The 57,671-nt window shown below is 67.0% G+C and carries 43 protein-coding genes (1 of these 43 running past the window's edge); 28 read left to right on the top strand and 15 right to left on the bottom strand.

The window, feature by feature from the left end; genetic code table 11:
• The 12 genes in view from HMPREF3115_RS04740 to HMPREF3115_RS04685 are tightly spaced (at most 32 nt apart) and all read left to right on the top strand, a layout consistent with a single transcriptional unit that may run on beyond the window.
• Positions 1 to 1,553: the 3' portion of a glycosyltransferase family 2 protein gene (locus HMPREF3115_RS04740; RefSeq protein ID WP_070553551.1), read on the top strand. Its footprint begins 154 nt before the window's first position; only the last 1,553 of its 1,707 coding nucleotides appear in the window; the start codon falls outside the window, past its left edge; it ends in the stop codon at positions 1,551 to 1,553.
• Positions 1,540 to 3,138 (top strand): HAL/PAL/TAL family ammonia-lyase, encoded by a 1,599-nt coding sequence (hutH, locus tag HMPREF3115_RS04735; RefSeq protein ID WP_070553564.1) that lies wholly within the window; start codon positions 1,540 to 1,542, stop codon positions 3,136 to 3,138. The genes HMPREF3115_RS04740 and hutH overlap by 14 nt, the downstream gene beginning before the upstream one ends.
• A complete protein-coding gene (locus HMPREF3115_RS04730) occupies positions 3,135 to 3,563 on the top strand; it encodes an acyl-CoA thioesterase (protein ID WP_006403741.1) in 429 nt (142 codons plus the stop codon). Before hutH ends, HMPREF3115_RS04730 begins: the two co-directional genes overlap by 4 nt.
• Positions 3,554 to 4,228 (top strand): outer membrane lipoprotein carrier protein LolA, encoded by a 675-nt coding sequence (locus HMPREF3115_RS04725; protein WP_070553549.1) that lies wholly within the window; start codon positions 3,554 to 3,556, stop codon positions 4,226 to 4,228. The genes HMPREF3115_RS04730 and HMPREF3115_RS04725 overlap by 10 nt, the downstream gene beginning before the upstream one ends.
• Entirely contained in the window at positions 4,228 to 6,639 is a 2,412-nt protein-coding gene (locus HMPREF3115_RS04720; protein ID WP_070553547.1) for an MMPL family transporter, read from the top strand. The genes HMPREF3115_RS04725 and HMPREF3115_RS04720 overlap by 1 nt, the downstream gene beginning before the upstream one ends.
• On the top strand, positions 6,636 to 7,823 hold the full coding sequence (locus HMPREF3115_RS04715) for a beta-ketoacyl-[acyl-carrier-protein] synthase family protein (RefSeq protein ID WP_006403738.1): 1,188 nt from the start codon (positions 6,636 to 6,638) through the stop codon (positions 7,821 to 7,823). The genes HMPREF3115_RS04720 and HMPREF3115_RS04715 overlap by 4 nt, the downstream gene beginning before the upstream one ends.
• Before the next feature lies 1 nt (position 7,824).
• Positions 7,825 to 8,328: a hotdog family protein gene (locus tag HMPREF3115_RS04710; protein ID WP_035946987.1), complete on the top strand. Its 504-nt coding sequence runs from the start codon at positions 7,825 to 7,827 to the stop codon at positions 8,326 to 8,328.
• Entirely contained in the window at positions 8,325 to 9,050 is a 726-nt protein-coding gene (locus HMPREF3115_RS04705; protein ID WP_070553545.1) for a 3-ketoacyl-ACP reductase FabG2, read from the top strand. Before HMPREF3115_RS04710 ends, HMPREF3115_RS04705 begins: the two co-directional genes overlap by 4 nt.
• Entirely contained in the window at positions 9,050 to 10,279 is a 1,230-nt protein-coding gene (locus HMPREF3115_RS04700) for a beta-ketoacyl-ACP synthase (protein ID WP_053298631.1), read from the top strand. The genes HMPREF3115_RS04705 and HMPREF3115_RS04700 overlap by 1 nt, the downstream gene beginning before the upstream one ends.
• Positions 10,276 to 11,514, top strand: a complete 1,239-nt coding sequence (locus HMPREF3115_RS04695) for a beta-ketoacyl synthase N-terminal-like domain-containing protein (RefSeq protein WP_070553544.1) — start codon at positions 10,276 to 10,278, stop codon at positions 11,512 to 11,514. The genes HMPREF3115_RS04700 and HMPREF3115_RS04695 overlap by 4 nt, the downstream gene beginning before the upstream one ends.
• A 32-nt stretch (positions 11,515 to 11,546) precedes the next feature.
• On the top strand, positions 11,547 to 11,972 hold the full coding sequence (locus HMPREF3115_RS04690) for a YbjQ family protein (protein ID WP_065495071.1): 426 nt from the start codon (positions 11,547 to 11,549) through the stop codon (positions 11,970 to 11,972).
• Between the two features lie 11 nt (positions 11,973 to 11,983).
• Positions 11,984 to 12,418, top strand: a complete 435-nt coding sequence (locus tag HMPREF3115_RS04685) for an excinuclease ABC subunit A (RefSeq protein ID WP_035947002.1) — start codon at positions 11,984 to 11,986, stop codon at positions 12,416 to 12,418.
• Positions 12,419 to 12,462: 44 nt separating this feature from the next.
• Here HMPREF3115_RS04685 and HMPREF3115_RS04680 read toward each other — a convergent pair whose 3' ends face one another.
• A complete protein-coding gene (locus tag HMPREF3115_RS04680) occupies positions 12,463 to 13,182 on the bottom strand; it encodes a class I SAM-dependent methyltransferase (RefSeq protein WP_006403731.1) in 720 nt (239 codons plus the stop codon).
• 108 nt (positions 13,183 to 13,290) lie between these two features.
• On the opposite strand from HMPREF3115_RS04680, the gene HMPREF3115_RS04675 reads away from it, so the two are divergent.
• Entirely contained in the window at positions 13,291 to 14,538 is a 1,248-nt protein-coding gene (locus HMPREF3115_RS04675) for an NAD(P)/FAD-dependent oxidoreductase (protein ID WP_070553542.1), read from the top strand.
• A gap of 183 nt (positions 14,539 to 14,721) precedes the next feature.
• On the opposite strand, the gene HMPREF3115_RS04670 is transcribed toward HMPREF3115_RS04675, so the two are convergent.
• From HMPREF3115_RS04670 to HMPREF3115_RS04660, 3 genes are all read right to left on the bottom strand, one after another.
• Complete coding sequence (locus HMPREF3115_RS04670; RefSeq protein ID WP_070553541.1) at positions 14,722 to 15,396, bottom strand: HAD family hydrolase; 675 nt, start codon at positions 15,394 to 15,396, stop codon at positions 14,722 to 14,724.
• Between the two features lie 161 nt (positions 15,397 to 15,557).
• Entirely contained in the window at positions 15,558 to 17,759 is a 2,202-nt protein-coding gene (locus HMPREF3115_RS04665) for a glycoside hydrolase family 3 C-terminal domain-containing protein (RefSeq protein ID WP_035488157.1), read from the bottom strand.
• Between the two features lie 565 nt (positions 17,760 to 18,324).
• Positions 18,325 to 19,506, bottom strand: a complete 1,182-nt coding sequence (locus HMPREF3115_RS04660) for a polysaccharide biosynthesis/export family protein (protein WP_193019405.1) — start codon at positions 19,504 to 19,506, stop codon at positions 18,325 to 18,327.
• 585 nt (positions 19,507 to 20,091) lie between these two features.
• Between HMPREF3115_RS04660 and HMPREF3115_RS04655 the strand changes: the two genes are divergently transcribed.
• From HMPREF3115_RS04655 to HMPREF3115_RS04625, 6 genes are all read left to right on the top strand, one after another.
• On the top strand, positions 20,092 to 22,377 hold the full coding sequence (locus HMPREF3115_RS04655) for a GNVR domain-containing protein (RefSeq protein WP_053298626.1): 2,286 nt from the start codon (positions 20,092 to 20,094) through the stop codon (positions 22,375 to 22,377).
• A 192-nt stretch (positions 22,378 to 22,569) separates the two neighbouring features.
• On the top strand, positions 22,570 to 23,967 hold the full coding sequence (locus HMPREF3115_RS04650; protein ID WP_083302146.1) for a DUF6418 domain-containing protein: 1,398 nt from the start codon (positions 22,570 to 22,572) through the stop codon (positions 23,965 to 23,967).
• 291 nt (positions 23,968 to 24,258) lie between these two features.
• Positions 24,259 to 25,401 (top strand): acyltransferase family protein, encoded by a 1,143-nt coding sequence (locus HMPREF3115_RS04645; protein ID WP_070553537.1) that lies wholly within the window; start codon positions 24,259 to 24,261, stop codon positions 25,399 to 25,401.
• 398 nt (positions 25,402 to 25,799) lie between these two features.
• Positions 25,800 to 27,620: an alpha/beta fold hydrolase gene (locus HMPREF3115_RS04640; protein ID WP_053298623.1), complete on the top strand. Its 1,821-nt coding sequence runs from the start codon at positions 25,800 to 25,802 to the stop codon at positions 27,618 to 27,620.
• A 375-nt stretch (positions 27,621 to 27,995) separates the two neighbouring features.
• Complete coding sequence (locus HMPREF3115_RS04630) at positions 27,996 to 29,186, top strand: glycosyltransferase family 4 protein (protein WP_065495055.1); 1,191 nt, start codon at positions 27,996 to 27,998, stop codon at positions 29,184 to 29,186.
• A gap of 37 nt (positions 29,187 to 29,223) precedes the next feature.
• Positions 29,224 to 30,477 (top strand): flippase, encoded by a 1,254-nt coding sequence (locus tag HMPREF3115_RS04625; protein WP_053298621.1) that lies wholly within the window; start codon positions 29,224 to 29,226, stop codon positions 30,475 to 30,477.
• Positions 30,478 to 30,658: 181 nt separating this feature from the next.
• On the opposite strand, the gene HMPREF3115_RS04620 is transcribed toward HMPREF3115_RS04625, so the two are convergent.
• Both HMPREF3115_RS04620 and HMPREF3115_RS04615 read right to left on the bottom strand, forming a co-directional pair.
• Entirely contained in the window at positions 30,659 to 31,738 is a 1,080-nt protein-coding gene (locus tag HMPREF3115_RS04620) for a glycosyltransferase family 4 protein (protein ID WP_070553534.1), read from the bottom strand.
• Between the two features lie 21 nt (positions 31,739 to 31,759).
• Positions 31,760 to 32,917 carry a glycosyltransferase gene (locus tag HMPREF3115_RS04615; RefSeq protein ID WP_070553532.1) on the bottom strand — a complete coding sequence of 386 codons (1,158 nt, stop codon included), beginning with the start codon at positions 32,915 to 32,917 and terminating at the stop codon, positions 31,760 to 31,762.
• A gap of 539 nt (positions 32,918 to 33,456) precedes the next feature.
• On the opposite strand from HMPREF3115_RS04615, the gene HMPREF3115_RS04610 reads away from it, so the two are divergent.
• Positions 33,457 to 34,728: a right-handed parallel beta-helix repeat-containing protein gene (locus HMPREF3115_RS04610; protein ID WP_035488155.1), complete on the top strand. Its 1,272-nt coding sequence runs from the start codon at positions 33,457 to 33,459 to the stop codon at positions 34,726 to 34,728.
• A gap of 155 nt (positions 34,729 to 34,883) precedes the next feature.
• On the opposite strand, the gene HMPREF3115_RS04605 is transcribed toward HMPREF3115_RS04610, so the two are convergent.
• Positions 34,884 to 36,491 carry a mannose-1-phosphate guanylyltransferase/mannose-6-phosphate isomerase gene (locus HMPREF3115_RS04605; protein ID WP_070553531.1) on the bottom strand — a complete coding sequence of 536 codons (1,608 nt, stop codon included), beginning with the start codon at positions 36,489 to 36,491 and terminating at the stop codon, positions 34,884 to 34,886.
• Positions 36,488 to 37,072, bottom strand: coding sequence for a GNAT family protein (locus HMPREF3115_RS04600; protein ID WP_006403710.1), 585 nt, complete (start codon positions 37,070 to 37,072; stop codon positions 36,488 to 36,490). The genes HMPREF3115_RS04605 and HMPREF3115_RS04600 overlap by 4 nt, the downstream gene beginning before the upstream one ends.
• A gap of 1,412 nt (positions 37,073 to 38,484) precedes the next feature.
• On the opposite strand from HMPREF3115_RS04600, the gene HMPREF3115_RS04595 reads away from it, so the two are divergent.
• Positions 38,485 to 39,876, top strand: a complete 1,392-nt coding sequence (locus HMPREF3115_RS04595; protein WP_070553529.1) for a sigma-54 dependent transcriptional regulator — start codon at positions 38,485 to 38,487, stop codon at positions 39,874 to 39,876.
• Positions 39,877 to 39,941: 65 nt separating this feature from the next.
• Here the strand turns inward: HMPREF3115_RS04595 and HMPREF3115_RS33030 are convergent, their stop codons facing one another.
• From HMPREF3115_RS33030 to HMPREF3115_RS04565, 6 genes are all read right to left on the bottom strand, one after another.
• A complete protein-coding gene (locus tag HMPREF3115_RS33030; protein WP_070553563.1) occupies positions 39,942 to 42,419 on the bottom strand; it encodes a glycoside hydrolase family 2 protein in 2,478 nt (825 codons plus the stop codon).
• A complete protein-coding gene (locus HMPREF3115_RS04585) occupies positions 42,416 to 43,471 on the bottom strand; it encodes a DUF1839 family protein (RefSeq protein WP_006403706.1) in 1,056 nt (351 codons plus the stop codon). Before HMPREF3115_RS04585 ends, HMPREF3115_RS33030 begins: the two co-directional genes overlap by 4 nt.
• Positions 43,468 to 44,445: an amino acid--[acyl-carrier-protein] ligase gene (locus tag HMPREF3115_RS04580; RefSeq protein ID WP_006403705.1), complete on the bottom strand. Its 978-nt coding sequence runs from the start codon at positions 44,443 to 44,445 to the stop codon at positions 43,468 to 43,470. The genes HMPREF3115_RS04585 and HMPREF3115_RS04580 overlap by 4 nt, the downstream gene beginning before the upstream one ends.
• Positions 44,442 to 45,638, bottom strand: a complete 1,197-nt coding sequence (locus HMPREF3115_RS04575) for an acyl-CoA dehydrogenase family protein (protein WP_006403704.1) — start codon at positions 45,636 to 45,638, stop codon at positions 44,442 to 44,444. The genes HMPREF3115_RS04580 and HMPREF3115_RS04575 overlap by 4 nt, the downstream gene beginning before the upstream one ends.
• Entirely contained in the window at positions 45,635 to 45,886 is a 252-nt protein-coding gene (locus HMPREF3115_RS04570) for an acyl carrier protein (protein ID WP_006403703.1), read from the bottom strand. The genes HMPREF3115_RS04575 and HMPREF3115_RS04570 overlap by 4 nt, the downstream gene beginning before the upstream one ends.
• A gap of 169 nt (positions 45,887 to 46,055) precedes the next feature.
• Positions 46,056 to 46,796 (bottom strand): Crp/Fnr family transcriptional regulator, encoded by a 741-nt coding sequence (locus HMPREF3115_RS04565; protein WP_070553527.1) that lies wholly within the window; start codon positions 46,794 to 46,796, stop codon positions 46,056 to 46,058.
• 936 nt (positions 46,797 to 47,732) lie between these two features.
• On the opposite strand from HMPREF3115_RS04565, the gene HMPREF3115_RS04560 reads away from it, so the two are divergent.
• The 4 genes from HMPREF3115_RS04560 (at position 47,733) to polX (ending at position 52,669) form a co-directional block, all read left to right on the top strand.
• The gene (locus tag HMPREF3115_RS04560) at positions 47,733 to 48,515 is read left to right on the top strand and encodes a Crp/Fnr family transcriptional regulator (RefSeq protein ID WP_070553525.1); all 783 of its coding nucleotides are present in this window, start codon (positions 47,733 to 47,735) and stop codon (positions 48,513 to 48,515) included.
• Between the two features lie 11 nt (positions 48,516 to 48,526).
• Entirely contained in the window at positions 48,527 to 49,930 is a 1,404-nt protein-coding gene (locus tag HMPREF3115_RS04555) for an undecaprenyl-phosphate glucose phosphotransferase (RefSeq protein WP_070553524.1), read from the top strand.
• 394 nt (positions 49,931 to 50,324) lie between these two features.
• Positions 50,325 to 50,717 carry a TraR/DksA family transcriptional regulator gene (locus HMPREF3115_RS04550; RefSeq protein WP_006410426.1) on the top strand — a complete coding sequence of 131 codons (393 nt, stop codon included), beginning with the start codon at positions 50,325 to 50,327 and terminating at the stop codon, positions 50,715 to 50,717.
• 185 nt (positions 50,718 to 50,902) lie between these two features.
• Complete coding sequence (gene polX, locus HMPREF3115_RS04545) at positions 50,903 to 52,669, top strand: DNA polymerase/3'-5' exonuclease PolX (protein ID WP_070553522.1); 1,767 nt, start codon at positions 50,903 to 50,905, stop codon at positions 52,667 to 52,669.
• Positions 52,670 to 52,705: 36 nt separating this feature from the next.
• On the opposite strand, the gene ald is transcribed toward polX, so the two are convergent.
• Positions 52,706 to 53,821 carry an alanine dehydrogenase gene (gene ald / locus HMPREF3115_RS04540; RefSeq protein ID WP_070553521.1) on the bottom strand — a complete coding sequence of 372 codons (1,116 nt, stop codon included), beginning with the start codon at positions 53,819 to 53,821 and terminating at the stop codon, positions 52,706 to 52,708.
• 313 nt (positions 53,822 to 54,134) lie between these two features.
• Between ald and HMPREF3115_RS04535 the strand changes: the two genes are divergently transcribed.
• From HMPREF3115_RS04535 to HMPREF3115_RS04525, 3 genes are all read left to right on the top strand, one after another.
• Positions 54,135 to 54,551: a DUF3995 domain-containing protein gene (locus HMPREF3115_RS04535; RefSeq protein WP_070553561.1), complete on the top strand. Its 417-nt coding sequence runs from the start codon at positions 54,135 to 54,137 to the stop codon at positions 54,549 to 54,551.
• A gap of 471 nt (positions 54,552 to 55,022) precedes the next feature.
• On the top strand, positions 55,023 to 55,763 hold the full coding sequence (locus HMPREF3115_RS04530) for a gluconate 2-dehydrogenase subunit 3 family protein (protein WP_070553519.1): 741 nt from the start codon (positions 55,023 to 55,025) through the stop codon (positions 55,761 to 55,763).
• Entirely contained in the window at positions 55,763 to 57,541 is a 1,779-nt protein-coding gene (locus HMPREF3115_RS04525) for a GMC family oxidoreductase (RefSeq protein ID WP_006410419.1), read from the top strand. Before HMPREF3115_RS04530 ends, HMPREF3115_RS04525 begins: the two co-directional genes overlap by 1 nt.
• The last annotated feature ends 130 nt before the right edge of the window (positions 57,542 to 57,671 follow it).

Below are 57,671 nucleotides of genomic sequence, written 5' to 3'. Positions count from 1 at the left end.
GCTATGCGGGCAGCGTGACGGTGCTGCGGCTGCCCGTGAACGGCGGAAAGGGCGCGGCCGTCATGGCCGGGCTGCGTGCGGCCCGCGCGCGCGGTTATCGGCACGCGATCCAGATCGATGCCGATGGCCAGCACGATGCGGCGGACGTGACGAAATTCGTCGCGGCCGCGCAGGCCGAGCCCGACGCGGTGATTCTCGGCCGGCCGCGTTTCGACGACAGCGTGCCGAAGGCGCGCCTGTACGGCCGCTATCTCACGCACGTGTGGGTATGGATCGAAACGCTGTCGCTCGACATTCCCGATGCGATGTGCGGATTTCGCCTTTATCCGGTCGATGCCGTCTGCGACGTGATCGACACGGTGTCGATGCCGACGCGGATGGCGTTCGACAGCGAGATATTGGTCCGTCTCCACTGGCGCGGCCTCGTGTTCAGGACGATCCCGACGCGCGTCGTCTACCCGGAAGACGGTGTATCGCATTTCGACGTCTGGCGCGACAACCTGCGCATCAGCGCAAGTCATACGCGGCTCGTCGCGGGCATGCTGGTACGCGCGCCGATACTCGTTGCCCGTCGTCTCGCCGGGCAGCGCGGCGCGTCGCCGGCCGCACGCACGCGCGCGTGGTGGCGCATTCCCGAACGCGGCAGCCGCGTCGGCATGGCGCTGCTCGCGCTCAGCTGTCGCTGGTTCGGTAAAACCTTCACGTCGCTCTGGCTGCATCCGATCGTCGGCTATTTCGTGCTGACGAATCGCGCCGCGCGTACCGCATCGCATGCGTACATCGCGCGGCTTCGCGACGCAGGCGCGACCGCCGTGCCGAAGCCGGGATGGCGCACCGCGTACCGTCACATGCTCGCGTTCGCACAGGCGGGGTTCGACAAGTTCGTCGCGTGGTCCGGCCGCCTCGACGAGCTCGACGTGCGTTTCGACGATTCGTCCGCATTCGATGCACTGGCGGCGAGCGGACGCGGTGCACTCGTGATCGGCGCGCATCTCGGCAATCTGGAAATGACGCGCGCGCTCGCGCTGCGCGATGCACACACGAAAGTCACGGCGATCGTCTACACCGAGCATGCGAAGCGCTTCACCGGCGTGCTGGCGGGCGCCAACAGCGACTTCGGCAAGCAGCTCGTCGAAGTGTCGGACTTCGGGCCCGATACGGCGATGATGATGCAGTCGCGTATCGACGCCGGCGAGTTGCTCGTCATCGTCGGCGACCGCGTGCCGCCGCACGATGCCGGCAAGACCGTCGATGCACGCTTTCTCGATGCGACGGCGCCGTTCGCGCAGGGTCCGTACATCCTCGCTCATGCGCTCGGTTGTCCCGTCTACCTATTCTTCTGCGTGAAGGAAGCGCGCGGCTACCGGCTCTATTTCGAGCCGTTCGCCGAGCGCATCGACTTGCCGCGCCGGGAACGCGCGACACACGTCGCGACATGGGCGCAGCGCTATGCCGCGCGGCTCGAATACTACTGCCGCAAGGCGCCGTACCAATGGTTCAATTTCTTCGATTTCTGGGCGCGGCCCGATGGAGGTCCGCGTGGCCGAACATGACATGAACGACGTCGCGGAAACCGCGGCCGGGAACGCGACGCGGCCGGCCGTCGTGATCGGCGGCCGGCATCTGACGATCGAGGACGTCGTGGCGATCGCTCGCGACGGTGCGCCGGTCGCGCTGAACGCGGACGGCGAATGGCGCGCGCGAATCGAGCGGGGCGCAGCGTGGCTGCGCGACTATCTCGCGAGCGGCGGCACCGTCTACGGCGTGACGACCGGGTACGGCGATGCGTGCGTGGTCGACGTGCCGCGCGCGCTCGTCGATGCGCTGCCGCTGCAACTGACGCGGTATCACGGATGCGGGATGGGCGACTGGCTCGATGCGACGCAGACGCTGTCCGTCATCGTGGCGCGGCTCAACTCGCTCGCTTTCGGCTATTCGGCCGTGCGCTTCACGTTGCTGGAGCGGCTGGCCGATCTCGTGAACCATCGCATCCTGCCGCGCATTCCGTCGGAAGGGTCGGTCGGCGCGAGCGGCGACCTGACACCGCTGTCGTATGTCGCCGCGGCGCTCGTGGGCGAGCGTACGGTCGTCTATGACGGCCGCGAGCGGAACGCGAGCGATGTCTGGCGCGCGCTCGATCGCGCGCCGCTGACGCTCGCGCCGAAGGAAGGGCTGGCGCTGATGAACGGCACCGCCGTCATGACCGGGCTGGCATGCCTCGCGTTCGCGCGCGCCGACTATTTGACGCGCGTGGCCGCGCGGCTGACCGCATTGACGACGGTTGCGCTCGACGGCCGTGCCGGGCACTTCGATGCGCGGCTGTTCGATGCGAAGCCGCACGCGGGGCAGGCCGAAGCGGCGGCGTGGATACGCGCCGATCTGGCCGAGCGCGACGAACTGCCCGGACGTCGTCTGCAGGATCGCTATTCGGTCCGATGCGCGCCGCACGTGATCGGCGTGGCGCGCGACGCGCTGTCGTGGATGCGCCGCGATATCGAGAACGAACTGAACAGCGCGAACGACAACCCGCTCGTCGTTCCGGACGACGGTTGCGTGCTGCATGGCGGCAATTTCTACGGCGGCCACATCGCGTTCGCGATGGACGCGCTCAAAACCGCGGTGGCCAATCTCGCGGATCTCATGGACCGGCAACTCGCGCTGCTCGTCGACGACAAGTTCAACAACGGGCTGCCGCGCAACCTGACGGGCGCCGCACCCGAGCGCGCGGCGATCAACCACGGTTTCAAGGCGGTGCAGATCTCGTCGTCGGCGTGGACGGCGGAGGCATTGAAACTGACGATGCCGGCGAGCGTGTTCTCGCGCTCGACCGAGTCGCACAATCAGGACAAGGTCAGCATGGGTACGATCGCCGCACGCGACTGCCTGCGTGTGCTGGCGCTGACCGAGCAAGTGGCCGCGGCACACGTGCTCGCGAGCGTGCAGGCCGCGCGTCTGCGGTTGCGCGACGACCCAGATACACAGCTTTCGCCCGCGCTTCGTGCGTTCATCGACGACGTGAGCAGCCAATCGCCGCTCGTGATCGAGGACCGCCCGCTCGAGGCGGAGTTGCGTGCGTTGACCGCACGCATCGCGGCATGCGAGCCGATCGGCGCATCTCGGCGAGGGGGCGCGGCATGAACGCATCCCGTGCGCCGCTGAGCGCGACCGCGCGCGTCGAAGTGCTGTTCCACGATGTCGATGCGATGAACGTCTGCTGGCATGGCCATTACCTGAAGTACTTCGAAAGCAGCCGCGCCGCGCTGCTGCGGATGATCGACTACGACTATCCGGCGATGCTGGCGTCGGGCTACGTCTGGCCGGTCGTGGAGGCCCATCTGAAGTACGTCCGGTCCGCGCATTACGGCCAGCAGCTGGACGTGCGCGCGACGCTGCTCGAGTTCGAGAACCGGTTGAAGATCGGTTACGAAATCGTCGACGCGGCTTCCGGCGAGCGTTTGACGAAGGGTTATACGGTGCAACTGGCGGTCGATGCGGCGACGCGCGAACTGCAGTTCGTGTCGCCGCCGGCGCTGATCGAAAGGGTGCATGCGCAATGGAACTGAATCGGCGCCGCAGACGGTTTGCGACGACGCTGTTGGTCGCGTGCGCGATGTCGGCGGGCGGCGCGGCGACGGCCGCGCCGACGCCTGCACCGGCCACGGCATCGCGGCCCGCGACGACCGCGCTCGTCTCCGAGATCGCCGCGCGGCTCGCGCGGGTCGGCGCGCTTCGCGCGGACTTTCGGCAGACACAAACCTTGCCCGCGATGAAGCGGCCGCTCGTCAGTACGGGGTCGATGCTGTTCGATCGCCGGTCGGGCGTCGTCTGGCGGATCGACACGCCGTACAAGGCGACTTACGTCATCACCGATAGCGGCGTGCGCGAGGTCGGTGCGGACGGACGTGTCGTCGCGCCCGGCAACGGCGGTCGCGGCGTCGCGCAGGTGTCGCGCATGATGCGCGACATGCTGGGCGGCGACCTGTCGGCGCTGTATTCGCAGTTCGACGTCGACGCGAGCGGCACGCCGGACCAATGGCGGATGACGTTGCGGCCGAATCAGCCGCAACTGGCGCAGGCGCTGCGTACGCTCGAAATGCGTGGCGGCGCTTATCTCGAGCGGCTCGACATGACGTTTAGCAACGGCAACGTGACCGTGCTCGAATTCGAGCGTGCGACGCCCGTCGCCGCGCCCGCCGCCGCCGAGCGCGCGTGGCTGGAGGCGCGGTAATGAACGTGACGCGCGACGTTGCCGGCACGGCGCGCGAACGCGCGCGGCGGCGCCTGCTGTGCGCCGCCTGGCTGCTCGTCACGCTGGTCGCGGTGCTGTACATCGGGTGGCGTTTCATCAGTGGCCCGGTGCCGCTGCAGACGAACCTGCTCGCGCTGCTGCCGGCTACCGAAGCGAATCCGGTCGCGGAGCGCGCCGTCGACATGCTCGGCGAGGCGCTCGGCAATCGCACCGTCTACCTCGTGTCCGACGCGGACGCGGCGCGCGCGAAGGCCGCCGCGAAGCGGTTCGGCGAGCGGCTCGGCGCCAGCGCTGCGTTCCGTTCGGTGACGGTCGAGGTACCGCCGTTCGACCTGTCGCAGATCGCGGCCACCTACCTGCCGGCCCGCTTCGGTTTGTTGACGGACGCGGATCGCCGATCGCTCGAGCAGCGCGCTGCGCCGCTTGGCGAGCAGCTCGCGCGGCGGCTTTACGCGCCGCCCGGCGACGGCTTGCAGACCGCGGTGGCCGACGATCCATTCGGCTGGCTGCAGCACTGGCTCGGCAAGTTGCCGCTCGCCGCATCCGACCTGTCGCTCGAGGACGGCATGCTGGTGTCGCATCGCGGCGGCGCGACGGGCGTCCTCGTGATGGCGTCGCTGCCGGGCTCGGCGTACGAATCGAAGATTCAGCACGCGGTGCGGGCCGCGACGGCCGATGCGGAGCACGCGCTCGCTGTCGAATTTCGCGGCGTGCGCGTCGACCGTGCCGGCGCCGTCTTCTATGCGGAAGCCGCGCGTGCGAGTGCCGAGCGCGACGTGCACGTGATCGGCGCGGTGTCGCTCGTCGGCATCGCGCTGCTGATGATGAGCGTGTTCCGCTCGCCGCGGCTGCTGATGCTCGCGTTTGCGTCGACCGCATTCGGCATCGTCTGCGCGCTCGCGGCGACGTTGTTCATCTTCGGCAAGCTGCATCTGCTGACGCTGGTGTTCGGCGTGAGCCTGATCGGCGAGGCCGTCGACTATTCGATCCAGTACTTCGTCGCCTACTTGTCGGCGGGGCGGCAATGGGATGCGCGGCGCGGTGCGGCCGCGGTCCGGCCGGCGCTCGCGGTCGCGCTTGCGACGAGCCTGCTCGGTTACGCGATTCTCGCGTGGGTGCCGTTCCCCGCGCTCAAGCAGATCGCGTGCTTCGCGATCGTCGGGATTCTCGCTGCGTTCGCGGCCGTGACCGGCTTTCTGCCGCTCGTGCTCGTGCGCGGACCGCGCCGCGTGCCGTCGGCTATTTTCTCGCGCGCGGCGCGCCTGCTGGCCGGATGGCAATCGCTGCTGACGGGCCGGCGCGCGGCGATCGCGACGGTGCTGGTCGCGTTGATCGCGATCCCCGGCTGGGCCGCGTTGACGAGCGACGACGACGTTCATCTGCTGATCCAGCGCGATCCCGATCTCGCACGCCAGGAAAACGCGATTCGCGCGGCGATCGGGCTCGCGAATACCGCGCAGTTTTTCGTCGTCGAGGGCGCGTCGCAGGAGGCCGTGCTCCAACGCTCGGAGGCGCTGCTCGCCGCGCTCGATCGACACGAGGCCGGCCGCGTGCAGTCGATCGCGACGTTCGTGCCGTCGGCAAAGCGCCAGGCGCTCGATCGGACCGTGCTCGGCACGCGCGTATTCGCTGATGCGGCCGCGCTGCGCGCCGCGCTGACGCAAGCGGGCTTTCGCGACGATGTCGCCGATGCATGGATTCACGCGTTTTCGCGCGACGCGTCGACGAGGATGACGGTCGACGCGTGGCTGGCGGCACGCTGGTCGGCACCGTTCCGGCATTTGTGGCTCGGCCGCGTCGAAGGCAGCGGCGGTCCGGTCTTCGCGGCACTGGCGATTCCGGAGCGCGTCGACCCGGCGCGGGCGGCGACGTTCGCGGCGCTCGCGCGCGAGCTGCCGGGCGTGTCGTGGGTCGACAAGGCCGCGAGCGTGTCGAACCTGTTCGGTGCGTATCGCGTCGACAGCGGCCTCTGGCTGGCCGGCGCACTGGTCGTGATCCTCGCGTTGCTCGCGTGGCGCTATGGTCTGCGCGGCGGTATCGCAACGACGCTGCCGGTCGTGTTCGCGATCGCGCTGACGCTGGCGGCGTTCGGCTACGCGCGGGTGCCGCTCACGCTGTTCAACTGGCTCGCGCTGATGCTGGTGCTCGGCGTCGGCGCGAACTACGCCGTGTTCCTGCGCGAAGGATGCACGCGGGACAAGGCCGGCATCGGCGCGGTATGGACCGGCGTGCTGCTCTCGGCCGCGACGACGCTGTTGTCGTTCGGCATGCTCGGCGCGAGCACGATGCCCGCGCTGCGCAGCTTCGGCACGACGCTCGCGCTGGGCATCGTTTTTTCGGTGCTGTTCGCACCGCTCGCTACGCCATCGATGAAGGAGCGCCGCGCATGAATTCGACGCGCACGCCGGTCTACCTGTCCGCGCCCGGCATGATCAACGCGCTCGGCGCAACGACCGAGGACATCGTCGCCGCATTGCGCGCCGGCACCGCGCCGGGCATGGGACCGCGCAGCGATGTCGCGGGCGGCGGCTGGGTCGGCCGCGCGGTTTCGACGCTCGACATCGCGCCGCCCGCAACGCTTGCGCACTTCGACTGCCGGAACAACCGGCTGCTGCTCGCGGCGCTCGCGCAGATCAGGCCCGGCATCGACGCCGCGATCGAGCGCTACGGCGCACGGCGGATCGGCGTCGTGATCGGCACGAGCACGTCCGGCATTCAGGCGGCCGAGCATGCGCTCGCGCAGCGCGCCGCGACCGGCGCGATGCCGCCCGGCTTCGACTATCGCCAGATGGAAATCGGCACGGCCGCGCCGTTCGTGCGCGCGGTGCTCGGCGTGACGGGACCTGCCTACACGCTGTCGACGGCCTGTACGTCGAGTGCGAAGGCCTTCGCGGCCGCGCGGCGGCTGTTGCGATTGAAGCTGTGCGACGCGGTCGTCGTCGGCGGCGCGGATTCGCTGTGCGAGCTGACGTTGCAGGGCTTCGCATCGCTCGAATCGGTCAGCCCGACGCGGACCAATCCGATGAGCCGCAACCGCAACGGCATCAATATCGGTGAGGGCGCCGCGCTGTTCCTGATGGGCCGCGACGAAACCGCGGTTCGTTTGGCCGGCGTCGGCGAATCGAGCGATGCGCATCATATCTCGGCGCCCGATCCGGCCGGCCACGGCGCAGAGGACGCGCTGCGCGCGGCGCTCGCCGACGCGGGCGTCGCGTCGTCCGCGATCGGCTACCTGAACCTGCACGCGACGGCGACGCGGCTGAACGACGAGATGGAAGCGAACGTGACGGCGCGCGTGTTCCCGCACGGCGTGCCGGCAAGCGGCACCAAGCCGCTGACGGGGCACATGCTGGGCGCGGCCGGCGCGACGGAGCTCGGCTTCGCGTGGCTCGTGCTGGCACGCGGCATCCCGCTGCCGCGGCACCACTGGGACGGCGAGCACGACGCGGCGCTGCCGGCGCTCGATCTCGTCGACGGCGATCGCCATTTGGGCGGCGATGCAACGGGACGCTACGCGATGAGCAATTCGTTCGCTTTCGGCGGCAGCAATGCCAGCCTGATTCTGGGGGCGTGAGATGCATGCCGGATCGTTGATCGAGGCGCTGCACGGCGGCGCGGACATTCCCGTCGCGGACGTGCGCGATGTATTGCCGCATCGCGGCACGATGCTGCTGCTCGATGCGATCGAGCGCTGCTCGGAAAACGGTATCGAGACACGCGCCGTCGCGCGCAGCGACGCATGGTATGCCGACGGCGACGGCGCGATGCCGGCCTGGATCGGCATCGAACTGATGGCGCAGGCGATCGCCGCACATGTCGGTCTGCTTGCCGCGCATGCGGGCGGTCGCGCGAAACCGGGCGTGTTGCTCGGTGCGAACCGCTATGTCGCGCATCGCGCGCGGTTCGACGCGCAAACGACGCTGCACATCGTCGCGCGAGAACTGCTGCGCGGCGACGCGGGGCACGGTGCGTATGAATGCGCGATTTATGCGGAAGGCGAGTGTTGCGCGGAAGCCGTCGTCAAGGTGTACCAGCCGGACGATTTTCAATCTTTTATCGAAGGGAGCTTCAATTCATGACTCGGCGAGTTCTCGTGACAGGCGCGAGCCGCGGGATCGGCCGCGCCGTGGCGCTGCGCATCGCATCCGACGGCTTCGCGGTGACGGTGCATTGTCGCAGCGCGCGCGACGAGGCGGACGCGGTCGCCGCGATGATTCGCGCCCAGGGCGGCACGGCGAGCGTGCTGCAGTTCGACGTGCGCGATCGCGCGGCATGCCGGCGTGAACTCGAGGCCGACGTCGAAGCGAACGGCGCGTATTACGGCATCGTCTGCAACGCGGGCGTGACGCGGGACGGCGCGTTTCCGGCGCTCTCGGAGGAGGACTGGGACGTCGTGATCGAAACCGGTCTGGACGGGTTCTACAACGTCGTTCATCCGCTGACGATGCCGATGGTGCGACTGCGCAACGGCGGCCGTATCGTCACGATCGCGTCCGTGTCGGGTGTGACGGGCAATCGCGGCCAGGTCAATTACAGCGCCGCGAAGGCCGGCCTGATCGGTGCAACGAAGGCGCTCGCGGTCGAACTGGCGTCGCGAAAGATCACGGTCAATTGCGTCGCGCCCGGCCTCGTCGATACGGGGATGCTCGACGCCGTGCCGCTCGACCATGCATTGAAGGCGGTGCCGATGGGCCGCGTCGGCGAGCCCGACGAGGTCGCGGCGGTGGTCGGTTTCCTGATGTCGGACGCGGCGAGCTACGTCACGCGGCAGGTGATCGGCGTCAACGGCGGGATGGTGTGATGAAGCGAGTCGTGGTGACGGGGATGGGCGGCGTGACCGCCTTCGGTCAGAGCTGGCCCGAAATCGAGGCGCGTCTGCGCGACGGGCGCAATGCCGTGCGGCGGATGCCGGAATGGGACTGCTACGAAGCGCTGCATACGCGGCTCGCGTGTCCGCTGCCGGGCTTCGAGCTGCCGCACGCGTATCCGCGCAAGAAGACGCGTTCGATGGGGCCGGTGTCGATGTATGCGGTCAGGGCGAGCGAGCTTGCGCTGACGGACGCCGGCTTGATCGACGACCCCTCGATCCGCGACGGGCGCATGGGCGTCGCGTACGGATCGTCGTCGGGCTCCGTCGAACCGATCCGCGCATTCGGCACGATGATCGAGACGGGCTCGATGCGCGACGTCACGTCGAACAGCTACGTGCAGATGATGCCGCATACGACGGCCGTCAACGTCAGCCTGTTCTGGGATCTGAAAGGGCGCATCGTGCCGACGTCGTCGGCGTGCGCGTCCGGCAGTCAGGCGATCGGCTACGCGTACGAAGCGATCGCGACGGGCAAGCAGGCGCTGATGCTCGCAGGCGGGGCGGAAGAGTTGTCGGGGCCCGCGGTGGCCGTGTTCGATACGTTGTACGCGACCAGCACGCGCAACGATACGCCGAATCTGACGCCGCGTCCGTTCGATGCCGATCGCGACGGTCTGGTCGTCGGCGAAGGGGCGGCGACGCTCGTGCTGGAAGAGTACGACCACGCGATCGCACGCGGCGCGACGATTCATGCGGAGATCGTCGGCTTCGGCTGCAATTCGGATGGCGCGCACATCACGCAGCCGACCGCCGAAACGATGGCCGTCGCGATGCGCGTCGCACTGAACGACGCGCAGCTCGATGCCGATGCGATCGCGTACGTGAATGCGCACGGCACGTCGACCGATCGCGGCGACGTCGCGGAAAGTCATGCGACCGCGTCGGTGTTCGGCGAACGCATGCCGATCAGCTCGCTGAAGAGCTACGTGGGGCACACGCTCGGCGCATGCGGCGCGCTCGAAGCGTGGTGGACGATCGAGATGATGAAGCGCAACTGGTATGTGCCGACGCTCAATCTCGACACGGTCGATCCGGCGTGCGCGCCGCTCGACTATATCGTCGGCGATGCACGCCGCATCGACGCGGAATTCGTGATGAGCAACAACTTCGCGTTCGGCGGCATCAATACGTCGCTGATCTTCCGGCGGATGGCGGCGTGACGGCGTTCGGCAGCGAAGCGTCTCGCGTCGTCGTCACCGGGCTCGGCATCGTGTCGTGCCTCGGCAACACGCTCGACGACGTCGCGGCCGCGCTGCGCGCCGGGCGCTCGGGCGTGCGTCGTATCGAAACGTGGCGACAGCGCGGTTTTCGCAGCCAGGTCGCCGGTGCGGCGTCCGTCGAGGCGACCGAGCCGTTCTCGCGCAAGCACGAGCGCTTCATGGGCGACACCGCGCGCTTCGCGGCGCATGCGGCGGCGTTCGCGCTCGACGATGCGCGCCTCGATGCCGACGCGCTTCGTTCGCCGCGCGCGGGCGCGATCGTCGGCTCGGGCATCGGATCGATGGCCGAATACGACGACGCGATGGCGATCGCGACCCAGCGCGGCCTCGACAAGACGCCGCCCTATGTCGTTCCGAAGGCGATGAGCAGCACGGCGTCGGCGTGCATCGCGCAGCTGTTCGGCATCGGGGGCGTGTCCTATACGCCGGCTTCCGCATGCACGAGCGGCGCACTCGCGATCGGCCATGCGGCGCAGTTGATTCGCGCCGGCTGTCAGGACGTCGTCCTTGCGGGCGGAAGCGAGGCACTGCACGACAACATGACGCTGATGTTCGATGCGATGGGCGCGTTGTCGAGCGCGTTCAACGACACGCCGGACTGCGCATCGCGGCCGTATGCGCGCGACCGCGACGGCTTCGTGATTGCTTCGGGCGCGGGCATCCTCGTACTCGAATCGCTCACGCATGCGCGAGCCCGCGGTGCACGCATCTACGCGGAGATCGCCGGGTTCGGACAGTGCACGGACGATGCCGGCATGGCGACGCCTCACGCGCCGGGCATTGCGCGCGCGATGCGCATCGCGCTCGATGGCGGCGGCCCACGGCCCGACTACGTCAATACGCACGCACCCTCGACGCCGCTCGGCGACGTCGAGGAACTGAAGGCGCTCGGCGACGTGTTCGGCAGCGACGTGCCGGCGTTTTCGTCGACGAAAGGCATGACCGGTCATCCGCTCGGCGCGAGCGGTGCGCACGAAGCGATCTATACGCTCCTGATGATGCGTGACGGTTTCATCGCCGGTACGGCTGTCGGAAGCGACGCCGATCCGGCCGTCGCCGGCATGCCGCTCGTGCGCGACACGCGCGACGGCACGATCGAACGTGCGCTGTCGATTTCGTTCGGATTCGGCGGCAGCTGTGCAAGTGTGTTGTTGGACGCCTGGAAGGGCGATTGAAGTGAACCGACTGAGCTGAGAGGACGATAACAATGAAACACAAACGACATCTGGCCGGGATGTTGGCTGCGGCAGCGCTGCTGACGGGGTGCGGTACCGTGGTCCGCTCGTTGCCGCTGCCCGCTGCGGCAACGGCGCCCGACGCGAGCGGCGTCGCGGTCTATTTCGGCGCGCAGCCGCATCCGGAGGTCAAGACGAGTATCGGGCCGCGCGCCGAGTCGGTGCGCGTCCAGCGCGGCACGCAGGCGGAGCAGCAGACGTGCGAGCAGGCGCTGACCGAAGCGCTGAACCGCCTTCGCACGTATGCGAAGAATCATGGCGGCAATGCGGTCATCAACGTGACGACGCGGTTCCACAGCCAGCGTTCCGATTCGACGACCGAATACACCTGCGGCGTGAGCGGCGGTGCGGGCGCAATTGCCGTGTCGGGCGACGTCGTTCAACTGAACGCGCAATGACGGAGAAACGGATGAAATACGGTATGGCACTGGCGCTGGTCGGCGCGATCCTGACATCTTCGGCGGCCTATGCACGGGACACGATCGACAACTATCCGATCGAGTCCGCGCTGAAGAGCGACGAGGGCAAGCTCGACGATGGCGTCGCGCTCTATTTCGGCGATCAGCCGCACCCGCGCGTGCTCAAGTCGTACGGCACGTTTGCGACCAACAAGAAGACGAACGCGTTCGGCAAGAGCGACGAGGCGGCGTGCCGGCACGTGTTTCTGTCGGCCGTGCTCGAACTCCAGGCGCGTGCGCGCAAGGAGGGCGGCAATGCCGTCGTCGGCATCAAGAGCAACTACCGCAACGTGTTGCGCTCGAGCGAAACCGAATACACGTGCGGCGCCGGCGCCGTCATGGCCGGTGCGGCGCTGACCGGCGAGGTCGTGACGCTGAAACGCTGACCGGCAGCGCGCGGAAGGGGCCGCCGCACGGCGGCCTCGCCCATTCAGGCCGGCTTGCGCGCGGCGACGTTGACCAGCGTCTCGCGCCGCTTGCCGGGCTTCGGCGTATAGAGGCCGATGCGCTCGAGGAGCCCGAAGTCCTTCGCGCGGCTCCACCACAGGTACGGGAACGACACGTTGCGGGATTCGAACGCGAAGCCCGCATGACGCAGCATCGCCAGATAGCCGTCGGCGCTTTTCTGCACTTCCATCGGATGACGGAACAATAGCCTGATCACCCACGACTTGATGTACGCGTCGGTGGACTCCGCGAACAGCAGCAGTCCGCCCGGCTTCAGCACGCGGCGAAACTCGGCCAGCGCGCGGTCCTGATCGACGAGATGGTGGAAGGTCTGATGGCAGAACACGATGTCGACGCTCGAATCGGCGAGCGGAATGCGCGTGCAGTCCGCGTGATGCAGCTCGACCGGCGCAGCGCAACGATGCGCTTCCTGCGATGCATGCGCGAGCGAGTCGGCGTGGCAATCGATCCCGATGATTTTCCTGGGCGAGAACGCTTCGCTCAGCAGACGGAACGACTTGCCCTGACCGCAGCCGGCATCGAGGATCACCGCCGCGGGCGGAGGCGGCGCCGCGATCAGCTGCTTCAGATCGTCGATGGCGACCCTGAGCACATGGTGCTCCCAGGTATGCGTGCGAAGAAACCAGACGCCGAAGCGGGTTTCGGGAACATAGGCGGGAGCGTGCGTGCGGTAGGACGTCATGGTCTCTCGTTGGAATGTTGGATTTGTTGAGCGCCTATTGTAGTTTGCAACGCCGGATCGTGGCGTCACAAACATAAGAACACCATCCATGGAAACGAATTGGCAAGCATGAACGAAATGAAATCGAACTCCGTCGACGTCGCGATCATCGGAGCGGGGCCGTCCGGTGCCGTCGCGGCGGCGCTGCTGCGCAAGTGCGGCCGGTCCGTACTGGTGCTCGAGCGCCAGCACTTTCCGCGCTTTTCGATCGGAGAAAGCCTGCTGCCGCAGAGCATGTGCTATCTCGAAGAGGCCGGCATGCTGCAGGCCGTCGTCGAGGCCGGCTTTCAGTTCAAGAACGGCGCGTATTTCGTTCATCGCGACCGGACGTCGTCGTTCGATTTCCGCGAGAAGTTTTCCGACGGCTGGGGTACCGCCTATCAGGTCGAACGCGCGACGTTCGACGATCTGCTGATCCGCTGTGCGGCGAGCCAGGGCGCGGACGTGCGATTCGGGCATACCGTGCGCGCGTTTGAGCCCGGGGACATGCCGCGGTTCGACGTTGTCGACGAAGCGGGAAGCGAATACGCCGTAGAGGCGTCGTTCGTCCTCGATGCGAGCGGATTCGGCCGCGTGCTGCCGCGGCTGCTCGGGCTCGAGGCGCCGACCGGGCTGCCGACGCGCGCGGCTATCTTTTCGCACGTGCAGGACGGCCTGCCGGCCGGATCGACCGATCGCGACAAGATCTGCATTGCCGTGCATCCGGAGCGGCGCGACGTGTGGTTCTGGATGATCCCGCTGACGAACGGGCGCTCGTCGGTCGGTTGCGTGGCCGATGCGGCGTTTCTGGACGTGCCGGAGGCGCAGCAGGAATCGTTGTTGCGCGAACTGCTGCAGAGCGAGCCGACGCTCGCGCGGCTCGTCGGCAGCAAGCCGTTCGTGATGCCCGTGCGCCGTATCGCGGGCTATGCGTCGAACGTTGCGTCGCTGCACGGCCACGGCTATGCCTTGCTCGGCAACGCAGGCGAATTCCTCGATCCGATTTTCTCGTCCGGCGTGACGATCGCGATGCGCTCGGCCCATCTCGCCGTCGCCGCACTCGAACGGCAACTGCGCGGCGAGACGGTGGACTGGGCACGCGACTACGATCTCGCGTTGCGCAAGGGCATCGATACCTTCCGCGCGTTCGTCGAGCGCTGGTATTCAGGCGTGTTGCAGGACATCGTGTTTCATGAAGACAAGGCGTCCGAGGTGAAGCGCATGGTGTGCTCGATTCTGGCCGGCTACGCGTGGGACGAAGCGAATCCGTTCGTGCGTGAACCGGCGCGCGGCCTCGATCTGCTGGCCGAGATCTGTCGTTCGAACGCGGCGCGCTGATTGCTGCGCGCGGTCGCGGTGCCCGTCGGCGGAAAGGGATTTCCTTTCCGCGCGTAGCAAGACGGGCGCCTCATCGCTGCCGTTCGACCGTTCGCTCGATCGCTCGATTACGCTGTCGCGCGGACCGTTGCACGTCGACAGACAACGCGCGCCCGCACCGTATCGAACGACCGCGCGACGCACCTACGGCCGCGCGGCGATTTCGTCGAGATGCCAGAGCAAATCCGCCGGGTCGTCATAGACGCGCAGCGCACCCGCGTCTTGCAGTTCCTCGGTGCCGTAGCCGCCCGAGCGCAGTCCGACGCCTAGCGCGCGACAGCGGCAGGCGGCGAGCATGTCCCAGATGCTGTCGCCGACGACGACCGTGTGCTCGATCGGCACGTTGAGCCGCCGCGCGGCTTCGACGAACAGATCGGGGTCGGGTTTCGCATACTTGACCTGGTCGCGCGTCACGACGACCGCCTTCGACGCGTCGACGCCGAGCGCGTCGAGGTTGACGCTCGCCGTCTCCATCCTGCCGCTGGTCGCGATCGCCCAGCGGATGCCGGCGGCGGAAAGCGAGCTCAGCAGTTCGGTCGCGCCGGGCAGCGGGCGGACCTGCGCGCGCAGCCGCTGGTAGGCGGCAGCATGCAGGCGCGCGAGCCGCTCGATGCGATCGGTGTCGATGTTTTCCGATGTTTCGCGCAGCAGCTGGTTCAGAAAGAGGCCGCCGCTCATGCCGATTTTCCGGTGGAGGCGCCACACGGACAGCTCGAGACCTTCGGCATCCAGCGCTTCCTTCCACGCGAGCACGTGCTGATAGACGCTGTCGACCAGCGTACCGTCGAGATCGAACAGAAATGACGTTTCGATGCGCATCTGAATCTCCCTGTTTCGGTTTCGCGCAAGCAAGCCGCGAATGATGGGCCAGATGCCATTGTAGTCGTGCGTTCGGCGCGCCCGCGCGAGCACGCGGGCGCGATGCCGCGGCCGGCGTCGCCGCGCGTACGCGCGGCGCGCATCCGGCCACGAGACGAGGCTCAGCTTCCCTGCAGGCGGATATCGCGCGACGACGCCCCGACATAGACGGTGCCGCCCGGCACATAGCGCCAGCCGTTACGCGCGGTGTCCCACACGCTCTGCATCCGCGGCGACACGGTGATGCGAACGTGCCGCGTCTCGCCCGGATTCAGCCGGATCTTCTCCCAGCCGACCAGCCGTTTCGGCGGTTCGTCCTTGTACGGCACGCCGAGATATACCTGCGGCGTTTCCGCGCCGGCGACACGCCCGTCGTTGCGCACCGTGAAGGCGACGTTCAGCGAACCGTCACGCTGCTTCGACACCGAAAGCCCCGAATACGCGAAGTGCGTATAAGAGAGGCCGTAGCCGAATTCGAACATCGGCTTGATGTTGTGCGCGTCGTACCAGCGATAGCCCATGTTCAGCTTCTCGGCATAGACCGGATCGCTCTCGAACGCGCCGTTTTGCCCCCAGGTCGGCGTGTCCTGATCGCGGGCCGGGAACGTGACGGGCAGCTTGCCGGACGGATTGACCGCGCCGAACAGCACGTTCGCGATCGCCTTGCCGCCGCCTTCGCCCGGATACCATGCCTCGACGATCGCCGACACGCGATCCTTCCACGGCATCAGCACCGGATTGCCGCTCTGCACGACGACGATCGTGTGCGGATTCGCACGCGCGACCGCTTCGACGAGCGCGTCCTGATTCGACGGATTCGCGAGGCTCAGGCTCTGCAGATCGCCGAAGTCTTCGCCGGCCGGCTGCGCGACGACGACGATCGCGACGTCCGAGCGCGCAGCGAGCGCCGCGGCCTGGTCGATTTCCTGCTGCGTGTACGCGCGGAACGGCGATTGCTGATCGCTGTTGCCGGCGAACGTGACCTGTGCGGCCGGCGCGAGCGCGCGAATGGCCGCGACGATCGGCACATCGACCTTCAGCCAGGGATTGCGCCACCAGCTGCAGCCGGTCGACGTGCCGAACGCGAGGCCGCCGCAGCCGGCGAACGAACCGGTGACGGGATCGCGCGTATTGCCCGAGCCGCCGCCGGACATCACGGCAGCGTCGGCGTGTCCGCCGATCACCGCAATGCGCGACAGCGACGACGCGACGAGCGGCAGCTGGTTGCCGTCGTTCTTCAGCAGCACGATCGACTGCTCGGCGACGGATTGCGCGAAGCGGTTCGCGGCGGCGAAGTCGATCGCGCCGCCGGTTTTCGCCGGATCGTCCATCACGCCGACGCGGATCATCACCGCGAGCTTGCGGCGCACCATGTCGTCGAGGCGCGCGGTCGACACCGATCCGTTCGCGATCGCCTGCTTGACGGCAGCCGGCGTCAGATACACGCTCGGGCCGACGTCCTCTTCCTCGTCGAGCCCCGCATTGATCGCGGCGGCGGTGCTATGCGTCGCGCCCCAGTCGGACTGCACCTGGCCTTCGAAGCCCCATTCGTTCTTCAGCACGTCGTTGAGCAAATGGTTGTTCTCGCAAGCATAGGTGCCGTTCAGCCGGTTGTAGCTGCACATCACGCTGCCGGGCCGCCCGCGCTTCGCCGCGATCTCGAACGGCAGCAGATAGAGTTCGCGCAGCGTGCGCTCGTCGATCTGGCTGTTGCCGCCCATCCGGCCATGCTCCTGCTCGTTGCCGGCGTAGTGCTTGATGGTCGCGATGACCTTCTGGCGCTGCGTCGCGAGCGTGCGTTCTGCGAGCAGGTCGCCCGCGAGCAGCGGATCCTCGCCGAGATACTCGAACAGGCGGCCGCCGCGCGGCTCGCGCGCGAGGTTCGTGCCGCCGCCGAGGCCCATGCCGAACCCTTGCGCGCGCAACTGAATCGCAACCTGCTTGCCGTAGTCGTACGAGAGGCGACGATCCCAGCTCGCGGCCACCGCGATCGTCGCGGGGAACGTCGTGCTGGCCTGCGACGTGCTGCCGGAACCGGTCGCCGAGTCGACCATGTTGAGATCGGGGATGCCGAGCCGCGGCACGCCCTGGATGTAGCCGGCACCGCCGCCAGGCACCTTCGACATTTCGTACTGGGAATGGATGAACTGCAGTTTCTCGTCGAGCGTCATCTTGCGCACGAGCAGATCGGCACGTCGCTGCGCGGCGCTCGACGCGAAGGCATCGGCGGCATCGGCCGCAGACGAAAAATCGTTCGTGCCCGCATGGACACCGGTGCAGAGGGCCGCCGCCAGGACGGCGGCCGGCCAGAGTTTGTCCCGCATGTTGCTCTCCATGATCGTATTGCGTGTTGTTCGGATGTATCTGGAGCTGCGCGCGTCCGGTGGATTCGCACCGAATGCATTCGGCTGGCGATGCGGGGTGAGGCGGGGCGGCATGCCAGCAGGCGGGGAATCGCGACGGCCGGATTGGCGCGTCCGATCGCGGCGACGATCATCTGCAAGCCGCACGATGCCGCGCAATCGGATGTAGCGATTCTCTGCAGCGCCTAATAGTAGGAATGTAGTTTGACTACAGCATCGGTGTTTCTACCGATACATCCGATCTTTGTTCAAGCGCGTTGCCGCACGGGTGAAAAACCGGTCATCGTTCCCGATTGCGGCTGTGCAGCGGAGTAAGAAGTGCCGGCGAAAACGAGGCTCGACGAGCGATGCGCGATGCATGCTGCGCACGATGGAGAGGGGCGGAGGACCGCGATGTCGTGACGATCGCGACACCGGGACGACGACGCGTTTGCGCCACGTGGATGCAGCGATGCGCGACGATGCGCCACGGTGCGCGGACGCGAATGGGCCGGCATCGCCATGCCGGCCCTGCGGATACGAACGACTACTTGGTGACGAGTGCGCCGGTCAGTCCTGCGCTGATCGCCGGGATCAGCAGATTCAGCACGCGGCTTGCGCGGACGAGCCCGGTGTTGTCGACATAGACGACGTCCTTCGACGCGAGCGGGAACTGGTTCGCTAGCAGCATCGACACCGGCGACTTCAGGTCGAGGTGATAGATGACGGGCACGTTGTCGGCCTGCTTGCGCAGCACGAACACCTGTTTCGCATCGGACGTCTGCTGGTTGAGCTGACCGGCCTCGGACAGCGCTTCGCTCAGCGTGAGCGTGCCGTCTCGTTGCGGCGGCACCGAGGCCGGCTTGTTGACTTCGCCCATCACGAACACGGGATTGTCTTCGCGCGCGGCGACGTGCAACAGGTCGCCGGGTTGCAGCATGATCGTGGCCGGGTTCACGCCCGATTTCATCAGTTGTGCGACGTTCACCGGATAGGCCGTGCCGTTGCGCGTGATCGTCACGCGGCTCTGGTCCGCGGTCGGCGCAAAGCCGCCTGCGCGGTTGACGGCTTCGACGAGCGTCATCGGAATGTCGTTGATCGTCTGCGAGCCGGGCGCGCGCACTTCGCCGTCGACGTAGACCTGACCGGCGCGGAACGACGCGACGCGCACCGTGACCTGCGGTTTCACGAAGACCTTCTTCAGCTCGGCTTCGATCTCCTGCTGGACTTGCAACGGTGTCTTCCCGGCCGCGCGAATCGGTCGCGTGATGTACGGGAACTGCACGCTGCCGTCGCTTTCGATCACGAAGCCCGGTGCCGCGTCGGCGGACCGCGTGTTCTGCATGGGCTGGCCCGCGGCGGCCGCGAATTCAGGGTGATTCCACACGGTGATCTGCAGCACGTCGCCCGGACCGAGTTTGTAGCCGCCGGATCTGGCGAACAGGTCGGCCGGAACCGGTGCGGCGGTCACGCTTTTCTGTTCCGCGCGAATCTGATTGACGAGCGCGAGATCGATCTGCTTGACCGGCACCTTCATGTCGCTCGTCACGTCGCCGTTGTCGGACGTGGTGACCGGCAAGGCGGGCGGATCGGCCATGTGCTGCCCTGGCGCAATTCCGCACGCGGACAGCAGCGCACAAATGGCGACGGAGAACGCGGCGCACACGCGACGCACCGCGGGGCGGTTGTTGATCGGCACGGACGTGTCGAATGGCTGGTGGCTGTTCATGTCGTTATTCAGCATCGTTAAACAAAAATATTTCTGTGAAGAACGGGCAGGTTCGCAGCCTTCGGGGCGACCGCGAACCGGCTTCGCCACCGCTGGCTCGCGCGATCCTGGCGCGTCGCGGCCCGCGGCCACTCCACTACGCACACCCGTTGCGCTTATGCCAATCGACGTTGCCGGCCGAAGCGCGCGTCGAATTCACGCTCGCGTGCTCGTCGATGATCCGCGTCCGTTCGAGGGGCCTCGATCGTTTCCGATCGACGGTTTCGCCATGACGGCTCGTGCGTCATGCAACGGTGCGCTAAACGTAGCACGAGATGAATCGGCAAACCCAGTGCTTCGCGTCATCGCTGCTTCTTAATGTAAGGCATCGCACTTAGCATGCCGCCCGTTTATCGCATAGTGGGCTCGGCAAACAGAATCGATTGTCCTGGGGTCAATCATTCGGTGGCGTGCGCATCCAACGACGTCACCGAATGCAGGGCGCGTGCCGGAGCGAAAGGTGCGGCACGAGTGGCGCGACATGCGTGACCAAACGCACGCACTGCAGCGATGAACCTGTCAGGGTGGCACTTTTGGAGCATACGCATGGCACTGGATAGACCTTCATCGAACGGGTATCGAGACGGGTCGGCAACTGTTTCTCACGATACGTTTAGGTTGACGATGAGCGAATCGCTGCGGAACGTGCTCGATCATCGCCGTCTCTTTCTCGCCGTTTTCCTCGGCTGCCTGTTGTTGGCGACGATCTACGCGATCACGGCAACACCGGTCTATTCGGTCGATACGCTGATCAAGGTCGAGGAAAACAAACACAGCGCGCTCGGCTCGCTTTCCGAGATTTCCAACGCACTCGATATTCAAAGTTCGAGCGTCGTCGGCGAGATCGATATTGCACGTTCGCGCACCGTCGTCACGCGCGCGATGGACGAGACGCTCGCACAAGTCGACGTGTCGGTGCGCAACCCGATTCCGCTGATCGGCGGCTTCGTCGCTTCGCTCCTGCGCAAGGACCGCAACGGTCTCGTCGTGCCGCTGTTCAACACGCCGTTCTGGGCATGGGGCGGAGAACGCGTCGAGTTCAGGAAATTCGACATTCCCGATGCGCAGATCGGCAAGAAGCTCGAGCTCGACTATCTGCCCGGCAACCGCTTCGTGCTGAGGGACAGCCATGGCGACGAAGTGCTGCGCGGCGTGGTGGGCAAGCCGAGCGTCGCGAACGGCTACAACGTCGACGTGGCGCGGATCGTCGCGCGCCCCGGCACCGAGTTTCGCGTACGCCGCGAGTCGACGCAGGTGCGGCTCGATTCGATCCTGACGAAACTGAGCGGCGCGGAGACGAAGCGTCAATCGGGCATCATGCAGCTGAGCCTCGAGGATCACGATCCGGTGTTTGCCGCACGGCTGCTCAACGCGATTGCGGCCGCGTATCTCGACGCGAACGCACGGCGCCGTGCCGAAGACGCGGAGCGCAGCCTGGCATTCCTCGATCGGCAGCTGCCGGTCGTGAAGGCGCGCCTCGAGCAGGCCGAGGAAGCGCTGAACACGTTCCGCAACGCGCAGGGATCGATCGATCCGCAGGGCGACGTGAAGCTGCTGATCGATCAACTGTCGCTCGTCGACAAGGCGCGGCTCGAAGCGAAGCTCGAGTATCAGGATCTGTCGTCGAAGTACGTCGCGGGACAACCGGAGCTCGCCGCGGTCGCGAGCAAGCTGAAGACGCTCGATCAGCAGTCGGCCGATCTGAAGAACAAGGTCGCGCACCTGCCGTCGCAACAGCAGACGTATTTGCGTCTCGCTCGCGAAGTCGAGGTCAACAGCCAGCTCTACGTCGGCCTGCTGAACAACTCGCAGCAGCTGCAGATCGCGAAGGCCGGCACCGTCGGCAACGCGTCGATCATCGACAAGGCCGATGTCAGCGACAAGCCGATCCGGCCGAAGCGCGTGCTCGTGATCGCACTGGGCGCCGCGTTGGGGCTGATTCTCGGTCTCGCCGCGACGCAGGCCAGCGCGTTGTTCTCGCGACGCGTTCGCGATCCGAAGCATCTGGAAGCGGTGGTCGGCGTGCCGATGCTCGGCGTGCTGCCTGCCGCGCCGCGTGCGCTGCAGACCGGCGCAGGCGACCGGCCGCCGTTCGTCGTGGCGCGCGAACACCGCGATACGCCGCTCGGCGAAGCGCTGGAAAATCTCGCGCTGCTGCTCCACTATCGGTTGACTGCGCAGCACGAAAACTCGAAGGCGGTGCTGATGACGTCGCCGGAACCGGGGCAGGGCACGTCGACGATCGCGGCCAATCTCGCCTACCTGTTCGCCGAGAGCGGCTTCAAGACGCTGCTGCTGCGCGCCGATGCGGGCGACGTCGGCACCGGGCGCACGTTGCCGATGAAGTACGAGAAGGGCCTGTCGGATCTGCTGAAAGGCACGCTCGAACTGAAGCGCGCGATCTCCCCGATCAACGATCACCTCGACGTGCTGTCGGCAGGCAAGGGTGTCGAGCCGCTGCGCAACCTGTTCCGTACGGAGCGGCTCGAGGCGCTGATCGCGTCGCTGCGCGACGAATACGACATGATCGTCGTCGATGCACCGTCCGCGCGTGCCGTCGCGAATGTCGCGATGTTGTCGCGGTTCGTCGACGTCACGTTGATGACGGCCCGGCAGGGCGCGGTGACCTACGTCGCCGTCGCGGAAGCGGTCGAGAACCTGAGCAAGGTCGGTGCGCAAGTCGACGGTCTCGTGTTCAACGGCTTCGAATCGCCGTCGCTGAGTCGCGACTCCTACGCGAGCGCGCATCGATCGACGAAGGACAGCCCGCCGCGCGAGGATGCCGGCGAAGCCGTCCCGGGCACGCTGCTGGCACGAACCGGCAGCGATTGAGAACAGCGCCGCTCGGCATGTGCCGGGCGGCGTATGACATGAGCAGCCGGGGCCTCGTCGCGCACCTGCACGGTGTCGACGCGGACGCCGCCGCAGGCAGCGGCGCCCGACTGCAGGATGCGCCGGCTCGCACGGTGCATGACCGATGGACGAATCTCGGGTTGCAGCATGACAGGTAAGACGACGGGGACGATGCGGGTCGACGGCGGATCGATGTCCGCGACGGGCCTGATGATATCGACGCTGTTCACGATCGCGTTGCTGATCAATGCGGCGATGCCGGCGCTCGGCATGAAAGAGTCGAGCGCGGCATGCACGCTGGTGCTGGCGATGCTGGGCGTCGTCGCGCTCGTTCGAGCGCGTCCGGTGTTCTCGATCTCGATGCTCTACGTGCTCGCGATCGGATTGACTGCGTTCCTCGCAGGCGTCGGACTCGAGAACGGCGGCTATCTGCGCGAAACCGACATCACCGGCGAAGCGACCGGCGCGTTCAGCCGTCTCCTGACGTTCTATCTGATCTTCGTCGCCTGTGCGTTCGTCGCGTTCGAGCGGTTTCTGGACGAGCGCCCGGGGCGCGAGACGATCGTCGCGCGCCTTTCACGGCAGCCGGTCAGCGTGATCGTCGGCTTCGGGCTCGCGTTCGCGGTGATCGTCGTCGGCGTGCTCGCGGGTCTGACGTCCGGCTTCTCGATGTTTACCGGCATCAACCGGTACGCGCTGCGCAACGACGCGTCGAACGGCGCGATGTTCAACCTGTTCCTGAACAACCAGACCTTCGTCGGCCTGCTGCTCGGCACGATCGCGACGAATACCGACAAGCGCATTCGATGGCTGGCGATCGTCACGATGGCGGTCGACCTCGCGCTGAACGTGCTGCATGGCGAGCAGTTCATGGCCGTGCTCCACATCGGCCTCTGCACGCTGACGCCGTTTATCGCGCTGCATGCGATGAACGGCAAGCCGGTCGTGCGCTATCTGGGCATCGGCGCGGGACTCGCGCTGCTGCTCGGCACCGTGTCGATCATCTACGCATACCGCGGGCAGGGGCTCGAAGTCGCCGACGTGATCTCGTCGCGCTTCCTGCTGCAGGGCCAGCCGTGGTACGTCGTGGACAGCGATGCCGGGATGTTCTCGCCGCCGATGTACGGCGGTATCGACGCATTCTGGCGTTTCGTGCATTCGCTCGGCTCGTGGACGATGCCGACGTTTTTCAGCGACGCGGAACCGAGCGGTCTGCGCGATCTGATGATGTCGTATACCGAGCCCAAACTGCTGAAGGCATACATCTTCGACGACGTCACGTTCACGATGGGGAATATGGCCATCCCGGTGTACTGGTTCGGCTATGTCGGCGGCGCGCTCTTCGTCGCGATGACGGGCCTCGTCTATGGCGCGCTCGGTGCGTTGCAGATCCAGGTCGCGATGCGCGGCGGCGTCGTGATGCTGTGGCTGATGTCGAAGGTGTTTTCGTATGCGACGTTCGCCGTCCAGCAAGGCGAATACTGGATGATGTTCGGCTCGCGCACCCTCTTTTACGCGGTGCTCGCGCTCGTCTGGTGGTATTGCGTCGACAAGCGAACGGCGAGCTGACTCGACGCATGCACGCGCGCGACGTCGAGCGCGTGCCGGCTACCGTTTTGGTTGTATCGGCCGGAATCGAAGCGCCCCGGATCCGCAGGGACGGCGGATGAAACAAGAGGGACGCGCAGGTGTTTGAAGGCATGGATTTGACTGTATTCGATGGGATTGTCGGCGGCTGCTGCAGCGTCGCCTACCTTCGCGGGTGGGCATCGTCGCGGCGGTTGCGTCCGGGCACTCTGATCCATCTCGCGCGCACGCGGCAGGCACATCGCCTCGCACGCGGCGCGTCACCATACAGTCATGTCGAAAACAAACAGCTCCGAACATTTCTACCATGTCGATGCGATGCGCGCCGTTGCCGTGATACTCGTCATATGGACCCACTACGCCGAGCGGTTTGCGTCGCTGGCAGGCTCGCAGCACGCACTCGATACGCTGCAGCGTTCGCTGAATTTCGGACGAGTGGGTGTCGTGATCTTCTTCGCGATCAGCGGGATGCTGATCCCGACGAGCCTGCACGGGCCCGTGCGCGCCGGCACGAAACGGTTTCTCGTGCGTCGGTTCTTCCGGCTCTATCCCGCGTACTGGTTCGCGCTGCCTGCCGGCTATGTCGTTCATTGGTATCTGTTCGGCAGGCAAATGGACATCCGCGGGTTCCTTGCGAACCTGACGATGATGCCGGCCGCGTTCGGCGAAAGCCTGATCCTGCCGCACGGCTGGACACTCGAAACGGAACTGTATTTTTACGGCGCGTGCCTCGTGCTGTTCTGGTGCGGCGCGCTTCATCGGATGCGCGCGCTGTGTCTGGTCAGCATCGGACTGTGTCTGCTGTTCGTCGCGGCGCTGAAGCTGCAACTGATCCCGGCCGACGTGCTGAGCCAGTACAAGACGCTGCCGTACCACCTCGCGATCATGTTCTGGGGCGCGTGCTTTCGGCAGGCGTACGACACGCCGTCGAGATTGCTGCCTATCCGCCTGGCCAAACGCGGCCCGCTCGCCGATCTGTCGATCACGTACCGCGCAGCAGCGGCGTGGGTGGCCGTGCCGATTGCCGTCATTGCGGTGATGGGGGCCGTCAACGACTGGCATCGCAATCTCGAACATCTGCCGACGTCGCTCGCCTACCTGGCGGGCATCGCGATATTCGCCGCATTGGCGACCGTGCTGAAGCTGCGTATCCGGCTGCTTGCATGGCTCGGCGAGATCAGCTACTCGATCTATCTGCTGCACAGCCTGCCGCTATTCGTCGCGTTCTGGCTGTGTCAGCGCTTTCATATCGTCGGATGGCCGTTGGGGCTGTACATGATCGTGCCGCTCGTGCCACTGGTCCCGATCGCGTGGGCAGGCTATCGCGTCTGTGAAGTGCCTTGCGTTCAACTGGCGCGCACCGTGACGGCGCGGCGCAGAAGTGGCGCGCTCGCGTCGGGCGACGCCGACGGCTAAACGGCGAACGTCGACTCGGCTTTCGACAGCAGTAGCCGACGCAGTCGGCAGCAGACGTGCGACCGGTGCCAGTCGCGCGGCCCGCGCCGGCGGCGCGTATCCCGATGCGACGGGTCGGGCGCCGCAGCGTCGGCCGGCGGAGGCGCCACGCCGCGACGCGAATGAGAGGGCCGCCTCGCGCCGTGCGCATCGCCGAGCCGGTTGAGTCACGCGACGACACACCATCGAGCTCGGTAATCGCGACCACACAAGGATCCGCGGCCAGCATGGATGATTGAGCATCGACGGGCAGTAATCTCTCAGTAATCTCGCAGTAAGTGAAACTACAAAGAGGTTGATCGAGGCGGCGGCGCGTTGGCCGCTCCCAAAACCCGGATTGTTAGCGCAAGGAACCAAACATGACACCGATCCAGTTTGATGGATGCATCGGCTGGTTGCACGAAGGCACGCGCACGCACGGCATCGTGATGTGCGAGCCGTTGGGGCACGAAGCCCTGTGGCTTCACAAGCTCGTCCGCTCGCTCGCCGAGCATCTTTCGGATCGCGGCTTCCCCGTGCTGCGCTTTCACTATCGGGCGAGCGGCGACTCGCTCGGCGACGAACGCGATGAGGGGCGCTTCGACGAGATGATCGACAGCACGCGGCGCGCCGTCCAGGCGCTGCGCGAACGCGTCGCGGTCGACAGCGTGGCGCTCGTCGGCGTGCGCGCGGGCGCCGCCGTCGCGCTGCTCGCGGCGGACGCGATGCCCGAGGTTACGCGGTTCGTCGCGCTCGCGCCCGTCGTGCGTGGGCGCGGCTATCTGCGCGAGCTGTCGGCCGTCGCGCAGCACTGGCTCGAAAACATGCCGCCCGTCGTGCGCAACACGATGCGCGACGAGAAGCCGATGAATGTCCTCGGACATGCCTATCCCGACGATCTCGTCGCGACGCTGCGGCATCTCGATCTGTCGAAGGCGGTCGGCGAATTGGGCACGCTGCCGGCGCGTGCGCTGCTCGTCGACGCACCGTACGGCGACGCCGCGATGCTCGCGGGCGCGTTGCAGGCGCGCGGCGTCGCCGCGCAAGTCCAGCCGTGTGCGGACTGGCCCGTCGCGATGCGCGAGCCTTTGTGGTCGCGATTCCCGGCCGGATTGTTCGATACGGTCGCGGACTGGATCGACGTTGAGGCCGGCGCCGACGCAATCGGTCGCGTATCGCCTCAGTGGCCGGACGCCGACGTCGTGCTCCGGGGCGAAGGCAGTGTCGAACGCGTGATCCGCATCGGCCCCGACAACCTGGTCGGCGTGCTGTGCGAGCCCGACGAGCAGACGATGCGCGCGGCCGCGCCGACGCTGCTGATCACCAATACGGCCGCGAACCCGCGCACCGCGGACGGGCGGCTCGCCGTGCGGCTCGCGCGAGCACTGGCCGCGCGCGGCATCTGCACGCTGCGGTTCGATTCGACCGGCACCGGCGACAGCAGCGAGCGTGCGCGCGACATTCAATCCGACATCCCGTATTCGGACCAGTTGATCGACGACGTGCTGAACGCCGCCAACTGGTTGAAGGCCGAGGGCCATCACAAGATCGTCGCATTCGGGATCTGCTCGGGTGCCTATACGTCGCTGCATGCCGCGGCGACGGGGCAGCTCGCCGGCGCGATCGCGGTCAATCTTCCCGTATTCGTGTGGCCGCGCGGCCAGACGCTCGAGAACGCCGTCAAGAATCAGACCAACTCGATGCGCGGCTATTTCGCGTCGGTCCGCAGTGCGGGCAAGTGGCGACGGCTGTTCGCGCGACGTCGCGATCTGCGACCGGTGCTGCGCGCGCTATGGCGTTTCTCCGCGGATGCGATGTCGGTGCCCTTGATGCGCGTCGCGGAGCGGCTCGGGCGCGGCCCGGGCAAGGATACGCCGCGCGGGTTGCTGCGCGACATGTCGGCGCGCGGCATCCGCACCCATCTGATCTACGGCACCTACGATCCCGGCGTCGATGCGGTCGTGCGCCATTTCGGGCCCGTCTCGCGCGCGTTCGCGCACTTGCCGAACGTTTCGGTCGACGTGCAGGAAACGGTCGACCATTCGCTGCACGGCGAACGCGCCGCGCAATACGTCATCGAGCGCTGTGCGGCGCTGCTCGCATGCTGGTGGGCGCCGGCTGAGCGTACGGCGCCGCTGCCGAAGGCAAGACGCACGATGTCGTGGCATTTGCGCAAGCATCGCACCGAATCGACGCACTGACGCGCAATCGTTGTCGGGGGCGGGACGTGGCGGCACGCATGCCGCCGCGTCGGCCGCGCTTTGCAAATGCCGGCCTAAGTGACCGTGCGTACAGTTTCGCCGTGCCGGACGCCTTATCGTCGCAGTGTCGTCGAGGACCGGCCGCTTCGTGGAAGCGGTGCGGTGTGGCGACGCCGTTCCGAAGGTCGACGAAACGAAATTGCACGCAATGCAAAGATTGAGCCTACTTGATTGCCGACAGGCGGCGCGCGGCGTCGTCCGCCACGCGTCGCGCGACAGCGGCGCGCAGCGCGGCCGCGCGCGGATCGCGGCCGCGTCCGGATGCGGCGTCGATATGTCGACGGCCCGCTGCAACACGGATCGAGGTCCGTCGTGATGCGCGTGCTGGTCATCAACGACTTCGTCCGCAAGGGCGGCGCGGAAGAAGTCTACCGCGTGTCGGTCGATGTGCTGCGCGCGCGCAACGACGTCGTCGTCGAAACCTTCGACGAAGAGGCGCTGCGCGGCGTCGAGAACAAGCGCAGCACACGTGCATGGTCGCCGGCGGCCGCGCGTGCGCTGGTCGCGCTGCTGGAGCGTTTCCGGCCGCAACGGATTCTCGTCCACAACTATCACAACCTGCTGTCGTGCGCGATACTGCCGGTACTCGCGCGCTACAAGCGACGCTCGGGATGCGGCCTGTATCTGACCGCGCACGATTATCACCTCGTCTTTTACAATCCGAGCCTGCAGATCTATTCGGGCGGGCGCGCGCAGCCGTTGTCGCTCGACCGGTTGCGCGGACACCGGCGCTTCGTGTCGGTCGCGAGCCCGCACGGGATCGTGCACGACGTCGTGAAGAAGGTGCATTGGCACGTCGTCAATGCGCTTTTCGATCCGCTCGGCCTGTTCGACGAAATCCTGTGTCCGAGCCCGTTCATGCGCGACCTGATCGCGCGCTTCGCGCGCACGCGCACCACGCTGCTGTCGAATCCGATCGATACGACGCTGATGCCGCGTGCGCCGAAGCCCGCGCAGGGCGCGCGGCTCGATCTCGCGTTCGTCGGCCGCATGCATCCGGACAAAGGGCTCGCGGAGTTTCTCGCGCTGATGGCGGGGCCGGCGGGCGACGCGATCGCGTCGTTCACGATCTACGGCGACGGGTCCGAGCGCGACGCGCTCGAAACGCGCTATGCGAGCCTCGTCGAAGCGGGCAGGCTGCGCTTCGCGGGCCGGCTCGACCATGCGACGCTGTTCGCCGCGCTGCCGCAGCACGACGCGCTCGTGCTGCCGTCGATCTGGGTGGAAAATGCGCCGCTCGTGATCGTCGAAGCGGCGATGCTCGGCCTGCCGGTGCTGGTCCACGACATCGGGAGCCTGTCGACGTTCGGCAACGAGATCGGCAACAAGATTCTCTACCGGAACACGCCCGACGATTTTTCGCGCGCGATCGAGGCGCTGCGCGCACACCTCGGCGACGCGAATCGCCGTTACGATTGGTCGCGCTACTCGATCGACTGCTACGCCTCGTCGCTGTACGCGGTACTCGGCATCGACGCGTCGGCGCCGCATCCGCACGCCCATTGACAGTCGGCGCACGTTCACTCTCAGCCCAGAAGGCACGATGACCGCCATTCGCAAAAATTTCGCGATGCTGTTCGCGTTGCAAATCTCGACGTATGTCGTGCCGCTCGTCACGCTGCCGCTGCTCACGCGCGCGCTCGGCCCGCAGCAGTATGGACGGCTGTCGTTCGTGCTCGCGGTGACGACGTACTTCATCAATCTGGTCAACTACAGCTTCGACCTGACGGCCACGCCGCGTGTCGCACTCGCGCGCGACAAGCTCGAGCGTTCGCGGATCTTCTGGACGACCGTCACCGCGCAGTGGCTGATCGCGATCGCGGGCCTCGCCGTGCTGGTCGCGCTGACGCTGGCGATTCCGCACTTCGCGGCGGAGCGCACGCCGCTGCTGATCGGGTTCGGGATGGCGGTGGGCGCCGCGCTGACGCCCGGCTGGTATTTTCAGGGGATCCAGAAGCTCAGCGTCTACAGCATGACGGTCGTCGTGTATCGCGCGCTGAGCGTCGTCGCGTTCTTCCTCTGGGTCCACACGCCGGACGACATTCTCCCCGCGATCGCGATCAACGCGGCCGTGCCGCTGCTCTGCGGCGTGACGCTGCTCGCCTATCTGTTCGTTTGCCGCGAGGTCGCGCGCGTGCGCGTGAGGCTCGCCGACATCGTCACCGCCGTGAAAGGCGGTACGCAGGTCTTTCTCGCATCGACGTCGATTTCGTTCTACGCGTCGACCAACACGGTGCTGCTGAGCATGGTGGCCGGCAACGTCGCGGCAGGCTACTTTGCCGCCGGCGACAAGCTGATCCGCGCGGCCGTCGGCATGCTGCAGCCGCTGCGGGCGACCACCTATCCGCACATCACGAACCTGATGCATCACGCGCGCGACGAGGCGTTCGCGTTCCTGCGCAAGCTGATCGTCTGGCAGGGCGTGCTCGTGCTCGCGATGTCGGCGACGATCTACGCATTCGCGCCGATGGCAGTCCGGATTCTCTATGGCGCATCGTTCGAGCCGACCGTCGCGGTGCTGCGCTGTCTCGCGCTGGTGCCGTTCATGGCGTGCATGACCGATCTGTTCGGCGTTCAGACGATGCTGCCGCTCGGGATGAAGCGCGCATTCAGCACGATCCTGATCTCGTCGGGGCTGCTGAACGTGACGATCCTGCCGCCGCTCGCGGCGCTATTCGCGGAACGCGGGGCGGCCATCGCCGTGCTGCTGGTCGAGACGGCGGTCGTGGGTGCGCTTGTGTACGTGCTGTACCGCGAACGGGTCGGCCTGATCGATATGCCGGCGCGCTCGCGGTAACGCGATTCGCTTATCGGCCGTCGTTGCGATCGACGAAGGCAGGGGCATGCCGGTCGATGTCTTCGGCCTTGCTTGCGAGGCTTCTGCGAGCCGACGCAACGCCGATATGACACGCTCGGACCCTGTCGATCCGCGCGCGAAGAGAGCGAGTGGGGAGCAGGAAAGGGCGGCGGTGCGCGTCCTACAGCCGCTCGAATACGGCCTTCATCATTTCGGCGCTGCGGCTCCAGCGATATTTTTCCGCATGCGCGATACCGCGGCGTTTGAACTCGTCCCGCAGCTCCGCCGAGTCGAGCAGGCTGCGCAGCTTCGCCGCGATGTCGCCCTCCGAATACGGATCGCAGTACAGCGCGGCGTCCGCGCAGACTTCCGGCAGCGCCGCCGATTTCCCGACGACGACCGGGCAGCCGTAGCGCATGGCCTCGAGCGGCGGGATGCCGAACCCTTCGTAGATGGACGGATAGAGGAAGCACGCCGCGTTCTGATAGAGCGCCTTCAATTGCGCGTCGCTGATGTAGCCGACGTATTTGACGTTCGGTTCGTCGGCCGTCACGTGATCCTGCTTGCCGAACACCGTCTTGTTCTGCATCCCGACGATCACGAGGTCGACCGACGGATCGTCGAGCTGTCGGAATGCCGCGATCAGGCGGCCGAAGTTCTTCGTCGGATTCATGCTGCTGACCGCGAGCACGAAGCGGCCCGGCTTGATCGCATGGCGCTCGAGCACGCTCGCGTCCGGCTGCACGGCATCGAGATGGTCGGCGCCGAGCGGCACGACGCGGATCTTGTCGGCCGACACGCGGCAGTGATGCGCGAGCCGGTCGCGCGAGAAATACGAGTTGGTCAGCACGCAGGCGGACGTACGCGCGAGGATCCAGAACATGATCCGATACCAGACGCGAAACGCACGGGAAAAATGCGCCGGCGTGTCGAACACGGCCGCGTCGTGCATGTAGATGACCTGATTGCCGAGAAAGATCGACGCCGAGTTGCTGAGATTGACGATGCGGCCGCGGCGCGCAAACAGCGGAAGAACGAGCTGTTCCCACACGACGCCCTTGCCGAAGCCGATCCTCACCGTGTTCGCGCCGCTGACGGCGTCGCCCGGTTGCGGCGGTACCAGCACGGTGACCGGATCGCGCGGATGGATATCGATCAGTGCCGCGATCAGCTCGCGTGCGACACGCTGCACGCCGGTCGTCTTCTGCGTGGTGAAGCGGCCGTTGTAGACGAGAGGTTTCTGATTCTTCAATGTGCTCATGTCGCTTGTCGTCGTTCGAGATCAGGCTTTGACATGATCGGCCGCAACGGGCTCGAAACCGCGCGTATCGACGCGCACGCCGTCGGTCTTGTCGGTGTCCAGGCCGTAGAGCGCATGCCATTGCCGGAATATCTCGCTCATCGAAAAACGCTGCATCGCTAGCGTGCGTGCCGCGGCTCCCATTTGCTCGCGAAGCTGACGATCGTCGCGCAGCTTCGCGACATACGCCGCCATGTCGTCTTCGCTCGACGCGACGTAACCGGTCACGCCGTGAATGACGACGTCGCGATTGCCGATCACGTCGGTCACGACGGCCGGTATGCCGGCGATCTGCGCTTCGATCAGCGCGACCGGCATGCCTTCCCAGCGCGACGTCTGCACGTAGACGCTCATGCCGGACGTGAGCTCCAGCGCACGCGCGCGCGTCACCCAGCCGCTGCAGACGACGGCGCGGCGCTCGGCAGGATCGGGAATTTCAGCGGCATTGCCGCCGATCCACAGAAACTCGACGTCGGCGTGCTGCAGCTTCTGCGCGAGCCGCGCGAACGCTTCATGATTTTTCTGGAACGACGCACGGCCGCTCATCCCGACGACGATCTTGCCGTCGTCGCGCGGTCGGCGCTGCGGGATCGCGGTCACGTCGACGCCGTTTTCGACGAGCACGGCCGAACGCGCACGCACGCGCTGCTTGATCTCGCCTAGTTCGCTGGCCGAGCATGCGACGACGGTGCCGCCGATGCGCGCTGCGATCTGCTCGAAGCCGAGATACGCGTACTGCTTCATACGCGACACGTCGCGGCGCAGATACGACAGGCCGTGCGGCGAATAGAACACGGCCGCATGCGGCGTCGCGATGCGCGCGGCAACGCGGCCGAGCACGCCGGCCTTCGACGAATGCAGATGAATCACCTTCGGGTCGTAGCGGCGCAGGTGCGCGACCAGCGCGCGCAAGCTGCGCAGGTCGTGCTTGACGTCGACCTCGCGTGCCATGTCGACGTAGACGAGCTTCACGTCGGGTCTGAACAAGGTCGGAAAGTCGGACGGCGTTTCCGCGCGGATCGCGTGCAGCACGGTCACCTCGATGCCGGCCGCAGCCGCATGGTTGGCAAGCTGGGTCAGCATCGACAGCACGCCGCCACCGAACGCTTCGGCAATGTGAACGATCTTTTCTTGAGTCATCTTCGGGGTCTATCGATTCGATCGTTCGCTGTGTCACGCACGGTGACGGCAGCGGCCGGCGAATCGTCAAATCGACATCGGGCCGCACGTCTCGCAACGCGTCGTTGAACGAATTACGTATTCCTGATTTACCGATGCATGTCCGTCGCGTTCAGCGCATCCGTACTCCGGTTCTCGGTGTCGCGGCCTGTGCGCACGGTTCGGTTGCCGTGCGAGACGCGCGAATCCTGAGGTCCGGATCATTGTGTGCCGCCCATTTGTCGCGCTGGGTGCGATGGCTTACCGATCAGGCGATTCGGCGCAGAAAGTCCGCGCACGGCGACGTTTATTGAACGATGATTCGTTGTTTGGCCGAATTGCGAACGCGCGCGAAAGATTGCCGGTGACAAGCGGCGCCGTCGCGATGCGAAGCGCATGCGATCGGCCAACCGGTCGGTCCGGCAACGCACCGAGAGACGCCGGTTTCGAATGATTCAATCGCACGTATCGCGCGCCGCGTCGACGATTCGCCGCGCGCGCACGACGGAAAAGGATTCGATATGCATCGCTCACAACGGCTGCTCGTCAGCTACACCGCCATCGTCGGCATGCTGGCGGCCGGCGGACTGTCATGGCCGCAATACGCGATCGCGGCGACCGGCACGTCGGCAGCGGCCGAGGTTCGCCCGAACGTGCCGGACGCGCACGTTCGCCCGGCCGCCGACGGATCGGACCAGGCGGCCGAACTGCAACGCGCGTTCGACATGCTGCGGCCGGGCCAGCGACTGGTGTTCGCGCCGGGCCGCTATGTCGTCGGCCGCTCGCTCACCGTGCGACAGCCGCACGTCGTGCTGCAGGGCAACGGCGCGACGCTCGTCGCGACCTCGCCGAACGACCAGACGCTCGAATTGCGCGGCGACGGTACGGCGCTCGTCGGATTCCGGTTCGAGGGGACCGGCACGACGCGCCTCGGATCGCGCGAGTCGACGAAGATCCAGGTGACGGGCCACGACGTGCAGGTGCTCGGCAACGTGATCGACGGCGGCGCGAGCGCCGGCATCTTCGTGTTCGGCGGTAGCGCCGTCGCGATCGTCGGCAACGAAGTGCGCGCGACGCTCGCGGACGGCATCCACATCACGCACGGCGCGCGCGACGTGCTGGTTCAGCGCAACGTCGTCGGCGACACCGGCGACGACATGATTGCGGTCGTGAGCTATCAGCAGGACGGCGCGCTGAGCCGCAACGTGCTGATTACCGGCAACTCGCTGGAAGGCAATGCGTGGGGCCGCGGCATCACGGTCGTCGGCGGCGCCGACGTGACGATTGCGAACAACGTCGTGCGCAACGTACAGGTGAGTTCGGGGATTCTCGTCGGGCAGGAAGACAGCTGGCACACGTACGGCGCATCGAACGTGCGCATCGAGAACAACGTGATCTCGGACATCCAGACGAAAGCCGACCGCACCGATCCGCGCCCCGTCACGCAGCAGGGAGCGATCGAAGTCAGCACCTGGTCCGGCAAGATCTCGCGCGTGACGGTGATCGGCAATCGCGTGTCGAATACGCGGTTCGACGCCATTCGTCTGTGGGGCAACGTGTCCGACGTACGGCTCGCGGACAATCAGCTCGCAGGGATCGGCGCGCAACCGGTGCGGGTCGGTTCGTCGAACGGTTGCGCGGCCCGGTCGCTGCCCGGCGTGTCGGCGGCATCCGCGATGATCGGCACGCTATGCGGTGGAGCGACTCAGGCAATGTCGGCGGCGGCCGATGCTGTGGGAGCCGATCCGTCGTCGCTGCCGCGCGTGCGCGAAGCGCTTCGGCAGACGCGCTGATCGCGACGCGCGATGATCGGTCGAGCGATCGGTCGGTCGTGCGTCGCGGGTAGCGCCGGCCGCCGTTCGAATGCAATGCGCGGGCGGCGGGGGGCCGGGCATGGCTGCGCGGCGGCGCGCAACCTCTGCGCATGCGCCGCCGCGAATCGCGCGACTTATCGAACGATATCGCGCTCCGCCGTTGCCTCGGCCGGTGCCGAATCGGCCCGGTCGGCAGATTCGGGCGGCATGATCGAGGCAGGCCGGCGCGGCGCGCCGGCGTCGACGACCGCGCGTCCGTACTGATCGTCGAAGCGCACGATGTCGTCCTCGCCGAGATAGTCGCCCGACTGCACCTCGATGATCTCGAGCGGGATGCGCCCCGGATTCTCCAGCCGGTGAACCTCGCCGACCGCGATGTACGTCGATTCGTTCTCGCTGAGCAGGAACGTATCGCTGCCGCGCGTGACGCGCGCGGTGCCGCGCACGACGATCCAGTGCTCGGCGCGGTGATAGTGCATCTGCAGCGACAGCTGCTTGCCGGGTTCGACGACGATCCGCTTCACCTGGAAGCGCTCGCCGAGATCGATCGAATCGTAATGCCCCCACGGCCGCTGCACCTTGCGGTGTTCGCTCACTTGCGGGCGCCGATCCATCTTCAGCCGCGCGACGATGTTCTTCACGCGCTGCCCGTCGTGCTTGTTCGCGACCAGCACCGCATCGGGCGTTTCGATCACAACGACGTCCTTCATGCCGACGCACGCGACGAGACGTCCTTCGGAGCGCACGAGACTGTCGTGCGTATCCTCGAATACGACCGTGCCACGCGCGACGTTGCCGTGCGCGTCCTTCGGCATGATTTCCCAGATCGCATCCCACGTGCCGACGTCGGACCAGCCGGCCGCGAGCGGCACCACGATGCCGTCGATGCCGAGCGTCGGGCTGTCCGCGAGACGCTCCATGACCGCGTAGTCGATCGAGTCGGACGGACACGCGTCGAACGCCGCCGCATCGATGCGGAAGAACGGATCGTCGGCGACGCCAGCGCGCCACGCGGCTTCGCACGCCGCATGAATCTCCGGTGCGAGCGCCTCGATCGCCTTCAGCCATACCGACGCGCGCGTGACGAAGATGCCGCTGTTCCACCAGTAGTCGCCCGATTGCAGATAGCGTTCGGCGAGCGTCGCATCGGGCTTCTCGACGAAGCGTCCGATCGCATAGCCGCCCTGACCGCCAAGGCGGCCCGCACGCGGCTCGCCGACCTGGATGTAGCCGTAGCCGGTTTCGGCCCGGCGCGGCAGCACGCCGAGCGTGACGATCGCGCCGTCCTGCGCGTAGCGTGCGGCGCGGCCGACCGCGTCCTGGAAAGCGGCGACGTCGACGATCACATGGTCGGCCGGCATCACGGCCAGCACCGGATCGTCAGCGTCCGCGCATGCGTCGAGCGCGGCGAGCGTCAGCGCCGGCGCAGTGTTGCGTGCGCTCGGCTCGAGCAGGATGCGCGCGGTACCCGCGCCGCGGCCGACGAGCTGTGCGGCGCTCATGAAGCGATGCTGCTCGCCGCAGACGAGCAGCAGCCGATCGTCGAGCGATGCGTTGGCGATCCCGTTCAACCGGCGCGCGGTGGCCGACAGCGGCGACTCGTCCGAGACCAGCTCGATCAGCTGCTTCGGATGCTGTTCGCGCGACAGCGGCCAGAGCCGCGTGCCCGAACCGCCGGCGAGAATGACGGGAAGAATGCGCGGCAGATCGGGCTGCGGCACCGGGCGGAGCGTGCGCGTCATCGATTTGCTCCCGTGTCGGCCGGCAGGCGTTGCGGCGCGCGGCTGCCCGTGCGCGTATCGTCGTCGCCCGGCGTGGCTGCCGACACGACGCGCGACAGCAGCGTGCGCAGCGCGCCCGAGGCGCGGTCGGCCGGCCGCACCATGCCGATGAACGGCGCGCCCTGTTCGAGATACGGGCCGTATGCCTTGCGAAAGCCGAAGCGTTTGTAGAACGCCTGGCGTGCCGCCGGCACGTGGATGCGGATCGCGGTGTCGGGCCACGCGACGTGCGCGGCCGCGAGCGCGCGCTCGACGAGCCGCTCGAGCGTGTCGTCGTCGCGGCACGCTTCGCTCGTCAGTACCTTGTCGATCACGACGTCGGGATCGATGTCGTCGCCGGGCAGGATGCGCGCGTATGCGGCGACTTCGACGCCGTCCTGCGCCGGCACACGCGCATAGACGTGCAGCGCGGCCGTGTCCTTGCCGTCGATGTCGAGATGCGTATGCGCGTCCTCGACGACGAGCACGGCGTTGCGCGCGCGCAGGATCGCATAGAGATCGACGGCGCCCAGGTGTTCGAATTCACAACAATGCCATTCCATGATGCAGTCCTCGCGTGATGCCTTGCGCATGTCGCGGCACGAACGTGCGTCCGTTGCGGCGCGACGATACTGATGATGAGCATGCAATGTCGCGAGGTCTGTTCGAAAGCATACTGACGCAGGCGTTGCGCGCGATTGCCGACGCACCGTCGGCGCGATGCTATGTGCGATAGCACACATCGGCCGTACCGACGCTTTTCGATAATGAACGCATTCAGACGCGCTCGTCGAAGACGCGAGCCGTCGATTTCCAATACGAATTCCACATACCGGGGAAGTCCTTGATGATTGCGATCGTTCAGCGTGAACCGGGCGCGCACGCCGACGCCGTCCGTGCACCGGCGAGTGCGATCGACTGCATGGCGCAGCCGACCGCATTTCGCGCCGCACGCTTCATCGAACGCACCGCGCGCGTCGGCGACGTCGATCGCCGGCATGCGCATCCCGCCGTCGCGGCGCGACCGTCGCCGCCTGATCAGAACGCGCCGAACGCAGCTATAGTCGCCCATGCTCCGGACGCGCCGCGGCGCCGTCCGCCTGCGCCTGGCGCATCGCAACGAGGCGCGGCCTCGGCCGCCGCCGCGATGGCCGACGTGCAAGCGGCGGCCGACGGGCGGGCGCGCAGGTCGGCGGCGCCCGCGATGGGTGTGAATGGGAATCGATTCGCTCCGCCGCGTGCGCGCCGGATGCTGCGACGTGACGCGCGGGGCCGGGCGCAGCGAGTTCCGTTCCCGGCGAGCCGCGGACGTTACGACGTTGTAACGGCCGGCCGGTGCACGGCGTGCGTCGAGCGGCAGCGGCGCCCGGACGCCGGCACGATTGTTCGACGATACGAACGGCCGGCGCAACGGCGGCGCGATTCCGGCAACAATCGTCGGCAATCCGCGACGCCGATCGTGGGGAAAAGTAGTATTTGCCACCGATTGACGCGAATGGTCATAGATAATCAAATCTCAGTCGCTAAAGGGCCGTTTCGGCGGGGGACGCGGCGGCGTAATCGAATGATTCGATGTTTAGCGTTTGGTAACAAGACCATCTTGGAACGGGGTGTAAATTCAGGAGCGAACGAAAGGGGGCGGCCATCCCGAAAGCGGGTTGGCTGCCGTCCGGTTCAGCATCGGGCGCGGCTGTCGTGTACGACGCGACGCAAATGCGGACGGAAATCCCGTTTGCCGACGTGCTTGCCTGACGGCACGTCGCATCAAAGCCGGAACATCGTGACGCAAGAGGTCACGCGTTCCCTTCGAGTACGATAACGGGACCGGGAAACATCCGGCTCGACCTCCGGGGGCTCTCGCCGTGCGTGGTTTCGATCTTCGCCAAAGCTGCGGAAACGCAGCGCGGACAGGCGCTCATGCGCCCTCCGCAACGCACGCGAACGGTTCCGGGAGTGGAGAAAGTGACGGTTTGTTATGAATATGCCAATAACGCGCGATAAGAACGCCGGCGGGGAGAGAGACGCGGGGCAGCGCCCGCTGATCTACTGGACGCAAGCGCCATCCGTCATGCTGCGCAAGGAACTGGCGCGCCGCGACTGGAAGGTCTCGATCGTCACGCATGCGAACGAGCTGCGCGACACCGCCGGCGAGATCACCTGCGGCATCCTCGATCTCAGCGGCGGCCATGCCGACGCGATCGGCAGCATCGCATCGACCTGTGCCTCGATGCGCGACGTCGTGTGGGTCGCGCTCGTCGACGCCGGGCAGACGGCCTCGCCGAACGTTCGTGCGTTATTGCGCGATTATTGTTTCGACTATGTCACGCTGCCGGCCTCGCATCAGCGCATCGCCGATACGGTCGGCCACGCGTACGGCATGGAATGCCTGTTCGCGCGCGATCGCGAACGGCTCGAATCCGACGAGCACGGCATCGTCGGCACCTGCAGCGCGATGCTGCGGCTGTTCGATACCGTGCGGCGTTTCGCGCGCACCGACGCGCCCGTGTTCGTGTTCGGCGAAACGGGAACGGGCAAGGAGCTGACGGCCGTCGCGATTCACCGTCATTCGGAACGCCGCAACGGCCCGTTCGTCGCGGTCAACTGCGGCGCGATTCCGCCGCATCTGCTGCAGTCGGAACTGTTCGGCTACGAGCGCGGTGCGTTTACCGGCGCGAACGCGCGCAAGATCGGGTATGTCGAGGCCGCGAACGGCGGCACGCTGCTGCTCGACGAAATCGGCGATCTGCCGCACGAGAGTCAGGCGAGCCTGCTGCGATTCCTGCAGGAGCGCGCGATTCACCGGCTCGGCGGTAGCGATCCGGTGCCGGTCGACGTGCGGATCGTGTCGGCGACGCACGTCGATCTGCGCGACGCAATGGAAGAAGGGCGCTTCCGCGCTGACTTGTTCCATCGGCTCTGCGTGATGCGGATCGACCAGCCGCCGCTGCGGGCGCGCGGCAAGGACATCGAACTGCTCGCGCATCACATGCTCGAACGTTTCCGCGGCGACGCGCGTCATCGCGTGCGCGGCTTCTCGACCGATGCCATCACGGCGCTGTACAAGCACGACTGGCCCGGCAACGTTCGCGAGCTGATCAATCGCGTGCGTCGCGCGGTCGTGATGACCGAAGGGCGCCTGATCACCGCGCGCGATCTCGAGCTCGAATACTGTCTCGATGCCGCATCGCCGTCGGTCGCCGACATGCGCAAGTCGATCGAGCGCGAGGCGATCGAAACCGCGCTGCTGCGCACGCGCCGCCGCGTCGCGGCTTCCGCGCGCGAACTCGGCGTGTCTCGCGCGACGCTGTATCGGTGGATGGAAGCCTACGGTATCGAGCGGCCGCGCGGTACCGGATCGTCCGACTGACCGACCGCCTTCGCCCGCGGCTTGCGCCGCGGACCTTCATCGAACCGATTCGATATGCGCGTGCGTCAGCCCGCCTGCGTCGCGCGCACGGTGCGCGCGGCATTCATCGCACGGATCTCGACGACCGGCGCCGTATCGGCCGCCGCGCGTGCCGGATCGCCCTCGAGCGGCACGAGCGCGACGCGCGCGGGTGTGTCGGGCGCGAGATGGAACCAGTCGTCGCGCGGCACGAAGCCGGGCGCGTCGATCTGCACGTGGCGCGCGACGTGGCGCGTGTCGATGTCGACATGCCAGACGTCCCCGGTGCGCGACACGCAGGCCTCGAGGCCGAGCTCGCGACGCGCGAACACGACCGGATGCGTGCGCGACGGGAAGTAGAACGCTTGCGACAGCAGGGTGCCGTCGTCCGCGCGCAGCGTCGCGACCGCGGTGTCGTGCTCGCACGGGCCGAAGCGGTACGCGTAAGTCCAGTCGAAAAACCGGCCGAGCAATTCGGCCGAGCCGAGCCGCAGCGTATCGTGCGCGGCGATGCGCACCGGGCAGCCGGCACGCGCGACCGGCGTGCGGCCGTCGCGCAGCGCGACCAGCTCGACGGTCCCGGACAGCGGCGCCGGGCGCTCGTTGAGCACGTGCACGTCCAGGCCGTTCAGCCCTTCGTCGACGAGCAGCACCTGCACCGGCTGCAGCACCTGGCGCAACGCATACCATGCCGATTTCGGCCGATGCGAGGCGTCGATCACGCCCCAGCCGGCGCCCGGCATCACGTCCTGGAACTGCCAGACGAGCGCGCCGGCGCAGCGCGACCCGTTGCGGCGCCATTCGGAATAGGTGTCGCGCATCACGTCGGCGATCACCGCGCGCGACAGCTCGAAGTAGCGTGCCGGATCCTCGCGCCGCAGGCGATCGGGCGTCACGTCGTACAGCGTGCGCAAATAGTGGTCACGCACATCGTCGAAATCCCACGACGTGCCGGGGTCGCGCGGCACCGCCGCCTTCCAGCGCGGCTCGTGCACGCCCGGCCAGCCGAGCTCGTCGAGCATCGCGTTGGACGGCACGTTGGCGAACGCGAGACATTCGCTCGCGAAGCGCACGTCGGCCCGGCGCGCGTCCTCGAGCGGACGCAGATACGCGCCGACGCCGTAGTAGTGCGACACGCGCTCGCGCGGCACGAACGGCAGCACGCCGCCGTCGGGCGAGTCGGAGACGTACACGACGTCCGGCCGCCGCGCGGCCGCGTGGGCGGCCAGCCGCTCGGCCGTCAGCTCGAGAAAGCGCTGTTTCGTGCCGAGCCCCGACATCGCGGCCTGCTGCGCGATCTCGCTGCCGCCGCACAGCACCGCGAGCGACGGCGACGCACGATGACGCAGCAGGAACTGATCGGCTTCGCGATCGACGACATCGGCGAACGCCGGATCGTCGAGCGCATAGTCGAAGTTTGCAAACATGAAGTCCTGCCAGACGAGCAGCCCGAGCCGGTCGCACCACGCATGGAACGCATCGGCTTCGTAGGTCATCGTGCCGCCGACGCGAATCATGTTGAAGCCGGCGTCGCGCGCATAGCCGAGCAGACGCCGGTAGGTCGCGTCGTCCGCATGCAAGGCGAGCGGCGCGGCGCTGCTCCAGCACGCGCCGCGCGCAAACACCGGCACGCCGTTGACGCGCAGCGCAAAGCCCTTGCCGTCCGCGCCGGCGTCGGCTTCGATCGTACGAAAACCGGTCGTGCCGAGCGGGCGGCGTTCGCCGCCGAGATGCAGCTCGACGTCGTACAGCGCGGGTTCGCCGTGCGTATGCGGCCACCAGCGCCTGACGTTCGGTACGGCGACGCTCCCGCGTACGCGGTCGGGCGCGACGCGTTCGAGCGTCGCGACGTGCTCGCCGCACGCGAGCCGCACGGCGTCGTCGTCGGGCAGCGGCGATGCGAAACCGAGCTCCGCGTCGAGCCAGCCGGTGTCGCCGTCGACGCGTGCCTGCAGGTCGCGATGCACGATCACCGGGCCGAGCGTCGGATCGAGCACGTCGACCGGCCGCCACGGGCCGGTCGGCACGTAGGGCGGAAACCAGCCGGGCATGTGCCCGAACAGCGACGTGCGCACCGTGCGCAGGCCGGCCGGTTCGGCGAGCCGCGTGCGCCAGCGTGCGCGCCGCGCCGCGCGTACCTCGCGCAGATGCGGCGCCAGCGCGCGGAAGCGGACGGAGAGCCGGTGCGCGCCGTCGAGCGAGACGGGAACATCGTGCGAGACGAACATGCTGTACGACTGCAGGATCGGCGTGTCATCGAGCCATACGTCGGCGAGCGTCGCGAGGCCGTGAAAGCGCAGCACGCGCGGCCCGTGACCGTGCAGTTCCGTCCGGTACCAGTGATCGCGCTCGGCGAGCGACGCGATCTCGTCGGTACGGCCCGCCAGCGCGAGCGCCTGCGCGACCGTACCGGGCACCGGTGCGTCGATCCAGCCCCGTTCGGCGGGCAGTTCGCGCGGTTCGTCCGCGGCGCCCGCGTCGGTCGTCAGCATCGACCACGCGGGCGCGGCGCCGGACCGCGTCACCGGCCGAGCGGCATCGCCGCCGCGTCGTGGCGTATCGGTGCGCGATGCAGCAGCGGCGGCGCGATCTGCCGCGCGCACGCGATCAGATCGTGATACGCGGCTTCGATCGCGTCGAGCGTCGCGTCGCCGCGCTCTTCCTTGCCGCGCGAACAGGCGCGCGCGAGCCGGAACTCGAGCACCATCGCTTCGGACGCGATGCGCTCGCAGGCACTGCGGATGTCGGCGAACGGACCGATGCAGCCGTTCGCCTGCAGCCAGCGCGCGTAATGACCGAACAGCTCGAAGTTCGCGCCGAGCTGCCGGACCGAGTTGAACGAATACGCGTGAAAGCGTTCGATCGGCGCGTCGGCGAGACGCTTCGCTTCGTCGCGCAGCTGATACCGGAACGCCGCGATCGGATCGACGACCGGCAGGCGCCGCAGATGGCGCTGCAGCAGCGCGAGCGACGCTTCGCACAGCGCGCGTTCGTCGAGCGGGGGGAAGCGCCGCTTCGCGCACTCGACGTACGGCGGCAGCGTCATCGGCGATGCGTCGCCGACGAGCCCGTCGTAATCGTCGCCCTCGGCCACGTAATAGCCGCTGTTGTGGAAGTAGCCGAGCTGGCGGCGCTCGCGGTCGATCGCATCGATGCCGATCGTCGTCTTCGTGTGCTGCGCGCGATAGCTGATGCCGCGCGTATCGGGCAGGAACCACGCGTCGACTTCGACGATCATCAGATGGCCGCGCGCGACCTGCGTCTCGATGTGGCGGTCGAGCGGCTCGTAGATCGAATGCTCCTGCACGACGATGCCGTACAGCCGTTCGAGTTCGTCGAGCGGAAACTTGAAGAACGTGAACTGATCGCCCTCGAAATCGAGCGCGATCGTAAACGGCAGCGCCGCATACGGGTTCAAGCCCCACCACCGGAGCACCTCGAGCCACATGTCGACGTAGCAGTTGGTCTGCTTCCAGACCATCTCCTGGCCATGCAGCGGATGCGGCAGATAGTGGCGCGCGCGGTGGCGCACCGCGTCGAACGACGCATCCTCGCCGTCGCGGGACACGAATGTCATGGCGTTCCCCACAGTACGTTGCGCACGTCGGCCGGCCATGCTTCGATGTCGAAGCCGTGGTGGCGGAACAGCGCGAGCGTCAGGCGTTCGAGCCCGAAACCGACGCAGCCGGTGTGCGCGACGTCGTCGGTCGCGGTGCGGATGTTCCACAGCAGGCCGAAGTGGTCCATGTGGTAGTTGAAGCTCAGGCAGGCGGTCTGCCGGCCGTCGTGTTCGATCGGGATCAGCAGCTCGAACTTGAGGTTCTGCTCGCGCTGGCTGTCGGCGACGATCTTGCCGCCGCGTCCGAAGAACGGATCGTTCGCGAGATCGATCCCGTTCGGCAGGCCCAGCGAGTCGATCATCTGCGTGCCGCGTTCGATCCACGTCTGGCGGAACGCGAGAATCTGCTCGGGCGTGCCGATCCGCACGTACTCGCGCATCCGGAACAGCTGCATGCGCGTCGGATCGAGCGACGGCTCGTGACGGAAGCAGTACGAGAACACGTCGAAGATCCGGCCGTCCGGCGGCAGCGCACCTGCACGTGCGACGACCGGGTAAATCGGGTAGCACGCGGCCGGCGTCATCACGACGTAGGTCGGCTTCTGGTTCTCGGTCCAGTCCTCGCCGCGCTCGAGGCATTGCAGCAGCCGCTGATGCTGGTGTTCGTTGCCGCCGAACGAATGCACGCTGCCCGCGAGCTGCGGAAAGCTCTTCATGTATTCGCTGCGCTCGAACTCGAGGCGGCTCATCGCGGGCGGGAAGCGCAGCACTTCCGCATGCTGGTCCGCGCCGAGGCGCGAGACGTACGCGTCGAGCGCTTCGACGACGCGCTCGAACGCTTCGCTGCGGCCGAACAGGCCCTGGATGCCGGTCGAGACCAGCAGGCCCGCATCGATCATTTCGTCGCGCAGCGGGTTCACGCCCGCGCGGTCGAGCGGCGCATCCGCGGGAACGGACGGGGCGGCGGGGGCTACGGAGAGGCGATCGTTCACGTGTGTTTCTCCAGCGTCGCGGGACGCAGCGCGAGCAGCAGGCTCGAAGTGTTGGTGGCGATGCGGTCGTTGTTGATCATCAGCGGCGCCGCATGCAGGTCTCGAATATGACGGCCGACGCTGAAGGGCGTGCCGTGCTTGTAGCCGGCCATCCCGCAGATCATCATCGCTTCGTGTGCGACCTGAAGCGCGGTCGTCGATACGTAGGTCTTCAGCGTGTTGATCTCGGCGGCCCATGCCATGCCGCCCGACCACGAGCGCGGCGCGCCGCTCTCGTACAGGCGCAGCACGTTGTCGACGCGCGCCTGCATTGCCTGCAGCAGCGCGAGCGATTCGGCGAGACGCCGCGACGCGGGCGACGAGGCGCCGTCGGTCTGACGCGCCTGCGCGCGGAAGAACTGGTGCGCGCGGTGGAACGCGTCGCCGGCGACGCCGATCCACACGGCGGCCCAGAGAATGTGCGACACGGGCACCATCGTCTGTTCGGCGATCTGCGCGAACGGCACGGGCAGGCATTGCACGGTCGCGCCGTGCGCATCGAGCATGAAGCCGTTGCTGCAGGTGCCGCGCATGCCGAGCGTGTCCCAGTCGCCGCGGCGCGCGAGCGTATAGCCGTCGCGCAGCAGCGTGACGAGCACCTGCTCCGACGCGGGCGCGTTGGCGTCGCGGCGTGCGGTGGCCAGAATGCCGTCCGCATATTCGCCGTACGAGATCGTCGGCGCGGCCTTGTGCAGCCGGAATTCGCCGCCGTCCGCTTCGAGCGCGCACTGGCTCGCGCGCAGGTTGCCGCCGACGCCGTCTTCCGACGTGGCCGACGCGAGCAGCCACTGATGGCGCACGAGCTGCTGCAGAAACAGCTTGTGCCAGCCGTGGTCGACCGCATGGTCGACGACGCACGCGACCTGGATCTGATGCATCGCGAAGACCATCGCCGACGATGCACATGCGCGACCGAGGATCGTACACGCCGATGCGACCTCCGCGAGCGAGGCGCCGATACCGCCGAGCCGCGTCGGCACGAGCGCGCTCAGCAGGCGGCGCGAGCGCATCGCCTCGATCGCTTCGACGGGACAGCGCGCATCGCGATCGACGGCGTCCGCGTGCTGCGCGGCGATGCGGGCGACGGCGTGCGCGGCTTCGTCGAGCCGGCCCGCGGTGTCGTCCGCTTCGAGTTCGGGAAGGATCGCGTTCATGCCGATTGCTCGGTGCGTTGGAGCGTACCGATCGCGTCGGCCAACGAGTCGATGCTGCGGAACAGATTGCGGTTCAGCATCTCGTCGGGGATTTCGACGTTGAACTGTCGCTCGAGCGCGAGCATCAGCTGGATCGTGTCGAGCGACGACAGGCCCGCTTCGTAAAGATCGTCGGCGTCGCCGATCGAATCGATGGCGGCTTCGAGATGGGCGACTTGCTTGAGAACGGCTCTGATTTCGTTTTTCACGTGCAACTCCGGCGTGCGTGGTGTCGTCCGCACGGGAAGAAGCGGCGCAGCGCGCTGACTCCCCCCCGGCAGTCCTGCGTCAGTAGACCATCCGGGGTCGCCGTGTTCTGTTCGCCAACCTACAGTCGACAGGCCCGATGTGCGTTCGAGTACCGACGCATGACAACGGTCAAACGCGTGCCGCAGCCGGTACGCCGCTGTCGGCCGACAGGATCCGCTTCATCTCGTCGCGCACGATGGCGCGACAGCCGCACGACATCTTTTCGAGACCCTGCAGATCGGCGAGCACGATCGAGCTGCGGTATTGCCGGATCAGGCCGAGCTTCTGGATCTCGCCGGCCGCATCGGTGACGGTCTCGCGGCGCACGCCGAGCATCTGCGCGAGCATGCTGTGCGTGACCTGAATCTCGATGCTGCGCGAGCGGTCATAGGCCAGCATGAACCATCTGCATAACTGATGTTTCAGCACGTGATGGCGGCTGCAGAACGTGATTTGCGACACCTGTGCCATCAGCAGGCGCACGCTGACGAACACCAGATGACGAATCACCGGCGATGCGTCGAACGCCGCGGCGAATGCCTGCCGGTCCAGCCGGTAGACGAAGCCGTCCCGGCAGGCGACCGCGCGGCACGGCATCGTGCCGCTGCCGCCGATCACGTCGTCGCAGACGATGCTTTCGCTGCCGATCTCGGCGACCTCGAGCGTCATGCCGCCCGACGACACGTACTGCAGCGAGATCGCGGTCGTGACGGGCAGGTAGACGGCGGCCAGACTGGCGCCGGGCTCGCACAGCACTTGCCCCGATTTCAGGTGGACGAGTTGAAGCTGAGGAATCAGCGCGGCGCGTTCGTCGCGGTCGAGCGCGGCGAGAAACCGGTTTGCGTCGAAGCTGTGGGACAGTTCGATCATGCCGCTCGTGCGAGCGGCGCCATCATGGGCCAGGTGGGTCACGGGCATCCTCGATAAGTGGCACACGACGTCGCGGCGGGTCTCGCGCAAAGCACGTCGTCTTCGTTTAAATGGATAGGCGGATAGCGCACGAAGGCTAGCACGGCGCTCAATTCCGCTAAACGCACATTACGTCATTTCACAAACTTTGACGATCCAAAAAGAATGAGAACCTTATATGAAATTCGATCTTGCCTTATTCAAGAATTAATCATCCGGAAATGGAATCGACCGATGTAAACGTATTCTTCTATCACCGGTTGTCAATCGCCAGACATGAAGCATTGTGCCTCGAAAACAGAAAGACAACATCAAACACTATTTGACATTTAATTGGGGAAGGATATGTTTCCCATTTGAATCAGGGGTTTGCGATGCATTTGTGGGATGGCTAACAAAAGGTCGGATTAGAGCGCCGATTCAATTTTGAGACAGTTCGAAACTGTCGCGCGGGACCGCGTGCGGACGCGCCGAGACAGCCGGCGACGTCGTGGAAACGATTGAAGAACAACTGTAAGTATTTGAGCGACAAGTCCGCAGCGCCGTTCTACGCGGGCTTCCGCGGTGCGCGTCTATTGATCAGTCGAATAGCCGCGAGTGTCTAGCGAATGCCCGAGTGTCCGGAAATGAGACGGTTTCCGATCGTTCCGGACGCCGCCATTCGGCCGTTCTAAACGGTCGTCATTCATATATTAAGGACGGACGGCGATTGGCACGCAAATCGCTTATTACGACTCGCGTGTCGAACGGGGTGATTGACCGACATCGACGGCGATAAGCCGCCAATGTCCGATCCGTGGTTGTAGGCCGCAGCCGCCGATGGCGCCCGACACGCTTGACGAAAACGAATTCCGCCGACCGTCTGCATGCGGCGCGGACAATAAGAGGGATACAGACATGCTTCATCTTCAATCGAGCTATTCGGCGAATGCCATTCTGCACGCACTGCCGGAGGAGAGCATTCGGACGATCGCACCGCATCTCGAACTGGTCCGGGTCAAGCCCGGCATGCTGGACCGGGTCGGCGAACCGATGCGTCACGTGCATTTCCCGACGACGGCGATGATGTCGGTGCAGCACTTGATGGAAGACGGCGCGATGGTCGAGGTGGCGGTCGTCGGCCGGGAAGGTGTGGTCGGGCTCGCGACGATGGTCGGCGGGGCGGCGATGTCTAACCGCGTCGAGGTGCGTATCGGCGGGATGGCGTACCGCGTGCCGACCTGCGTGATGCGCACGGAATTCGAACGTTCGCCGGCGACGTACCGGCTGCTCCTCAACTATTGTCAGGCGACGATGGCGCAGATCTCGCGCAGTGCGCTCTGCAATCGCCATCATTCGGTCAGCGAGCAACTGAGCCGCTGGCTGCTGCTCGCGCACGACCGGATCGAAGGCGACGAGCTCGCCGTCACGCAGCAGACGATCGCAAATATGCTCGGCGTGCGGCGCGAAGGCGTGACGGAAGCGGCCGGCAGCCTGCAGGAGGCCGGACTGATCCGGCAGCGCCGCGGACGCATCACGGTGCTCGATCGCGGCGGTCTCGAGCGTCACGCATGCGAGTGCTACGACATGATCCGCGCCGATTACGATCGGCTGCTCGGCTCGCGCAGCGGCGCGCGCCCGATGTCGGTACGTCCGCGTCTGACGGAGGTGCGCTGCGGCGCGGCGGCACACAGCGCGTGAGGGCGGCGGAGATGAGAGGAACGGGTGTGGCGCGCCGCGCCGGGATCGCGGCGGCCGACGTCGTGCTCGTGCTCGCCGGCGCGCTGGCTGCGCAGGCCGCGGCCGGGCTCGCATGGAGCGATCTGTCCGATGCGCGCCGCGGTGCGATCGCGTTGCTCTGCGTGCTGAGCGTCGCGCTGCTGCCGCGCGCGCTGCGCGAGGCGGGCGACGGCGCAAGCGCGCGCGAACGCGAGCAGGCATTGAGCGGCACGATTGCCGCGATCGTGTGCGCGAGCGTACTGACGATCGCGACGGGCGTCTGGATCATGAATCGCGGCGGCACGATCACGATGCAGTGGATCGTCGAAACCGTGCTGGCCGCCGACGCGGCATTGCTGCTCGGCAGGGTCGCGCTGCTCGCGGTCGCGGCCAAGCGTCCCGAGGCACGCGCGCATCGGCGCCGCGTCGCGGTGGTCGGCGCGACCGGATACGGCCGCGTCGCGATCGAGCGCATGCGGCTCGCGCCGCAGGGGCCGTACGTGCCCGCGTACGTGTTCGACGACGATGCGCCCGGTGCGGCCGCCGATATCGGCGGCGTGCCGGTGATCGGCGACTGGCACACGCTGCGGCAGCGAATCCACGACGGCGAAATCGACGAGGTGTGGCTCACGCTGCCGATGTCGCACGAATGGCGGATTCAGCGGATCGTCCGCGAACTGCGCGACGAGTTCGTGCAATTGCGCCTGCTGCCCGACGTCCGTCATATGTCGATCGTCGACCGTTCCGCGACCGACGTGCTCGGCATGCCGGCGATCAATCTCGCGACGACGCCGCGCTCCGCGCCGGAGATGTGGGCGAAGTTCGCGTTCGACCGGCTGTTCGCCGCCGCGGTGCTGGTACCGCTGATGCCGCTGATGGCGGCGCTCGCGATCGCCGTCAAGCTGTCGTCGCCGGGTCCGGTGCTGTTCCGGCAGCGCCGCAAGGGGATCGACGGCCGCGAGTTCCATATCCTGAAGTTCAGGACGATGCGCGTGCATCGCGAGCAGCCCGGCGTGCTGCGGCAGGCCTCGCGCAACGATTCGCGCGTGACGCCGGTCGGCGCGTTTCTGCGCCGCACGTCGCTCGACGAGCTGCCGCAATTCTTCAACGTGCTGTTCGGCCAGATGTCGGTCGTCGGCCCGCGGCCGCATGCGATCGAGCACGACGATTTATACCGGCAGCTGATCGACTGCTACATGTACCGCTATCGCGTGCGGCCCGGCATCACCGGATGGGCGCAGGTGAACGGCTATCGCGGCGAGACGCGCAAGGTCGAGGCGATGGCCGCGCGCGTGAAGTTCGACCTGTTCTACATGCAGAACTGGAGCTTCTGGTTCGACATGAAGATCATCCTGATGACGATCGTGCGCGGCTTCATCGGCCGCAATGCGTTCTGATCGATTCATGAAGGGCACGCTCGAGCGCATTGCGTGGAACGTTGCATGCGCAACGAGGTTGCGCAACACGTGTGGTTCTGCATCCGGCAATGCGTCGAGCCGCACGATGCCGATGGAGGTCGAAGCAGGGCCGTCCGCCGCGCGTCTCGGCATGCGTGCGCGCTGCGTTTTCGCGTCCGTCCCCGGTTTTTGCGCCGTGCCTGCTCGGGCGGCGCGCGCAGCCCGTTCGGATCAACACGTGCCGCCCGGTTGGGTTTATGCTGCATCGAATGCGCGCGGCGTGCCCTGCACGCGCGGCAGCATCCGGTCGCAGCGGCGCGCGTCGTTCGCGTTGGCCGCCGCGCCTCGGCGCGTGCGCGGCAGGCGCACGCGAAATCCGGAACAGGAGACGGCGATGGCGCTCGACGAACGGCAACGGCACGCACTGCTGCAGCGGCTCAACGAATGCGAGCAGGCATTGCGCGCGGAGCTTCGCGCGAGCGAAGACCAGCGCGCATCGGAATCGTATGCGGAGCTGGCCGGCGCATCGCCGGACGAAGGCGACGAAGCGAACGCGGATCTTTTCGTCGACGTCGATCACGCGCTGATCGGCATGAAGCTGGCCGAGCTGCGCGCGATTCGGCGTGCGCAGCAGCGCATGGTCGACGGCAGCTACGGCGAGTGCATCGATTGCGACGGCCCGGTCGGCTACGCGCGGCTGCGCGCGCGGCCGACGGCCGAACGATGCACGCAGTGCCAGGCGCTGTACGAACGGCGATACGCGACGGCGCCGCGTGCGTCGCTGTAACGCGGCGTCGCGGTCGGACGACGCGGCACACATCGCGCGGCGGGCGTACGATGGAAGCGCGGGCCCGGCGTCGGCGCGCCCGGCGTCGGGCGTCCGGCATCGACGCGCCTGCGCGCGCAGGCGGCGCGATGCGGGACGACCGACACCGTGCGGCGTCATCTACGTGGAAGGGGGCCACGCCGATCATGCGGATTCACAATGCCGAATGTGCGGCCGTCTTCGCCGAAATCGCGGACATGCTCGAGATTCAGGGCGCGAATCCGTTCCGGGTCCGCGCGTATCGCAACGCCGCACGCACGATTGCCGACTACGGCCGTGACATTCCGTCGATGCTCGCCGACGGCGGCCAGCTCGTGCGGATTCCGTCGATCGGCCCGGATCTCGCGTCGAAGCTGCGCGAGATTGCGCAGACGGGCACCTGCGATTTGCAGCAGACGCTGCGCCGCGCGCTGCCCGGCGCGATCGTTCAGCTGCTCGACGTGCCGGGGCTCGGTGCGAAACGCGTGAAGGCGCTGCACGATGCCTTGCGAATCGAAACGCTCGAACAGCTGCGCGTCGAAACCAAGAACGGGCACGTGCGTGCGCTGCCCGGTTTCGGCGCGAAAACCGAAGCGCAGCTGCTCGACGCGCTCGACGAACGCTTGCGCCGTACGCCGCGGCGCTGTCTGCTACCGGCCGCGACCGACGTACTCGCGCCGCTGCTCGAACGGCTGCGCGCGCTGCCGGGCGTAATCGAGGCGGTGGCAGCCGGCAGCGTGCGGCGGTGTCGAGAGACGGTCGGCGATCTCGACATTCTGGTATCGGCGCGCGACGCGGCCGCCGTTGCCGATGCCTTCACGCGCGGCGACGCCGTCGAACGCGTGCTCGCGAAGGGCAAGACGCGCTCGAGCATCGTGCTCGCGTGCGGGCTGCAGGTCGACCTGCGCGTCGTCGATGCGGATGCTTTCGGCGCGGCGCTCGTCTACTTCACCGGTTCGAAAGCGCACAACATCGCGCTGCGCCGGATCGCCCAGGCGGCCGGGCTGAAGATCAACGAGTACGGCGTGTTTCGCGGCGAAGAGCGGATCGCCGGTGCGACGGAAGCGTCGGTCTACGACGCGATCGGCCTGCAGTGGGTGCCGCCCGAGCTGCGCGAAGGGCGCGGCGAGATCGACGCGGCGCGCGCCGGCACGCTGCCGACGCTCGTCGAGCGCAGCGATCTTCATGGCGACTTCCACGTGCATACCGACGCATCCGGCGGTCGCGACAGCCTGCACGCGATCGCTCGGGCCGCGCGTTCGCGCGGGCTCGGCTATCTTGCCGTGACCGATCGCGCACCCGATGCGGGCCGCGGCCGTACGGCGGATTTCACGTGGCTGCTCCGGCAGCTCGACGAGATCGATCGGCTCAACGCATCGTTCGACGACTTCGTGCTGCTGAAAGGCGTCGAGGCCGGCATACGCGACGACGGCAGCCTCGACGTGCCGGCCGATGTGCTCGACCGGCTCGAGATCGTCGTCGGTGCGGTGCGCGACGGCTTCGATCTGCCGCGCGACGCACAGACCGCGCGGATGCTGCGCGCGATTGACGATCCGCATCTGACGATCGTCGCGCATCCTGCCGGCCGCTTGCTCGGCGAGCGCGACGGATGCGATGTCGATCTGCCGCGCGTGATCGCGCACGCGGCGGCGCGCGGCTGCAGCGTCGAACTCGATGCGCAGCCGCAGCGGCTCGACTTGCCGGACGTCTGGTGCCGCGAGGCCGCGAAGGCCGGCGTGCCGGTCGCGATCGGATCGGACGCGATGAGCGCGGACGAACTCGGCTGTCTCGACGGCGGCGTCGGTCAGGCACGGCGCGGTTGGTTGACGCCGCGCGACGTGCTCAACACGCGCACGCTCGCGCAGCTGCGCCCGCTGCTCGCGCGCGCCGCGGACGCAAGCGCGGCGCAGTGCCGCCGCCGCAACGGCACGTAACCGCAACGGGTCGGCGCGTGCCGCGCCGTCGCGCGATCACGTGAGCACGTCGATCGCCGGCACGTACGGTAGCCGCAGCGCCTGTGCAACTGCTTCGTACGTGATGTGTCCGTCGCAGACGTTCAGCCCCGCGCGCAGATGCGGATCGTCGATCATCGCCTGTTTCCAGCCCTTGTCGGCGAGCGCGAGCGCATGGCCGAGCGTCGCGTTGTTCAGCGCGAACGTCGACGTGCGCGCGACCGCGCCCGGCATGTTCGCGACGCAGTAGTGAACGACGCCGTCGACGACGAAGGTCGGGTCGGCATGCGTAGTCGGATGCGAGGTTTCGAAGCAGCCGCCCTGATCGATCGCGACGTCGACGACGACCGCACCGGCCCGCATCGTCGCGATCATGTCGCGCGTGAGGAGCCGCGGTGCCGACGCACCGGGCACCAGCACCGCGCCGATCACGACATCTGCATCGCGGATCGCTTCGTCGATCGTCTGCGCATTCGAGCAGACGGTCGCGATCCGGTTCGCGAAGATCAGGTCGAGCTGCCGCAGCCGGCTCACGTTGGTATCGAGCACCGTCACGCGCGCGCCGAGGCCGACCGCCATCTGCAAGGCGCCGGTGCCGACGACGCCCGCGCCGAGCACGACGACGTGCGCAGCGGGCACGCCGGGCACGCCCGCCATCAGCATGCCGCGCCCGCCGCGCGGGCTTTCGAGATGCGTGGCCGCGACCTGGATCGACATGCGGCCGGCGACTTCGCTCATCGGCGCGAGCAGCGGCAGGCCGCCGCCGGGCCCGGTCACGGTTTCGTAGGCGATGCATACGGCGCCAGACTTCACGAGTGCGGCCGCCTGTTCCGGATCGGGCGCGAGATGCAGATAGGCGTACAGAACCTGGCCGCGCCGCAGCATCGCGCATTCGGCGGGCTGCGGCTCCTTCACCTTGACGATCATGTCGGCGCGCGCAAACACTTCCTCGGCGCCGTCGCACAGTGCTGCGCCGGCGGCGACGTAGTCGTCGTCGAGCAGGCCGATCGCGGTGCCCGCACCGCGCTGCACGAGCACCTTGTGGCCATGCCGCGTGAGCTCGCGTGCACCGGCGGGCGTCAGGCCGACGCGGTATTCGTGGTTCTTGATCTCTTTCGGCACACCGATCAGCATGAGTTGTCTCCAACGGTTGTCGTTATCGTCGCCGTGCCGCGGATCGATCGGGCGATGCAGTTGCGTTCGCGCATGTCGTTGTGCGACGCGCGTTCCGTCGGCCGGACGCTGCGCGCGCGTCGTGCGCGCGACTGCAGCACAGCTCTAAAAGGTAGCGACGGGCTGACCGAAGTCAAGCCGCAGTGCGGCACGGCTCGCGCGTGTCGATGCATGAACGGCGGCGTTTCGATATCGTGATGCACACGCGTTGCATGTGCGCGTCGAAGCGGCACGACGCGAAGCGCTTGTCACACGATACGAGGAACCGCGCGACATGATCGCTGCGTATTTCAGCGTGCCGACGCTCTGCGCGATCGCGCTTGTCCACGTCTATTGGGCATGCGGCGGACGACGCGGCAAGCGTGCGGCGATACCCGAACACGACGGCATGCCGTTGCTGCATCCGAGCACGGCGGGCACCTGCACGATCGCGGCCGCGTTGTTCGCAGCGGCATACGTCGTCGCCGCACGCGCAGGATGGATCATGCCGGGCGCTTACCCGAGCGCGACCGGCATTGCGATCGTCGTGCTCGCATTGATGTTCGCGGTGCGCGCCGTCGGCGATTTCCGTTACGTCGGCTTTTTCAAGCGGATCCGCGGCTCGCGCTTTGCCCGGATGGACGCGCTGCACTACTCGCCGCTGTGCGCGGCGCGCGCGCTGTCGATCGCGTCGATGGCGTGGCCGCGCTGAGCGCTGCGGCGAGCTGCAGCCCACGTGGCCGCCGCCCCGTTTTTTCAATTGTTGCGGTTTTCGCTGCAATCAATTGCATCTGTTTCGATAGAAATGGAACCGGTTCCATATATAATGCGCGGCACTCGTCGCCCATGTCTCGAATGAGGGTCGTGCACGTTGCGCTTGCGACACGCAAGTGCGGCGTCTAAGTTGAATGAGAGCCATGGCGACGACGGACGGACGCGGCCGGCAGGCCCGAGCCGTCCGCCAATCAGGCCCGTGAAGAGGTCGAACCCGCCGCGCGCCGCCGATCGAGCGCGTGGCAGCGTGAGAGGGCGCCGCCGCCTGCGCGGTCGGCGCCCGTGTCGAATTTGCTCGCAGCACACGGAAAAAACAACGACGGCCTGCCGTACGCGGCCGGTTCGTCGGGCACGCCGCATGCGGGATGCGCGTGTTCGAACAACGGTCTCCAACGCCCAACATCCGACCATGTCTACCCCATCTGACAAACCCAATTCGCGCCGCCGGTTTCTGCGCACGTCGGTCGCGCTCGTGCCGATCGCGTCGGTCGCCGGCTGCGACCTGCGTTCGTCGCCGTCTTCCGCGACGACGGCCGGCCACGCGTCGGCTGCGTCGGCCGACGCCGAACGTTCGCCGTACAAGCCGACCTTCTTCGATGCGAAGGAGTGGGCGTTCGTCGAGGCCGCGGTCGACCGGCTGATTCCGGCCGACGCCGAAGGCCCGGGCGCGCTCGACGCCGGCGTGCCGGAATTCATCGATCGCCAGATGGAAACGCCGTATGCGCACGGTGCGACGTGGTACATGCAGGCACCGTTCCAGCAAGGCGTGCCCGAGCTCGGCTATCAGCTGAAGCTCGTGCCGCGCGACGTGTACCGCCTCGGCATCGCGGCCGTCGATCGCTATTGCGAGAAGACGCACGGCAAGGCATTCGCGGATCTCGACGCGGCGACGCGCGACGCGGTGCTCGGCGCGCTCGAAAAGGGCAGCGCGCCGATCGACGACGTGCCGCCCGGCGTGTTCTTCGGCCAGTTGCTGCAGAACACGCGCGAAGGCTATTTCTGCGATCCGGTGCACGGCGGCAATCGCGGCATGGCGGCATGGAAGATGATCGGCTTTCCGGGCGCGCGCGCCGATTTCATGGATTTCGTCAACCAGAACGGCAAGCCGTATCCGTACGGCCCCGTGTCGATCAACGGGGAGCGTAGCTGATGGCCGCAGAGAAAAAGCCGCATGTCGATGCGGTGATCGTCGGCTTCGGCTGGACCGGCGCGATTCTCGCGAAGGAACTGACCGAAGCAGGACTGAAAGTCGTCGCGCTCGAGCGCGGCGAATATCGCGACACCTATCCGGATGGCGCGTATCCGAACACGATCGACGAGCTGACCTACAACATCCGCAAGAAGCTGTTCCTCGACCTGTCGAAAACGACCGTGTCGATCCGCCACGGCATCAGCGACACGGCGCTGCCGTATCGCCAGCTCGCCGCGTTTCTGCCGGGCGAGGGCGTCGGCGGCGCGGGGCTGCACTGGTCCGGCGTGCATTTCCGCATCACGCCCGAGGAGCTGCGGCTGCGCAGCCACTATGAAGAGCGCTACGGAAAGAAATTCATTCCGGAAGGGATGACGATCCAGGACACCGGCGTCAGCTACGACGAACTCGAGCCGCATTTCGACTTCGCGGAGAAGGTGTTCGGCACGTCGGGGCAGGCGTACAAGGTCGGCGGCAAGGTGGTCGGCGACGGCAACGTGTTCGAGGCGAACCGCAGCGATCATTTTCCGCTGCCGCCGCAGCTCAACACGTATTCGGCGCAGCGCTTCTACGATGCCGCGAAGTCGCTCGGGCTGCATCCGTACCGGCTGCCGTCGGCGAACACGTCGGGTCCGTACACGAATCCGTACGGCGTGCAGATGGGGCCGTGCAACTTCTGCGGCTACTGCAGCGGCTACGCGTGCTACATGTATTCGAAGGCGTCGCCGAACCTGAACATCCTGCCCGCGCTGAAGCAGACGCCGAACTTCGAGCTGCGCTCGAAGTGCCACGTGCTGCGCGTCGACCTCGACGACACGAAGAAGCGCGCGACCGGCGTCACCTACGTCGATCCGACCGGCCGCGAAGTGCATCAGCCGGCCGATCTCGTGATCGTTGCCGCGTTCCAGTATCACAACGTGCATCTGCTGCTGCTGTCGGGCATCGGCAAGCCGTACGATCCGATCTCCGGCGAAGGCGTCGTGGGCCGCAATTTCGCGTACCAGAACCTGTCGACGATCAAGGCGTTCTTCGACCGCGATACGTTCACGAACCCGTTCGTCGGTGCCGGCGGCAACGGTGTCGCGGTCGACGACTTCAACGCGGACAACTTCGATCACGGCCCGCTCGGCTTCGTCGGCGGCTCGCCGCTGTGGGTGAACCAGGCGGGCGTGAAGCCCGTCAGCGGGATCGCGGTGCCGCCCGGCACGCCCGGCTGGGGCTCCGCGTGGAAGAAGGCGGTGAAGGATTACTACGCGCACACGATCTCGATGGACGCGCACGGCACCAACATGTCGTACCGCGACGTCTATCTCGATCTCGATCCGACCTATCGCGATTCGTACGGGCAGCCGCTGCTGCGGATGACCTTCGACTGGAAGGACAACGACATCCGGATGGCGCAGTACGTGACGGGCCAGATGAAGAAGATCGCGGAAGCGATGGGGCCGAAGGCGATCAGCGTAACGACGCGCGAGTTTGGCAAGCACTTCGATACGCGTGCGTACCAGACGACGCACCTGGTCGGCGGCGCGGTGATGGGCACCGATCCGAAGACGAGCGTGCTGAATCGCTATCTGCAGTGCTGGGACGTGCACAACGTGTTCGTGATGGGCGCGTCGGCGCTGCCGCAGGGCATCGGCTACAACCCGACCGGCATCGTCGCGGCGCTCGCGTACTGGTCGGCGCGCGCGATCCGCGAGCAATACCTGAAAAATCCCGCACCGCTGGTGACCGTATGAAGAGGATCGTGACCCACCGTATCGCGCGCCGCCTGTCGCGCGCATTGGCCGCGAGCGCTGCATGCGCGGCGCTCGGCTTCGGCAGCGCGGCGGCCGTCGCGCAACCTGCGGCGACACCCGCCGCCGCATC

Origin of the sequence: Burkholderia sp. HMSC10F09, from assembly GCF_001806955.1 — a bacterium.
Taxonomy (GTDB): Bacteria; Pseudomonadota; Gammaproteobacteria; order Burkholderiales; family Burkholderiaceae; genus Burkholderia; species Burkholderia multivorans.
Note: the sequence above shows the minus strand (reverse complement) of the source record. Positions and strands in the feature narration are given on the sequence as shown.

Bases quoted from the DNA above. Each gene is read 5' to 3' on its own strand.
- HMPREF3115_RS04670 (WP_070553541.1), bottom strand. From the start codon at position 15,396: ATGCGCATCGAAACGTCATTTCTGTTCGATCTCGACGGTACGCTGGTC.
- HMPREF3115_RS04655 (WP_053298626.1), top strand. From the start codon at position 20,092: ATGGCACTGGATAGACCTTCATCGAACGGGTATCGAGACGGGTCGGCA.
- HMPREF3115_RS04615 (WP_070553532.1), bottom strand. From the start codon at position 32,917: ATGACTCAAGAAAAGATCGTTCACATTGCCGAAGCGTTCGGTGGCGGC.
- HMPREF3115_RS04575 (WP_006403704.1), bottom strand. From the start codon at position 45,638: ATGAACGCGATCCTTCCCGAACTCGAAGCGGACGACACCGCGGGCCGG.
- HMPREF3115_RS04565 (WP_070553527.1), bottom strand. From the start codon at position 46,796: ATGATCGAACTGTCCCACAGCTTCGACGCAAACCGGTTTCTCGCCGCG.
- HMPREF3115_RS04720 (WP_070553547.1), top strand. From the start codon at position 4,228: ATGAACGTGACGCGCGACGTTGCCGGCACGGCGCGCGAACGCGCGCGG.
- HMPREF3115_RS04665 (WP_035488157.1), bottom strand. From the start codon at position 17,759: ATGCGGGACAAACTCTGGCCGGCCGCCGTCCTGGCGGCGGCCCTCTGC.
- HMPREF3115_RS04560 (WP_070553525.1), top strand. From the start codon at position 47,733: ATGCTTCATCTTCAATCGAGCTATTCGGCGAATGCCATTCTGCACGCA.
- HMPREF3115_RS04585 (WP_006403706.1), bottom strand. From the start codon at position 43,471: ATGACATTCGTGTCCCGCGACGGCGAGGATGCGTCGTTCGACGCGGTG.
- HMPREF3115_RS04535 (WP_070553561.1), top strand. From the start codon at position 54,135: ATGATCGCTGCGTATTTCAGCGTGCCGACGCTCTGCGCGATCGCGCTT.
- polX (WP_070553522.1), top strand. From the start codon at position 50,903: ATGCGGATTCACAATGCCGAATGTGCGGCCGTCTTCGCCGAAATCGCG.
- HMPREF3115_RS04730 (WP_006403741.1), top strand. From the start codon at position 3,135: ATGAACGCATCCCGTGCGCCGCTGAGCGCGACCGCGCGCGTCGAAGTG.
- HMPREF3115_RS04705 (WP_070553545.1), top strand. From the start codon at position 8,325: ATGACTCGGCGAGTTCTCGTGACAGGCGCGAGCCGCGGGATCGGCCGC.
- HMPREF3115_RS04690 (WP_065495071.1), top strand. From the start codon at position 11,547: ATGAAACACAAACGACATCTGGCCGGGATGTTGGCTGCGGCAGCGCTG.
- HMPREF3115_RS04610 (WP_035488155.1), top strand. From the start codon at position 33,457: ATGCATCGCTCACAACGGCTGCTCGTCAGCTACACCGCCATCGTCGGC.
- HMPREF3115_RS04675 (WP_070553542.1), top strand. From the start codon at position 13,291: ATGAACGAAATGAAATCGAACTCCGTCGACGTCGCGATCATCGGAGCG.
- HMPREF3115_RS04595 (WP_070553529.1), top strand. From the start codon at position 38,485: ATGAATATGCCAATAACGCGCGATAAGAACGCCGGCGGGGAGAGAGAC.
- HMPREF3115_RS04555 (WP_070553524.1), top strand. From the start codon at position 48,527: ATGAGAGGAACGGGTGTGGCGCGCCGCGCCGGGATCGCGGCGGCCGAC.
- HMPREF3115_RS04605 (WP_070553531.1), bottom strand. From the start codon at position 36,491: ATGACGCGCACGCTCCGCCCGGTGCCGCAGCCCGATCTGCCGCGCATT.
- HMPREF3115_RS04715 (WP_006403738.1), top strand. From the start codon at position 6,636: ATGAATTCGACGCGCACGCCGGTCTACCTGTCCGCGCCCGGCATGATC.
- HMPREF3115_RS04685 (WP_035947002.1), top strand. From the start codon at position 11,984: ATGAAATACGGTATGGCACTGGCGCTGGTCGGCGCGATCCTGACATCT.
- HMPREF3115_RS04625 (WP_053298621.1), top strand. From the start codon at position 29,224: ATGACCGCCATTCGCAAAAATTTCGCGATGCTGTTCGCGTTGCAAATC.
- HMPREF3115_RS04700 (WP_053298631.1), top strand. From the start codon at position 9,050: ATGAAGCGAGTCGTGGTGACGGGGATGGGCGGCGTGACCGCCTTCGGT.
- HMPREF3115_RS04680 (WP_006403731.1), bottom strand. From the start codon at position 13,182: ATGACGTCCTACCGCACGCACGCTCCCGCCTATGTTCCCGAAACCCGC.
- HMPREF3115_RS04725 (WP_070553549.1), top strand. From the start codon at position 3,554: ATGGAACTGAATCGGCGCCGCAGACGGTTTGCGACGACGCTGTTGGTC.
- HMPREF3115_RS04650 (WP_083302146.1), top strand. From the start codon at position 22,570: ATGCGGGTCGACGGCGGATCGATGTCCGCGACGGGCCTGATGATATCG.
- HMPREF3115_RS04645 (WP_070553537.1), top strand. From the start codon at position 24,259: ATGTCGAAAACAAACAGCTCCGAACATTTCTACCATGTCGATGCGATG.
- HMPREF3115_RS04710 (WP_035946987.1), top strand. From the start codon at position 7,825: ATGCATGCCGGATCGTTGATCGAGGCGCTGCACGGCGGCGCGGACATT.
- HMPREF3115_RS04600 (WP_006403710.1), bottom strand. From the start codon at position 37,072: ATGGAATGGCATTGTTGTGAATTCGAACACCTGGGCGCCGTCGATCTC.
- HMPREF3115_RS04640 (WP_053298623.1), top strand. From the start codon at position 25,800: ATGACACCGATCCAGTTTGATGGATGCATCGGCTGGTTGCACGAAGGC.
- HMPREF3115_RS04550 (WP_006410426.1), top strand. From the start codon at position 50,325: ATGGCGCTCGACGAACGGCAACGGCACGCACTGCTGCAGCGGCTCAAC.
- HMPREF3115_RS04530 (WP_070553519.1), top strand. From the start codon at position 55,023: ATGTCTACCCCATCTGACAAACCCAATTCGCGCCGCCGGTTTCTGCGC.
- HMPREF3115_RS04525 (WP_006410419.1), top strand. From the start codon at position 55,763: ATGGCCGCAGAGAAAAAGCCGCATGTCGATGCGGTGATCGTCGGCTTC.
- HMPREF3115_RS04620 (WP_070553534.1), bottom strand. From the start codon at position 31,738: ATGAGCACATTGAAGAATCAGAAACCTCTCGTCTACAACGGCCGCTTC.
- HMPREF3115_RS04660 (WP_193019405.1), bottom strand. From the start codon at position 19,506: ATGAACAGCCACCAGCCATTCGACACGTCCGTGCCGATCAACAACCGC.
- ald (WP_070553521.1), bottom strand. From the start codon at position 53,821: ATGCTGATCGGTGTGCCGAAAGAGATCAAGAACCACGAATACCGCGTC.
- HMPREF3115_RS04630 (WP_065495055.1), top strand. From the start codon at position 27,996: ATGCGCGTGCTGGTCATCAACGACTTCGTCCGCAAGGGCGGCGCGGAA.